Genomic DNA, 57,671 nt, shown 5'->3' with positions numbered 1-57,671 from the left:
CTTCCAGCATTCGACAGCTGGCGCTCGCGAGGACTGACCGACCTTGGTCCGCCTTCGCTTGTCCCAGGGACGTTTGATTGGCTGGTGAGCATCTTCAAGTCGCATCAGAAATGGAAAGAGATCGATCACAAGACCCAACGACTTTATGATCAAGGCTTGTCGCTCTTCGCCAACCATATGCTCAAGGATGGGACTCGAGCGGGCTCAAAGCAAATCGGTCAATTCACGAAGGGCTTCGTCGACGCTATCTAGGCAAAGCTGCTGGTTGTTGAAGAAAGAGACAAGGACGGCAATATCATTTCATCGCGAACGTCGGCATTTTGCGAACGCCGCCATGGTCGCTTGTCGGCGAGCCTGGTTCGTTGGCCACCGCGCCAGGGAGAAGGGCGTCCCGCCATCAACCCGTTCTCTCGCATGGGCCTGAAAGCTCGTGCGCCAAACCAAGCAGCACGAGAGACGCCAACCGCCACATGGGAAGAACTCGTCGCCTTTCGTCGAAAGGCGAACGAGATGGGTTATCGGTCGGTTGCGACCGCCGCTCTTCTCAGCTGGGAATGGCTGCAACGCGAGGAGCACGTCTTCGGCGCGTTCGAGATTTCCCACGACCGGCCGAAGGAGCGTCCGAACAGTGTCAAGGTCGTCCACCCCAAGAATGGGGAGGAGGCTTGGTGGCCTCTGTTCGACGACGCAGGCGAGACGCTGTTCCCCGAATTGATGGCCGAGCTCGATGAGATCAAATCGCGAATGGCGGCGGGCCTGATGTTTCGGCGCGATCGCCAAAGTCGCTGAGGGAACGCGCTCGTGCCCTGGATCACCCAGCGGCGAGATCTGCGGTATCTGCGGGCCGTGGTCAAAAAGATCATCAGAGCCGCGTCTCTGCGAAGCGAATTGTCCTTCACTTCATTCCGCCACGGCGGCTTCACGGAAGGGGCAGACAGTGACCTGACATACGCTGAGTTGCGTGCCGCAGGCCGACGCAGGTCGAGTCGACAACTGCCAACCTATGCGAAGCGGACCCGCAAACAGGTGATCTCGGGGTCAAAAAAGCGCCGGGAGGAGCGAACAAAAGCAGCCGGTTTGTCGGAATAGCCGCTGACCGTTTGTCGGAATGACTTGGCCGGCTATATCATACGTCCTTGAAAGGCTTGGTGGGCGCACTAGGGCTCGAACCTAGGACCCGCTGATTAAGAGACACGCTATCGCGATTGATTTCTCAAGAGAATTTTTCCAACTGCGCCAGTTTCCGGCCATTGCAGATCAATGGCTTACGGGGAGAACTCCAACTGCGAGTGCGCCTAGAGGTCCAACACGAGCGTGCGCGTCCTGGAGCCTGAGCAGCAGATGATGATAGTCTTGTTGGAGGCATGCTCTTCCTCGCTCAGATATTGGTCGCGATGGTCCGGTGTTCCTTCCAGCACACGCGTCTCGCAGGTGCCGCAGACACCCTCGCTGCAGGCGTAGTTGGGTGTGATTCCGGCCTCGAGGAGCGAACCCAAAATGGTTCTGCCCGCTTCCACTGCGACGGTGCGGTTGCTTCTGGCCAGCCGTACCTCGAAGCCACCCTCGAGCGCCGGGGCCTCCCTGGCCTGGAAATACTCGACGTGGACGCAACCCTCGGGACGGTCGGCCGCGGCGGCCTCGAACGCCTCCAGCATCGGCGCGGGGCCGCAGCAGTACAGATGAGCTTGCGCGGGCGCTTGTTTGACGATCGACGCCACGTCGAACATCCGCCCCGAGCGCTCGTCGTCGACGTCGACATGCAGATTGAGATGGACGTTGGGACGCAAGCTGCCAATCTCATCGAGAAACGCCGCGGCAGCACGCGTCCTCGCGGCATAGAACAAGTCCCAGCGGCGTCCCAGACATTCAAGCCGGCGGATCATCGATAGCAAGGGCGTGATGCCGATGCCCCCGGCGATCAGGACGGATGTCTCCGCATCTTCGCGGAGCAGAAAATTGTTCTTGGGAGCCGAAACCGTCAAGATGTCGCCCACCCTGACATGGTCGTGGAGGAAGCTCGACCCTCCCCGGCTCGCGGCGTCCTTGTTGACCGCGATGACGTAGCGATGCCGCTCGCGCTGGTCGTTCAACAGCGAATAGCTCCGGATCATCTTGTCCGGCAGGTGCAGATCGATGTGACTGCCGGCCGTGAATGGATCGAGTTCGCCTCCGCCCGGCGGCACCAACTCGTAGGAATTGATGCGTTCGGCCTCGTAGGTCATCCGCTTGACGCGAACCGGGATGACACGCTCAGCCGTGGCGCCATCCTCTGTCAGTTGAGAGGACGTCCGACTCACATCTCGTATCCGAAATCGGCGCCGAGCTTGGCCTGCATGAACGGCGCGCCGACGTCGACCCAGGAATCCTCCGGAGGAAGTCGCAAGGACACGGCTCGCACCATGAACACGTCGGGATCAGCCACGCCCTTTGGCTTGGTGCCATGATCGCGATAGGCGCCCAGCGCTTCGAGGATGAAGCGGCGCGTCATCGCGATGCCGGTATCGCTCGAGCAGAGATTCTCTTTTGTCCGGTCGAAGATCGGTGAAACCCCGCTCTGGCAGGCACCGTCCTGCACCCACAGCCCGGGCAAGCCCGAGAACCAGGTCGTACGCTGGGCCTCGTAGTCGAATTGGAAGCCGTTCTGCGGATTGTACCTGGTCCAGTAGCCGGCATAGGGGACCGTCACGGCATGCTGAACGAGCGCGTTGCGACTGGCGTGCCCGCTTTCGCGGCCATTGTGCCCTTCCGCGAAGATCTGCCGTGTCTTGGGGCGGAGCGGCTCGGAAGGATGGTATGAGAACATGATGCAGAGCGTGGTCTCGTCGTCGATCGGCACCCAGGCGTGCCCGCTGAGATCCGGGAACGGAGACAGGGGCGGGACCAGCGTGTAGAACGGCAGCATGAACTGGTTCACGCGCCAGTAGAGCGTGTTGGCGTCGTAGTTGCGTCGCGCAGCGATGCTCATCCCGAAATCCTGCTTGATGCATTCGAATGTCGGGCGAAGGTCCCGCTTCTGGATCCACGCACTCGTCGTGCCTCGGGCGTCCAGGCGGCCATGGAGCAACGGCGCGTGCGCCGAATCGATCTCGCCTTCCACGGCCTGCAGCCAGTTGCACTCCTGGACGCGCAGGCTGACATGCACCTGCTCCTGCGGCACGAGGTTCCATTCCACGTTCGGAAGCGGCGGCGGATCGGCCTGGTCGGGGCCCATATAGGTCCAGATCATGCCGTTGCGCTCGCGGCATTGGTACGCCTTGATGCGCACCCGCTCCTTGAGACGGCTACGCACCGGCTCTGCCGGCATGTCCGTGACGGCCCCCGTCACGTCGAACTTCCAGCCGTGATAGACGCATCGCAGCCCGCAATCCTCGTTGCGGCCGAAGATCAGGGGAGCGCCCCGATGCGGGCAGGCCTGGTCGACAAGGCCCACGCGCCCCTCGGAATCCCTGAAAGCGACCAGATCCTCGCCGAGCAACCGGATCCGCCGCGGCTGGCCGTCCTGCGTCAGATCGGCCGAAGGCAGAAACGGAATCCAGTAGAGACGGAAGAGTTCGCCAAGCGGCGTGCCCTTTCCGACTCTCACCAGCCGCTCATTGTCTTCTTGTGAGAGCATGACAGTTCTCCATTCGAATCGATGGCATCAGGTCGCCGTTATGGGTTTGCCGCGGTGAGCAACGGAGTCACGCGCTCCAACAGGCCGAGATCGTGTACGGTCCAGAGTGGATCGGATGTCGCGAGCGGTTGGCGCGGTATCGGAGGTTGCTGGCCCTGCTCGACCAGGCTGACGATGATTTCGATCCGTCGCCGTTCGAGATCCCGGAGCGCATGTTCGACCACCGCGCCTTCCGCCGCGCAGCCCGGAAGTTCCGGGTAAGCGAGGCGGATCAGCCATTGTCCGGGCTCCCTCTCCACGGCTTCCGCTTCGAGGAGATAAGGGATCGCCAGCAATTCGCGCAGATGCAAAGTGACCTCCCTGGTTTGCGGCCACGCGCTTTTTAATTGATACGTATACGTACTAAATATCCAATCTCTCTGCAATGGTGTGAATTTCAAAACTTGCGCTGCATTGCGGCAGGGTTGAGCTCATTGGAACAAGCTGTTAACCGCTGGATCACGGCCGGGTGCCATAGCGAGATCGAAACCGGATGAGCGTAGGCAAACGCATGGAAAAGGATTCGGCGGGGGAGCTTGCGCGCACCTGGCAATTGGAAGGCGGCATCGGCTTTCTGTTGCGGCTGCTTGAGGCCCGGTATGACGGTCTTTATCAGAGCCTGACCCGGCAGAGCGACATCACGCCGCGGCAGTTCGGCGTGCTCATGGCGCTCTATCAACAGGGGCCGATGACGGCGTCGGTTCTCGCCGACCGCATCAGTTGCGACCGGAATACCCTCAGCGAGATGCTCAAGCGCATGGCCGGGCGGCGGCTGGTCTCGAAGAAGACCAATCCGGAAGATCGCCGTTCTATTCAGATCCAGATTACCGCCAAGGGTGAGGAAGCTTTGCTTGCGGTCGTCCCGGCGGCGGCCGAGCTGCAGGACATCGTGCTTGCGCCTCTGAGCAAGAAAGACCGCGCACACTTCCTGAAATGCATGCTGGCCATTGCCAAAGTTCAGGCGCCTGCCTGTTCGTCGACGTCGGATGATTGAGTTTTGCACGCATACACCGCGTGCGTCAGGCTACAGCGACGCGTTCGCGAGGAGGCCCGCCTGCGATGATCGGCAAACCGGTCTGCTCACGTAACAAGGATGACTCACCACCCGCTGCTCCGGCTTTGAGCATGACGTTTATGCGTGGTTGGGTGCATGCCGGATCCGGGCCGACATCGAGCATCGCCGGACGTCCGCTCGACAGGGCGCGCCGTACGGCCTGCCCGTCGTCCGCAGCGCGTGTGATGGTCTCGCGCTCCAGCAGGTGTCAACGGTGGCCGTGCCGCTGCGAGTGATCAGGAGAAGCACCGCAGGTGAGCCTTTTCCGGGCAATGCGTGCGCATTCGGAAAACTTTGGAGAGCGCAGAGCCGCCGACGTTCCGGCTTTGGCTCCCGGTCTGCAGGCTGCAAGTTGGCAATATAATGCACGTTATGTGAGCTTGGCGCCCAACCAGCGACCCACCCCCTCCTAGACAATGCATTATTGTGCAGCTATTATGGTCCAACCATTGATTCAATGCGTAGGGAGCATCTATGGCGGCCATCACCCGAAAGCTTGCGAACGGAAAGGATTTCATCGATTTCCAGACGGAGCCGTCCCGGTACCGCCATTGGAAGCTTTCGGTGGACGGCGAAGTCGCGACGCTTGCGATGGATGTCGATGAGAATGCGGGCCTCTATGAGGGCTATCAACTCAAGCTGAACTCCTATGATCTCGGGGTCGATATCGAGTTGGCCGACGCTCTGACACGGCTGCGGTTCGAGCATCCCAATGTCAGGGTCGTGCTGCTTCGCTCGGCCAAGGACCGGGTTTTCTGCGCCGGCGCAAACATCCGGATGCTGGCCGGCTCGGAGCACGCGCACAAGGTCAATTTCTGCAAGTTCACGAACGAGACCCGCAACGCAATGGAGGATGCGAGCGAGCACTCGGGCCAGCGCTTCATCACCGTCATCCATGGCACGGCGGCAGGGGGCGGCTACGAGCTCGCACTGGCGACCGACCGCATCATTATGGTCGACGACGGCTCGACCGCGGTGTCGCTGCCGGAGGTGCCGCTGCTGGCGGTATTGCCGGGCACCGGCGGGCTCACCCGTGTCATCGACAAGCGCATGGTTCGCCGCGACCACGCAGATGTCTTTTGCACCATCGAAGAAGGCATCAAGGGCCGCCGCGCGGTACAATGGCGACTCATCGATGAGCTTGTCTCGCCGTCGAAGCTCGAAGAACGCGTGAAAGCGGCGGCCATGGAGCTCGCCGCGCAATCGCCCCGGCCAAACCCCACTCAGGGCGGCGTGAAGCTGGTCGCGCTGGAGCGTAAGTTTCGCGCCGACGGCATCGACTACGGTCACATCAAGCTCGACATCGACGCTGCCCAGCGAATCGCGACCATCACGATCCGCGCGCCCGACGGGACGCCGCCGTCCGCGGCCGAGGAGACGGTCGAGCTCGGCGCGCGCTTCTGGCCAATGCAGATCGCGCGCGAGCTGGATGATGCGATCCTGCACTTGCGCAACAACGCCTATGAGGTCGGCACGATCATCTTTAAGACGGAAGGTGATCCCGCCGCGGTCCGCGCGTATGACGCCCTTCTCGACGCATACCACGAGCATTGGTACGCTCACGAGATACGCCACTACTGGAAGCGCGTGCTCAAGCGGATCGATCTGACCTCGCGCACGTTGGTCACGCTGATCGAGCCTGGATCCTGCTTCGTCGGCACGCTGGCCGAACTGGTCTTCGCGGCTGATCGCTCATACATGCTGGCGGGCCGGGTTCAAGGCAACAACCGGACGTCCGCCAAGGTAGAGCTCACCGCCGCGAATTTCGGCTGCTATCCGATGTCGCACGGTCTGACACGCCTGCAATCGCGCTTCCTCTCCGAGCCGGGCAAGATCTGCGAACTCAAGCAGAAGTCCGGCTGCCCAATCGAGGCAGACGAGGCCGAAGCACTCGGGCTCGTAACTTTTGCGCTCGACGACATCGACTGGAGCGACGAACTGCGCGTGTTCCGGGAAGAACGCGCGAGCTTTTCGCCGGACGCGCTCACCGGGCTGGAAGCGAACCTGCGCTTTGCCGGTCCAGAGACGATGGAATCGAAGATCTTCGCTCGCTTGACCGCTTGGCAGAACTGGATCTTCCAACGCCCCAACGCGGTCGGCGAAGACGGTGCACTTGCGCGTTACGGCACCGGGATCCGGCCGGCCTTCAGCATGCAGCGCGTCTGACCCGCCCGCTTTCATCAACCAAAAAGGAGACGTTCGTGCTCGAAAACCTCAACGTGGACTATTCCACCCGTATTCCCAACAACGTCGGACTTGTCGAGGACAGGACTGTGCTGCGCGCCCTCGAAGGCTGGCATCCCGGCTATATCGATTGGTGGAAAGATATGGGTCCGACCGGCTTCCAGGAGTCGCTGGTCTATCTCCGGACCGCGATCTCGGTCGACCCGAAAGGCTGGGCCAAGTTCGACTATGTAAAAATGCCGGAATATCGTTGGGGCATCCTGCTCGCGCCGAAGGAGGAGGGGCGGCAGGTCAACTTCGGCCAGCATAAGGGGGAATCGGCCTGGCAGGAGGTGCCTGGGGAATACCGAGCGATGCTGCGGCGCCTCATCGTGATTCAGGGTGACACCGAGCCGGCCTCCGTCGAGCAGCAGCGTCACCTGGGCGCAACCGCTCCCTCGCTCTACGACATGCGCAATCTGTTTCAAGTCAACGTCGAAGAGGGCCGACACCTCTGGGCGATGGTCTACCTTCTGCACAAATATTTCGGCCGCGACGGGCGCGAGGAGGCCGATGAGTTGCTGCGCCGCCGCTCCGGCGACGACAACAGTCCGCGCATGCTGGGTGCATTCAATGAGACAACACCCGACTGGCTGTCGTTCTTCATGTTCACCTTCTTCACTGATCGTGACGGCAAGATGCAGCTCGAAAGCCTCGCGCAATCCGGCTTCGATCCGCTGTCCCGCACCTGCCGCTTCATGCTCACGGAAGAGGCCCATCACATGTTCGTCGGCGAGACAGGTGTCGGCCGCACGATCCAGCGCACCTGCGAAGCCATGAAGAGTGCCGGCATCCAAGATCCCCATGACATCACCAAGATTCGGGGGCTCGGCGTCATCGACCTGCCCACGATCCAGAAGAAGCTCAACCTGCACTACTCGCTTACGCTGGATCTGTTCGGCGCCGAGATATCGACTAATTCGGCCAATTTCTACAATGCCGGGCTGAAGGGCCGCTTCCAGGAGACGAGGATTGACGACGATCACCAGCTCACGAACGCAACCTACCCGGTGCTGAAGCTGGTCGACGGGCGGATCTCCAACGTGGACGAGGCCGCGCTCACCGCGCTCAACATGCGGCTGCGTGACGACTACAGCCGGGATTGCGCCGGCGGCGTCGGGCGCTGGAACAAGATCATGGAGAAGGAAGGCATCAAGTTCCGTCTCGAACTGCCGCACGTGGCATTCCATCGCAAGATCGGCGAGTTCCGCGACGTCCATGTCTCGCCCCGAGGGGTGATCATGTCGGACGCGGATTGGGCGAAGGCACACAAGGAGTATCTGCCCTCGGACTCAGACGGCGCGTTCATCGCGTCGCTGATGGAGCCTGCCTTTGAGCCAGGCCAGTTCGCAAGCTGGATCGCGCCGCCGAAGGTTGGCATAGACAACAAGCCGGGCGACTTCGAATACGTCCAGATCGCCGCTTGATCCGTTCAACCCGGCCGTCCCGCGCCATGCGGACGGCCCTATTTCCTGCTCGGGCCACCATGAATGCGCCGCTCAAACAGCATTTGATCGATCCGGAAATCTGCATTCGCTGCAACACCTGCGAAGAGACCTGTCCGGAAGACGCGATCACTCATGACAACAACAACTACGTGGTTGATGCGACGAAGTGCAATTTGTGCATGGATTGCATCCAGCCGTGTCCGACCGGCTCGATCGACAATTGGCGCATCGTCACGTCGCCCTACTCGCTCGATGAGCAATATTCATGGGGCGAGCTGCCGAAGCAAGGGGAGCTGACCGGCGGCGACGACGGCGAGGCAATCGACTCCGAGGTGTTGGCCCTGCTCGACCAGGCCCATACTGGCGTTGGCGGCAAGTCCGTCCCTCCCGCAAGCGCAGCCAAGCCCGCGGTCAATCTTTACCAGAGGAACCACGCTGCTGTTGCGACCGTCACGGGCAATTTTCGCCTTACGCACCAGGATTCCGATGTCGACGTCCATCACGTGATCCTCGACTTCGGCGAGGTGGCGTTTCCGGTTCTGGAAGGTCAATCGATCGGTATCGTGCCTCCAGGCGTGGATGAAGAAGGCAAGCCACACCGCGTGCGGCTCTATTCCATCGCGAGCCCGCGGCACGGCGAGCGGCCGAACACCAACAATCTCGCGCTGACCGTCAAGCGCGAGCCGAATGGGCTCTGCTCGAATTACATCAGCGATCTCAAGAAGGGCGATCAGGTCAACGTGACTGGACCGTTCGGCGCAACCTTCCTCATGCCGAACGATCCCTCCGCCAACATCATCATGATCTGCACCGGCACCGGCTCGGCCCCGTTTCGCGGCTTCACGGAGTGGCGGCGCCGATCCATGCCCAGCGCTCCTGGCCGCATGCTGCTGTTCTTCGGAGCGCGGCGGCCGCAGGACCTCCCGTATTTCGGCCCATTGCAGAACGTGCCGGAGAGCCTGCTAGGCAAGCGCTTCGCATATTCGCGCATTCCGAGTGAAGAGAAGGTCTATGTGCAGGATCTCATCCGGCAGGAAGGAGCGTCTCTGGTAGCCCTGCTCTGCTCAACCGTGACCCATATCTATGTCTGCGGTCTCAAGGGCATGGAACAGGGCGTCGATGCCGCGCTCGACGACATCTGCCGCACCGCCAATCTGCGCTGGCGCGAGTTGCGCGACGCGATGCGTACCGAGGGGCGTTATCACGTCGAGACCTATTAGTTGGCCTGCTCTGCTCGAGCAGCAAGGAGCAATGATGACTGAAATTCTCCAGAGTTACCTCGGCGGACGTTGGCGGAGCGGCAGCCAAGGCGGAGCGTCACTGTACGATCCGATCCGGGGTACCGAGCTTGCGCGGGTCAGCAATACTGGACTTGACGTCGCTGACGGCTTTCAATTTGCCCGCGACACCGGTGCCGCCGCACTGCGCAGCCTCACCTATCGCGAACGCGGCGGATTGCTCGAAGGCATCGTCAATACGCTTCAGCGCAATCGAGACGCATATTACGAGATCGCACAAGCCAACAGCGGCACGGTAAGAAGCGATTCGGCAATTGACATCGATGGAGCGATCTACACGGTCTCGACCTATGCGAAGCTGGCAGCATCCCTCGGTGATGAAAGATTTCTGCTTGATGGGGACGCTGCCTCGCTCGCCAAAGATGCGACCTTCCAGAGCCGTCACATCCTCGTGCCAACACGGGGACTCGCTCTCCTCATCAATGCGTTCAACTTTCCGGCCTGGGGTATGTGGGAGAAGGCTGCTCCCGCCCTTCTCTCAGGCGTCCCCGTCGTCGTGAAGCCGGCCACCGCGACGGCATGGCTCGCACAGGTGATGGTGAAGGACGTCGTTGAAGCCAATATCCTCCCGCCGGGAGCGCTCTCGATCATTTGCGGTGGATCTACAGGGCTCCTGGACGCAGTCGATCCGTTCGATATCGTCTCTTTCACGGGATCGGCGGAGACTGCGTCTGTCATTCGCTTGCATCCGGCAATCTCAGAGCGGTCGGTCCGGATCAACGTCGAGGCGGACAGCGTCAATTCCGCCGTCCTCGCCGAAGGAGGCGCATGCGGAGATGCCGCATTCGATCTTCTGGTCAAGGAGGTCGTTCGGGAGATGACCCAGAAGTCGGGACAGAAATGCACGGCGATTCGTCGCATTTTTGTGCCAGAGCGGCAATATAAGCCCGCGGCTGACGCCATTTCGCAACGATTGAGCAAGATTACTGTTGGCAATCCCCGCAACGCTTCGGTACGGATGGGCGCGCTTGTCAGCCGAACCCAACTTGCTGCTGTGCGCCACGGGCTTGATCGTTTGCGCCAGGAAGCCAAGGTGCTGTACGACGGAGAGACTCACGAGCTGATCGATGTCGATCCGGCCGTGGCATGCTGCGTCGGCCCGACCTTGCTAGGCTCAGGCGATGCGGACGCGGCCAATCTCGTGCATGAGCTCGAGGTGTTCGGACCGGTGGCGACCTTGATACCTTACCGAGACGAGGCTCACGCCTTGAGCCTTGTGCGGAGAGGGCAAGGCTCCCTGGTCGTTTCTTTGTATGGCTCCAACGTGACCAGACTGTCGTGTCTTGCGACCGAGCTCGCAGACAGCCACGGCCGTGTTCACGTCGTCAGTCCGGACGTCGCCGAGGCTCACACAGGCCACGGAAACGTCATGCCTCAATCCCTGCATGGCGGCCCAGGGCGCGCTGGAGGCGGCGAAGAGCTCGGCGGCGCGCGTGCGCTCAACCTCTACCACAGGCGCTCCGCAATACAGGGCTCCAAAGCAGTGATTGCCACCCTGAGCCGCTGAGCCGCAGATCACTTTCGGAGCGACCATTGCCGTGCCGGTTGCTCAGATTGCGGTGGCTGCGCCTCTCCGCGCTGATGTGTACGCTCGGCTTAGGATATTGACGTGCCCCCGCGACAATCGCCGGCATGGGTCTGGCGCCGTTTGCGGTGACTCGGGTCTACTGAGCTTCTTGCGGGCGGGGACGCGTCGCTACGGCACAACCTGCCGAGCCCCAAGCGTCCGCTCCACGGTCCGACTTGTCATAATGACGTCTGGTGGATATATTGGTCCAACCATTGAGTTTAACCTGAGGGAGAACCGCTATCGTGACCTTCACCGAGGAGCAGGTCGCCTTTCGCGACAGCGTGCAGAAAGTCGTTGCCAGGCATGTGGCCCCGATCGCGTCCGAGATCGACGAGACCGATCGCTTCCCCGAGGAGATCGTCAAGATTTTTGGTGAAATGGGGCTGATGCAGCTCTGGGTGCCCGAGCAGTACGGCGGTCCCAACGGCAATCTCACCATGATGTGCATCGCACGTGAGGAGATCTCGAAGGTCTCGCCGGCCTGCGCGTCGATTGCCGGCCTCAACACCATGTTCATCATGCCGCTGCTGCACTTCGGCTCGGAAGAGCAGCGCAAGCGATTTCTGCCGATCATTGCCGAGGGCGGAATCGTCACGGCTATCGCCATCTCCGAGCCTCAGGCGGGATCCGATGTCTCGGCCCTCAATACGCGGGCGCGCAAGGACGGCGACAGCTACGTCATCAACGGCAGGAAACAGTGGTGCAGCTACGGCGTCGCCGCCGACTACATCGTCCTGATGGCACGCACCAGCGATAGCCCCGGCTCGGACGGCATCAGCGCATTCATTCTCGAGCCGAAGAAGATGCCCGGCATCAGCTTCGGTCGCCATGAGCGCAAGATGGGTTTCCGCGGGGCGCCAAATACGCCGATCTTCCTGGACAACGTCCGCGTACCTGCCGAAAACCTCGTCGGCGAGGAAGGCAAGGGCTTCAAAGCCTCGATGCGCGCGCTCGACCTCAATCGGCCGACGATCGGCGCCCAATGCGTCGGCCTCGCGCAAGGCGCGTTCGAAGCGAGCCTCGCCTACGCCAAGGAGCGAAAGCAGTTCAAGAAGAGCATCTCCGAATTCCAGGGCGTCCAGTTCATCCTGGCCGACATGGCCATGCAGATCGAGGCGGCACGTGCGCTCGTCTACGAATGCGCCCGCGCCGGAGACGCCGGCGACTGGAAACGCCTCAACCTGCTCGCGAGCATGGCCAAGTGCTTCAGCAGCGACATGGCAATGAAGGTGACGACCGACGCGGTGCAGGTCTTCGGCGGCTATGGCTACACCATGGATTATCCGGTCGAGCGGATGATGCGTGATGCCAAGCTGACCCAGATCTTCGAGGGAACGAACCAGATCCAGCGCCTCGTGATCGCGCGCGAACTGCTTCGATAGTCGCCAAATCAAGAAACGCAGACCTGGAGGAACACCCTTGAGCCGCGCATCGGTCCTGACATCGTGCTCTCTAATCGCAGCCACTCTCCTGTCGCTCTCTGCCGCGCATGCCCAGAAGACTTATGATCCGGGAGCCAGCGACACCGAGATCAAGCTCGGTCAATCGACGCCGCTCAGCGGCCCGGCCTCCGCGTTTGGCGCAGGGGCTGGACGGGCGGTGCTCGGCTATTTCGAGATGCTCAATGAGCGTGGCGGGATCAATGGACGCAAGATCAGCTTCACCCAACTCGACAACGCCTACAGTGCGCCGAAAGCCGTCGAGCAATCCCGAAAGTTGATCGAGGATATCGGCGTCCTTGCCGAGGTCGGTACGATAGGGACCGCGCCGAATGTCGCCATCCAGAAATATCTCAACTCCAAGAAGGTGCCGCAACTCTTCATCACGGCGGGAGGACGCCGCTTCAACGATCCGAATCAATTTCCCTGGACCGTTCCGCTCTATCCAGACTTCGAGACCGAAGGCCGCGTCATGGCCAAATACATCCTCACAGCGAGGCCGGAGGCAAAGATCGGCGTTCTCTACCAGAACGACGATTTCGGGAGGGACTATCTCAAGGGTCTGCGCGCGGGACTCGGCGCAAAGGCGTCTCTGATCGTTACCCAGGTGTCCTACGAAGTTTCCGACCCAACCATCGATTCCCAGGTCGTTCAGTTGAAATCCGCTGGCGTCGACACGCTGATCGAACAGTCGTCGGCCAAGGCCGCGGCGCAGTCGATCCGCAAGGTGCATGAACTGGACTGGCATCCGCTGCACATCATCGGTGGCTCGACAGCCTCAGTCGAGACCGTGCTGAAGCCGGCCGGCCTCGACGCCTCCCGCGGTCTGGTCACCACGCAATTTCTCAAGCAGCCGGGCGATCCGGCTTGGACAGACGACGATGAGGTCAAGGCCTATAAGATTTTCCTGAAGAAGTATGCGCCGTCCGTCAATCCCGACGATTACTCGGTGCTCGTCGCCTACATGAACGTCAACGCGCTAGAGGCCGTCCTGAAGGCATGCGGCGACCAGTTGACCCGGGAAAATCTGATCAGGCAGGCAACATCCCTGCACGGCGAACGGTTGCCGATGATGCTGCCGGGCATCACCATCGGCACCAAGCCCGGCGACTACACGCCGTTCAGGACTCTGCGCATCGCCGTCTTCGATGGGACCAGTTGGACCTTGTCCGGCGAGCCGATGACGGCGGATTAGAAAAAAAAGCCGGTGGGTCGCGTCTCGTGCGCGCCCCACCGCAAGTTTCGCCTTCGTCTTTCGGCACCCCTGAATGCAGAGACGCCAAGGGAGCGACGAAGGCGTAAGGTCAAAGACTGATGTGGAAGCCGCCGTTGACTCCGATGTGCTGGCCTGTCGTGTACGAGGACGCATCGGAGAGCAGGAAGCATACGGTCCGCACCACTTCGTCCGGTGTTGCCCAGCGTGCAAGCGGGATCTGCCCCAAGATACCATCGCGGAATTTCTCGCCGCGCACGACCTCGGTCATCGGCGTTTCGACCACGCCAAAGCAGATCGAATTGGCCCGGATGTTGTATTTGCCCCACTCCCGGGCTGCGGTCATGGTCATGGCGAGCAGTCCGGCCTTGGCGGCGGCATAGTTGATCTGGCCCACCGATCCCTTTCGCCCCGCGTCAGACGAGACGTTGACGATGGCTCCTCCCGAGGCGTCGCCGTCCTTCGCGCGCTGCACCAGATGGCGTCCCACCGCCTGCAACCAGAGGAACGCGCCGGTGAGATGAACGTCGATGACCTCCTGCCATTGATGCATGCTCATCTTTTCGATCAGCGCGGGGCGAATGATGCCGGCATTGTTGACCAGTCCGTTCACCGAACCGAACCTGTCGACGGCATCTGCGACGGTGCTTGCCGCCAGCTCAGCGTCGGTGACGCTGCCGACGACCTTCATCACCCGCTCCGCAGGAAAGCCCGCCAAAGCCGGCCCTAGCGCCTCGCCGTTGAGATCGACGGCCACGACATTTGCCCCAAGTTCGATGGCCAAGTCTGTCGTTGCCTTGCCGATCCCCTGCGCGGCGCCGGTGACGACGATCGTCCGGCCTTGTAGCGACACCATGTTCTTCGTCATTCGCAGTTCCTTAGTCTCTAGTGAAGTCCATCATCTTGCACGTGCCGTCCGGCCGTATCAGGTCGTGGCCCAGCCATGGCTGAGGACCAGCGCGTCGCGCTCGACGACCCGCGCCTGAAATGCGATGCGGTCGTCGAGGCGCCAGCATTCGAGCCGGATCGTGTCCCCAGGAAAGACCGGCGCAGACATGCGCGCCCGGATCGTCTTCAGCCGTGCGGGATCTCCGTCGCAGAAGCTCTCCACCAGGCCGCGACAGGCAAATCCATAGCTCGCAAGCCCGTGCAGGATGGGCTTCTGGAAACCGGCCTTGCTGGCAACCGCGGGGTCTATATGCAGAGGGTTGAGGTCTCCCGACAGACGATAAAGTACCGCCTGGTCCGGGCGCGTAGGCAAGGTGACGACGCGGTCCGGCGTACGATCCGGGACGGGCGGCGGAGCGGCGGCGGGTTCATCGCCGCCGGAAACTTGTGAGAAGCCGCCATCGCCGCGCAGGAAGAGCACCTGCTCACTGACGGCCACCAATCGTTTGTCCGTTTCGTCCCACAGTTCCTTCTCGACGTACATGATGGCGCCCTTGCCCTCGCCCTTGTCGACGAGCCGCGCGACACGACTCTTGCCGACCAGAATTCCGCTCGAAGGAAGCGCAGCATGCATCTGCACGGATTGCTCGCCATGCACCATTTTCGCGAAATTGATTCCGAGCTCCGCATTGTCCCTCATCCAGGCACCCGGCGAGGCTAGAACGGTCGCCATGGTCGGAAGTGGCACGAGATCCTTCTCGTAGACGAGGCGCAGTTGCCGCTCGTCCAATGGGCCGCTCGCGGCACCGACACCGAGCGCGTAGAGAATGGTGTCTCTCGCCGTGTAGACGTGGCGGACCTCGCTGGAACGCCAAGCCCGCGTCTTTGCATAATCAACCATCGCTCCCCCGGGTCTGGTCCCCCGCCAAGAAACAGATACAGTCTTGGTCTTTGGTTGAACCAATGATATACAGCCCGCCGGTCGTGGTCAACGATGTCCTATGCACGGCCACGGGCTGACGCGAGCGCGAGAGACCTGATGAGTATTCGAAGAAAGGCCTGCATCGCAGGCGCCTATGAGCACCCGACCCGAAAAGCACCGGATAAGACGGTCGCCCAGTTGCACGCTGAATGTGCGCGCGGAGCCCTGGAAGATGCTGGCCTGCGCCTCGAGGATGTCGATGGCTATTTCTGCGCAGGCGACGCGCCAGGACTCGGCGCGAACAGCATGGCGGATTATCTGGGACTGCGGCCCCGCCATGTGGACAGCACCGACACCGGCGGGTCCGCCTATTTGATTCACGTCTCCCATGCCGCCCAGGCGATTGCCATGGGCAAGTGTAACGTGGCCCTGATCACGCTCGCGGGGCGGCCGCGAAGCGAGGGATCAAGCGGCGTAGCGCCACGACTCGTCGGCGCGGGAACACCCGACGTGCCCTGGGAGGCGCCTTATGCTCCCGTGACGGTCAACATGTATGCGCTGGCGGCGGCCCGGCACATGTACGAGTACGGCACGACCAGCGAACAGCTGGCATGGATCAAGGTCGCGGCCGCAACCCACGCACAGTATAATCCGAATGCGATGTTGCGCGATCAGGTCTCGGTCGACGATGTCCTCGCCTCGCCGATGATTTCCGATCCCTTGCATCGCCTCGACTGCTGCGTCGTCAGTGACGGCGGTGGTGCCCTGGTCGTCGTCCGCCCGGAGATCGCGCGCTCGCTCAAGCGACCCGTCGTCAATATTCTCGGCGCTGGCGAAGCGATCAAGGGTCAGTTGAACGGGCAGGTCGACTTGACGTTTTCGGGAGCAGCATGGTCCGGTCCTCGCGCGTTCGAGGAAGCCGGCGTCAAGCCTTCCGACATCGACTATGCCTCGATCTACGACAGCTTCACCATCACCGTGCTGATGCAGATCGAAGATCTCGGGTTCTGTGAGAAAGGCAAGGGCGGAGCTTTCGTTGCGGATGGCAATCTGATTTCCGGAGTAGGCAAGCTGCCGTTCAACACCGACGGCGGCGGACTTTGCAACAACCATCCCGCCAATCGCGGGGGCATCACCAAGGTCATCGAGGCCGTCCGCCAACTGCGCGGCGAAACCCACGCCAAAGTGCAGGTCCCGGATTGCAACCTTGCCCTCGCCCAAGGCACAGGCGGCTTGCTCGGCTCGCGCCATGGCAGTGCCACCCTGATCATGGAGCGCGCGTGAGATGACGACGATGTATCAGGACCGCCCGCTAGGCCTAGCGGTGCACGACCCCGCAACCGCGCCATTCTTTGCCGCAACGGCAGTCGGGGCGTTCCGCGTGAAGGTCTGCGTTTCCTGCCGCAAGCCGCATTGGTATCCGCGGCCGCTTTGTCCCTATTGTCTCGGAGACACCGAATGGAGCGATGTCACCGGCAAGGGTGAGATCTATAGCGTCAGCGTCACCCGCCGTGCCGGCCCCACCCCCTACGCGATCGCCTATGTGCGGCTCGACGAGGGCATCACGATGTTGAGCAATATCGTCGATTGCAATCTCGATTCGCTGCGCATCGGGCAACGTGTCCGCGTCGTATTCAAGCCCGCGGAGGACGGGACGATGATCCCGATGTTCGTCCCGGATCAGGGCTGACGAACGGCGCAGGAGCAGCTTCATGTCGCTCGATCCAAAGCTTCGGCGATCGCTTTCGTTGCCCGCCGTCTGCGCACCGATGTTCCTTGTCAGCGGCCCTGATCTCGTCCGCGAGGCCTGCATGGCGGGCGTGATTGGTGCCCTACCACGCCAGAACGCCCGCTCGTTCGACGAATTCGCCGACTGGCTGCGGACGATCTCCGCGGATTTGCGCGAACACGCCGCGCAGGCGCCGGGACCGGTCGGTCCGCTTGCCGTGAACCTGTCTGCGAAGACGCCGGAAGACCAGATCGGGAGCCACCTCGATCTCTGCGTCGAACAAAACGTTGACATCGTCATCACCGTCGGCGGCAACCCCAAGATCATCGTGCAACAGGCGCATGATCGTGGGATAAGGGTCTTCCACGACATCACCAGCATCCCGTTCGCGGAACGCGCTATCGCAGCCGGCGTCGACGGCCTGATCTGCATCGGCGCTGGAGGTGGCGGCCACTCCGGTACGATCAGCCATCTCGCATTGATCCGCAAGGTCCGCTCGATCTTCAACGGAACGATCGTCATGGCCGGCGCCATTGCCGACGGCGCCACCATACGTGCGGCAGAAGTGCTCGGCGCCGACCTAGCTTATCTCGGCACCAGGTTCATCGCCACCAGGGAGTCGCTGGCACCCGACGAATACAAGCGCATGATCGTATCGCAGACGTCGGCAGATCTGATTTACACGGAGAAGGTTGCCGGCGTGGCCGCGAACTGGCTGGCCGCGTCGTTGCGCGCTGCTGGCCTCAATCCGGACGCCTTGCCCGAACCGAAGGGAAAGGGCATGCGGTACGACCATCTGCCTGAGAGCGCAAAGCCCTGGAAGACCCTGTGGAGCGCGGGTCAAGGAATCGATCTGATCGACGACATTCCGACGGTAGCGGACCTGGTTGCGAAGCTGAAGCGGGAATATGCGGAAGCCTGCCAGATCCCCGCTATGGTCTGAGGTCGTTTTCCGACTCCGGCTTCGGCTCGCGTGAAGAATTGGCCGCGATCGCTCCCGGCCTTTGTCGTCGGCGATCAGCACCTCGCCGGACGATCTCCGGCGCGGCCGCCTCACCTTGTACGGTGATTTCCTCAAAGCCCGAGCACCTGCTTGGCAATGATGTCGCGCTGGATTTCCGAGCTCCCGCCGAAGATCGTGTTGGCGCGGCCGTTGAGATGACGGGGCACCACGCTTAGCACTCCTTCCGGGATGATCGGCGTGTCATTGAGAGCATGGAGAGGACGGCGCCTTTCCTCCACCAGCGCATTTTGCCCGACCATTTCAACTCCCACGCGCGAGATGGCCTGGTGGATCTCGCTCGCACGCAGCTTGAGAACGGACGACACCGGCCCCGGGTTTTCGCCTCTTTGCAAGGCTGACAAGACCTGCAATTCGAGGAACTCCAGTGTCTGGACGTCGAGTTCGATTTCCGACAGTTTGGTTGCGATCTCCGGGTGCGATATCGCCTTGTAGGACAAGTCGGAGTTGGCAAGTCCCCGCACCTTCTCAAGCGCATATCTCAATTTCGGCGAGTTGACTCCGCCGCCCCGCTCGAATTCCAGCAGATACTTGCCGCAGGTCCAGCCCCGCCCTTCCTCGCCGACGAGATTGGTGACGGGGACTTTGACCTCATCGAAGAACACCTGATTGACGTCATGATCGCCGCTGATCATCATGATCGGGCGAATTGTGATGCCTGGCGACGCCATGTCGATGAGGAGAAAGCTGATGCCGTCCTGTTGCCGCGGCTCGTCGCTGGTTCGGACCAGCGCGAACATGCGGTTTGCGAAGTGCGCATGCGTTGTCCAGATCTTGGTGCCGTTGACGATGTAATGGTCGCCCCGGCGAACGGCGCGTGTCTTCAGCGAGGCGAGGTCCGATCCCGAGCCTGGCTCCGAATAGCCCTGGCACCACCGATCTTCGCCGCTGAGGATGCGGGGCAGGTAGAATTTCTTTTGCGCCGAGGTCCCGAAGCGCATCAAGACAGGCCCGACCATCTTGATACCCATGGGAGATAGCTGCGGCGCGCCTGCCGCGGCACACTCCGATTCGAAGATCCATCGCTGCGGCGCCGTCCAGCCCGGGCCACCATGCTCCTGTGGCCAGCCGGGTGCGACCCAGCCTCGCTCGTGCAAGGCCCTTTGCCATGGGGCGACAATATCGGGATCGGAGAAGAAGGAGACGTTGAGAGAGCTGGCCCGCCGCAGTTCGGGCGAAAGACGCGCCGCGATGAATGCTCGCACCTCATCTCTGAACCGCAATTCCTCGGGCGTGCACGATAGCGCCATGACTGATCTCATTCCGATCGGGAGTTACCAAACAGCTTCACGTGACGCTGCAGATGGTAGTCCACGCTTCCGAAAAGCGCTTCGAAAACCAGCACCCGTTTGAAATAAAGGCCGAGATTGAGTTCGTCCGTCACGCCCATCGCGCCGTGGAGTTGCACCGCTTGCTCCGCGACGTTGCGCGCGCAGCGGCCGATTTTGACCTTGGCGCCGGACGCGGCGAGCGACCGCTGCGTCGAATCGGTATCGGCGCCCACGAGAAGAGCCGCACGCGCCGCCATCGCTCGGGCCTCCTCGCATTGAACATACATGTCGGCCAGCCTGTGACGGATCACCTGGTTAGCCCCGAGCGGTCGACCGAATTGCTTGCGCACCTTCGTGTAGTCGAGCGTGGCGTCGAACATGCTTCGCATCATGCCGGCGGCCTCGGCGCAGAGCGCGGCAACCGCCCGATCGACGACGCCCTCGATCGCCGGCAGCATATCCCCGCCGGTTCCGAGCCGCGCGTCGGGCGGAAGCCGAGCCTGTTCGAATGTCAACTCCGCGACGCGGCCCCCGCCGAGCCGTGGTGCATCGCGAAGCCTCACTCCCGCGGCATCCTTCGGCACCAGGAACAGAGCAATTCCGACACCCTGCGCATCGGGCAAACGCGCCGACACCATGTGGACGTCCGCAGACACTGCGTCGAGCACGGCCATCTTGCGGCCGTGGAGCATCCAACCCTGATTGTCAGTATGCGCCACAGTATGGACCTCGGAAAGACCTGCCCTTGCATCCGACTCGTAGTGAGCGAACGACAACAGACGCTCGCCGTTGATGATGGCCGGCAGCAGGCCCATCCGCTGCTCTTCGGTGCCGCATTCTGCAATCAGGGTCCCAGCCAGCAGCACCGTCGAGAGATAAGGCTCGGTCGCAAGCCCGCGGCCGAACTCCTCCATCAGGATCGCGACCTCGACGGGTCCTCCGCCGAAGCCGCCAACCTCCTCCGGAAACGGAAGCCCGAGCCAGCCCAGATCAGCAAGCTTGCGCCAGTTCTCGCGCTTGAATCCCATAGGATCCTGCATCGCATGGCGACGTGCCGCCGGGCCGTAGTGTTCAGCGATAAACCGTTCGGCGCTATGGCGCAGCATCCGCTGCGCTTCGCTCGGCGACAGATCCATCCTCAAGCTCCACTTATGTCGCCTGCCAATCCCGCCTTCTGTCGGCGCAGATCGGCCATCGCCTAATGAACTCGCGAGAAACGAATCGGAAGCCGCTTCAAACCGCCGACGAAGGATGTCTCGGTCCACGCCGGCTCGCCGGCAAGTTCGATCCCCTCGACGCGCGAGAGCAGCTCGCGCATGAAGGCGATCATTTCGACCTTGGCGAAATACATTCCAAGGCAGGCATGAATGCCGAAACCAAAGCCGACGTGGCGGTTCGGGGTCCGGTCGGCGACAAATGCGAAGGGACACTCGAAGGCATCCTCATCCCGATTTGCAGAGGGATAGGCCAGCAGCAGATTATCGCCCTGTTTGATGGTCTTGCCGCGCAACGTATAGGTCTCGGTCGCCGTCCGGAAGAAATGCTTCACCGGAGATACCCAGCGCACCATTTCCTCGACGGCGGCAGGAATGAGATCGGGATTTTGCTTCAGCTTCCGCATTTCTCCGGGATTCTCGATCAAGGCGAGCAGACCGCCGGAGAGCGTTGCGCTGGTCGTGTCGTGACCGGCACTGGCGAGCGCCACATAGTAGGACGAGGTCTCGAACTCGCCTATCGGCTTGCCGTCGACCTCGGCGGTCGCAATGATGCTTGCGAGGTCGTCCGTTGGGTTCTGCCGTCGTTCCCGCGCCACTTCCTTGAAGAAGTTCACATAGGCGAAGGTGGCATCGATCAGGTCATTGCCGCGCTGCATCTCCGCATCGCCTCCGCCGAAATAAGCTCGGGTGATGTCGAGCAATCGCTGACCATGCTCATCCGGAATTCCGAGAATCAGCATGATGACCTTGAGCGGATACCACCCTGCGACATCCTTGTAGAAGTCGCACTCGGTCCCCTTTTCCAGCATCTGGTCGACACTGGACCGTGCGATCAAAGCGATCCTGTCTTCCAGATGGCGCACTTCACGCGGCTGAAACCAGGCATGCGTGATCTTCTTGTACTTGGCATGGTCCGGATTATCCATCTGGTTGATCGCGCGGACCAGCATTGGTCGGCCTGCCATCGCTTCCCGGACCTTTGTCTCGAAATCGATGGACAAGAGCTTGGTGCGCGGCGCGTTGATGAACCTCTCGTTCTGCCGTTCGATCTCGATGACGTCCTGATGCTTGCTGATGGTCCAGAACGGACGGAAGCCCGGAGGTTCAGTCCAATGCACGGGATCCTCCTTGCGAAGGGTCGAGAACAGGACATGCTGCCTGTCGAGAGCACCGTAAGTTTCGTGGTCGACGATCGCCTGATCTAAACTCGTATCTTGCATGGCGTCCTCCCCTGTTTTGCCTGTTCAGTTCATCCGAAGCACCGGCTTGACGGTTGCGCCGGTTTCCATGTCCTCGACGGCCTGGTTTATCTTTTCGAACGGATAGAAGCTGACAATCCTGTCGAGCGGCAGCCGCCCTTGGCGGAAGAAGTCGACGAGCCGCGGCAGGAAGATCGCGGGCACGGCATCACCCTCGACGACGCCCCGCACTGTCAGACCTCCGCCGACCAGAACGCTTGCCTCCACGGGAAACCGCGTCCCGCGCGGCGGCGCGGCCACCTGAGCGGAGGAGCCCCGCTGCCGCAGGCACGCGATCGAAGCGGCGACCACCTCGGGCACGCCCGTAGTGTCGAGCGAGTGATCCACGCCGCGGCCGCTGCCCAGCGCGGCAACCGCCTTGGCCAGATCGGGTGTCCGGCCGTCGACTGTGTGGGTTGCTCCGATGTCTCGCGCACCGGCAAGCCGTTCGGCCCGGATGTCGACGGCAACGATCGTGCTGCAGCCCGCCAGCTTGGCAGCCATGATCGCCGCCATCCCGACTGCGCCGACGCCGAACACCGCGATCGACGCACCGGGCCGAGGGGACAGCACGTTCAACACCGCGCCCGCGCCGGTCTGGATCCCGCAGCCCATGGGCGCGAGCAGCGCGAGCGGCAGATCGTTGCCGACCTTCACCACGTTTCGGGCCGTGGCAATGGCATGGGTTGCGAACGCCGATTGCGCAAAGAAGTAGCCGCTAAGCTCGGCGCCGCGGTAGCGGAGGCCTGAGCCACCGCGCCGCTGACCGAACAGGTTGATCATCCCGAACTCATCACAATAGCCGGGCGCGCCGAGTTGGCACTGTCCGCATGCGCCGCACGAGCCAAAGCTCATCAGCACGTGATCGCCCTCGGCCAGCCCGACCACGCCCGGACCGACGCGTTCGATCACGCCCGCGCCCTCATGACCGAGAATTTTGGGGAGCGGCACGGGGATGTGCTGCAGTTTCACCGCGAGATCGGTATGGCAGATGCCGCAAGCCTCGACCCGTACGAGCAGCTCTCCGGGCGCAAGATCATCCGACAGATCGCAGCTGATCAGTTCGAACGGTCGCTCCGGCGCAACTGCAACTGCGGCTGTGATCTTCATGCTCGTCTTCTCCGTTACAAATTGCGCAGTGCCGTCAAATCATGCGGAAGCGAGATGTAGGGCATGGATCAACGGAGTTGGAAGCAGATCGGGAGGCGCTTGGGCCCGTTGACGAACCAGGACACGGTCGTTGCTCCTTCGCCGTCAAGCTCAACGCAGGAAATCCGCTGCAACAATTCTTCGAAGAGGATCCGCATCTCGAGCTTGGCAAGATATTGCCCCAGACACAGATGGGCTCCGTAGCCGAAGGCGAGATGGCGGTTCGGCGAGCGATCGATCCGAAACGTGTCGGGATCCTGGAAGACGGCCTCGTCGCGATTCGCAGAGGCGTAGCACAGCATGAGCCAATCGCCGCGCCTGATGGAGCGGCCGTCCAGTTCGGTGTCCTCGGCGGCCGTGCGCATGAAATGCTTGACCGGCGTGGTCCAGCGGATCGCCTCGTCGACGAAGCCGGGGATCAGGCCAGGGTTGGCTTTCAGCCTTCCGAACTGCTGCGGATGTTCGCAAAGCGCCCACATCCCGCCTGCACTCGAGGACGATGTGGTGTCGTGGCCGGCGGTCGCGATGGTCACGAAATAGCTGAGCGCATCCAGGTCCGAGATCGATTCGCCGTCGATCTGCGCGTTGGCGATGACGCTTGCAAGATCATCGGACGGGTTGGCGCGCCGGTCCGCAACCACAGACGAGAAGAACTCGCCGAACTCCAATACGACATCCGATAGAGCCGTGGCACCGTCGTTTCGACCCTTGCGCGCGTTATCCGGGTCCTTGGTGCCGAAGAACTCCTGCGTCAAGCGCAACATCTTGGGCTCATGATCCGGATCGACGCCCAGAATCGTCATGACCACCCGCAGCGGAAACCCGAGCGCGATTTCGGACACGAAGTCGCAATGCTGGCCGGACGCAGTGAGGCGATCCGCATAGCTTCTTGCGATGTCGCGAATCCTGCCTTCGATCGAACGCAGATTACCCGGCGTGAACCATTTCTGCGTCAATGCCCGGAACTTGGGATGATCGGGAGCATCCATCTGCACCAGGGTGCGGAGGAGGCCGTTGCCCCCCGTCGCCGCCTCGATCTTGGCTTCGGCTTTGCTGCTCAGCAACGCCACCGGGCGATCACTGCTGCGAAACAGCTGGCTCTGCTGGCTAATGGTCTGAATGTCCGCGTGGCGCGTCACGACCCAGAAAGGGTTGAACCCGCGCGGACTGGCCTTCCCGAGCGGCTGATTGACGCGCAGCCAGCGATAGGCATCGAAGATGCGTTGAGTGCCGTAGGCTGCAGGGTCCGTCAGCACGGCGACGATGTTGTCGGGGATTGGAAAATTCGCAGCGCTCAACCCCGGTCCCTCCTTCATGTCGCCGTGCTCGCGGGTTCAGGAAGAAAGCCCAGCGGCAGGCGATCGACGACTTCGACATTCCTGATGCGCCGTCGCGGCTACTCGGCTGCCGCGACGATCCTCTCTTCCGCGCCTCGAAGAACTTTGCCCTCGCGCAGCGCCGCGATCCCCTGCGGGCTCAGTCCCAAGAGGCTCTGCAACAACCTTGGCCCATCCTCGCCGAGCGCAGGCACCTTGTTCCGGACATTGGCCGCGCTCTGCGCGAACCGGAATGCGGGGTTTGGAATGAGCAGCGGCCCGGCGCCGTCATCGATCTCCTCAAAGACGCCGCGCTCCTGGATAGGCGGCAGCGCCATCGTCTCACGGATGGTCCGGTATTGAGAACACGGCACGCCGGCTTCGGTGAGGGTCGCCTCGCATTCCGCTGAAGTTCGCGATGCCGCCCAGCCGTCGAGCAGGTTCATCAATTCGGACCAGTGATGCTCGCGGGCGCTGCTGGTTGCGAAGCGCGCATCGCTGATCCATTCCGGATGGCCGACGCCGCGCGCCAAAGCCTCGAAGTTGTTCTGGCTCACGGGGGCGACGAGCAGGAAGCCATCGCTCGCCTGCGTGGGTCGATAGACCGGCCGGCGGCGCTCGGCCGGGAATTGCGCTTCCTGGCACTCGTACACCAGCATGCCGACCATGGCGTCGAGCAGCGATACGTCGATATAGTCGCCCTGCCCGGTCTTGAGCGTCCGAAACAGTGCGGCTTGAATGGCTCCGAATGCCGTCGAGCCACCGAGAACATCAGCGATGAAGATTCCGTTCTTCAGCGGACGCTCGACATTCCCCTCCTGATAGTCGAGGTTCGCCATGTCGTAGCCCGAGGTTGCGTGCAGCACCGGCGCATACGCGCTCCGTCCGGACCACGAGCCCTCCTGGCCGAACCCCGAGATCGAGCAGTACACGAGCTTGGGATTGATCTTCGCAAGGGTTTCGTAGTCCAGCGCGAGCCGCTGCATGACGCCGGGGCGGTAGTTCTCCACGAGCACATCGCACCGAGGCACCAGATCGTAGATCAGCTTGCGGGCCGCGGGCTGCTTGAGATCCAGGGCGATGCTGCTCTTGCCGGCATTGAGCTGGGCGAAATAGGCGCTTCGCCCATCCCGCAGCGGCGGACGCAACCGGATGTGATCGCCCTCCGGAGGCTCCACCTTGATCACTTCTGCGCCCATGTCCGCCATCAAGCGGGTGCAATAAGGGCCGGACATCATCGCGGTGAAGTCGAGGACGCGGATTCCGTCGAGGATTCCTGGCCGGGCCGGTCCGCTTGCCATAACGACGCTCATTTCAGATTGGTTTCTGATACGGCAAGCGCCGCCAGCCGGCTGCCACCGATCGTATCGAGATAAGCGCAGGACGTGGCGCCCCGCACGTAGCGATCGAGATAGGCGCCGAATGTCTCGGCACTGGCGCTGCTCCTCACATAGTCCTTCAGATGCGCTTCGTCGGAGCGATAGAGCGAAGGGGAAGCGGTCGGATGCGCGCCGAACGGCGCCTCGACGACCGCGTCGACCATGGCACTCGGCAGCTTGGTCAGATGATTGCTGCGCCTGATCGTGTCGGTCGACACGATGCGATCGACCGAGACGATGACCCGCCGGGACGCCTGGGCGATCATCGCGTCGAAGAACGGCGGCCCAAGGTGCTGAACGTTGCCGTGCTCGTCGGCCTGCTGCGCGTGCAGCAGGCAGACATCCGGCTTGACGGCCGCGACGGCGAGCATCCTGCGATCGCCAGGCTTGGACGGGAGCGGCCAATAATGTTCGGGCGCAAATTTCGGCAGATCGGTGCCGAGGTCCGGCACGGGCATGTAGGGCAGATCGCAGATTCCCGCCCGCAATCCCCCCGCAATGGCAGGCCCGTCCAAATCGTAAACCTTGAGCGTCCCGTTCTCGGACTGGCGACGGAAATGCGGCGCCAGGCCGAACTGCTCGAAGCTGATGAAGACGCAGACGGTGGAGGCAACACATCCCGCACCGATCAGCATGTCCGGCGCGATCGAGCCTGGCGCAGGGATCAGGTGCAGGTCGCGAGCTCCTTTGCGGATCAACGCGCGTACGAGCGCCATCGGCTGCGAATTGAATATCCAACCGCCAAGGGCAACTTTGGCTCCGTCCGGAATCTCGGCTACGGCCTCATCGACGGAAACGATCTTGCTCTTTGTCATGGGACTTCGGCTTGCCTGTCAGTCTGATGGGAGGAGATCCGCTGCACGGTCAGGGAAACTTGCGCCGGAGATCGCCGCGCCGATCGACATGTTCGCGCAGCAGCGCGAGCTCATGATCGGTAGGCATGGTCGTCACGGGGGGCATGCCCTCGACGACGATGTCGAAGGCCGTGGAGTCGCGGATCTGCTCGAGCGTCACGCCGGGGCTGATCGACCTCACGCGCATGACCTTGCTGTCCGGCACGAAATCGAAAACTCCAAGCGGGGACAGCACCAGTCTGGGGCCGCCAGGCGGCAGTCCCATGCGCTCGCGGGAATCACCGCCTTCCATGTGACCGGCTCCGCACAGGAAATCGACCCGCGGCACGAACGCGCTGCGGTCGTGGCGCGTCAGGCACACATAGAACCGCTTGGCCAGACCGCAAAGCGCGCTGATGCCGACGGTTCCCGGCCCGCGCACGCGCGGCTTACGCTGATCACCGACCACCACCGTATTGATGTTGCCGAAGCGGTCGACCTGCAGCGCCGACAGGATGGCGAAATCGAAGAAGTGGATCTTCCAGTCGATGAAGTCGATCATGACCGGCAGATCCATCCAGGACTCCGCCGACTCGAGGTTCTCGTAGTCGGCCGTCGACAGCAGGTGATCGCGCGTCGGATTGACCATTCCGCCCGGACCGGAGATCCACCACAAGCGCGGCGCCTGCAGGCGGCGCGCGAGATTGCAGGCCGCGAGCTGGATGTCGGAGTTGGTTCCGATGATGACCTTCTCGCCATCGGCGATATCCCGCGCCAGCAACACCGCCAGCGTCTCTCCGAGGGAGGGATTTGCAGCCATTTTTCCGCGACCTATTGGTTGAACCATTGCCAACCTAGCGAGGCTCGAACGCAGTGTCAACGGACCGACGGCCGCCGGTGATGAGCCGCGCGGATCGGATTGGGCATTCGGACGTGAGTCGTGGTCGGCCGGCCGCGGGTGTCCGCTCTCCATCGGGAGCGGCCGCCTGCAGGCTGCTTAAAAGACGATGGGGCGAGTTGGCGCGGTGAGTGGATTAGCGCTGGGCGGCCGGGGGAGACCGGCGGGAGCGTGGAGCGGCTTTGGTCGCCGACACACCTTCGGACGCCTGAATGCGCGACATATAGCTTCGCTGCAGCCGCTTCAGGCAGGATTCCATCTCGGCCACGGCAGCTTCAGCGTCGCCTGCAGCGAAATATTCCATGAAGCGGCGGCGCGATGGCAGCACGAAGCTGTTGTCATACTCACCGATCCGCTGCACGAAATGAGTGAGCACATCGAGCACCCCGTTCATGACGATGACCATGATCGGATTGTCGGTGAGACGCGCGAGCATCCTGTGGAATTCGATGTGCCTCTCTGCGCGGCCTGCAAAGTCGCCCCGGCGGCGCGCTTCCTGCGCTTCATCGATATTACGGTTCAGCATCTCGATGTCTGCGGCCGTTGCGCGCCGGCACGCTTCCCGGACAACGACCGATTCGAGCCAGATGCGAGCCTCGGTCAACTGTGCGGGCTGGATGGTACCGACGTGGTACATGTCCATCAACCCGGTCGCGATAGCTTCGCCGCTGTGCTGGCTGATGAAAGCGCCCCCGCGCGCGCCCTTCTGCAGGCGGATGAGACCGGCATGCTCGAGCGAGCGCAAGGCCTCACGAAGGGTATTGCGAGAGACGCCAAATTGCTCCGACAGCGCCCGCTCGGAAGGCAGACGGTTGCCGACCGTAAGCCTGCCGGAGGAAAGCTCCGTTCGGATCTGAGCGGCAATCTCATCGAACGCGCGGGACGATTTAATTCGTTGGAACTGCGCAATCGGCGCAGCCTCTGCGTTGGATTTGGCCGGCAATTGTGAAGCGCTCATATCCACCCGATGGTTCGAAGCTGCAAGGAAATATAGGCGAAGCTGACGATTCTCGCCATAGCGCGTTGCCGTTGACCCAGACTTCTCACAAATGTAGAATGGTAGGACCAAATGGGGAGTGGCCACCAGAATGCTGCGGGAGTTGCCGTCGGACGAGGATCGCCGGATCCTGCAAGAAGCCGTCCGGGGATTCTTCGAGGACCTGTGGGACAAGGCTGCTCAGGTGCCCCCAAGGCTCTGGAAGCAACTGGCCGCTCAGGGCTTGACCCAGATTGCGGCCTCTCCCGCCGAAGGCGGCTTGCGCGAGATCGTGCTGGTCCAGGAAGAGGCCGGCCGTGCCAGCTGCCGTGCACCGCTCGCGGATGCAGCCTTGATCAACCTCATGCAGCTTCGAGCCCGCGGCGATGCCCACGCTCTCAGGTCGCTTGTAGATGACCTCCGTAGCGGTGACGCGGTAGTCGCCGTGTCTTTCGCAGGCTTCGATCATGAGGGAGCCGCAGGTTGGGCGAAAATGGAAGCAGGCCGCCTGATTGCGGACTTGGGCTTCGTCGAATCCGCCGACATCGTTACGCATCTGGCCATATTCGTGCCCGGCCCAGCGCTGGCCATCATCAACACCAGCGAAGGTGTCGCCGCTGAGCCGAGCCCGATGATGGGAAAGGCCGGTTGGTGGCGGGTACGGATCGATGCGGTTCCAGTCGTCCTGGTGCCTTCCACGGCTGCCGAGGTCCGAGACCTGCTCACAGTCGCGGCCGTGGCGGAGACCGCGCGGGCGTTCGGTGCAGCCCGGCGCGCATTCGAGCAGGCCGTTGCCTATGCCGGCGAACGTCGGCAGTTCGGGCAACCCATCGGGCGCTTCCAGGCCATTCAGCACAAGCTCGCGAACTGCCACATCGCCTTGCGCGCGGTTCAGCTCACGATCGCGAATGCCGCCGCTCAATATGACTTGGAAGCCGCGCAATGGCGCTGGTTCGCAGCCGCAGCCCTGGCGACGGCTAGCGCTTCTCTTCGCCAGGTGTCGCTCGAGACCCAGCACGCCTTCGGCGCGATTGGCTATAGCGAGGAGCATGAGGCTCCGCAGCACTTCCGACAGGTCCATGTCAGCCTGCTTCGCCATGGCGGCCAACGTCCGCCGGTCGAGCAACTCGCAAGCCATTTTCTCGACCGCGACGGGCAAGTCCGGTTTCCGGACTACGATCTGGGACCGGCCGGCAATGCCTTCCGCCGTGAGGTGCGAGCCTGGCTCGACGCCTATTGGTCGGGCGAGCGCCGTGCGCGGCACGAGCAGCTCTCCTTTCGCGAACGGGAATACGACCGCGAGTTCGCCAGGGCGCTCGGTACGACCGGCTGGATCGGACTGAATTGGCCGAAGCGGTTCGGCGGACAGGAGCGTGGCGCCTTCGAGCAGCTGGCCTTCATGGAGGAGATGGAGCACGCCGAAGCCCCGCGTGCCGGCGCGCCCGTGCAGGCGGCCATGCTTCAGGTCTACGGCACGCCGGAGCAGCAGCAGCGCTACCTGCCGGAAATCCTGCGGGGGGACGCCATCTACGGCATGGGCTACAGCGAACCACAGGCCGGCTCCGACCTGGCGTCGCTGAAGACGCGTGCGGTCCGTGACGGCGAGCATTATGTGATCAACGGACAGAAGATCTGGACCACGACGTATTGGGGCGAGTACATGCTGCTCGCGACCCGGACCGATCCGAACGCGACCCCGCCTCATGCGGGGATCACGATGTTCATCGTTCCCATGACGACGCCCGGCATCACGATCCGCCCGTCAGAGACGATGTATGGCGGCACCTTCGCCAATATCTTCTATGACGACGTGCGGGTACCTGCCGAAAATCGGATCGGTGCCGAGGGCGAAGGATGGAAGGTCTTGACCGGGGCACTGGCGACCGAACGCGGCTTCATCGGCGGCGGCATCGTCTTGAAGGTCGCCCACATGTTCGAACTGCTGTGCGAGCATCTCCGGACCGCCAAGCGCCACGGCATCCCGATGCGGCACGATCCGCTCGTGCGCGCCAGGATCGGCGCGCTCGCGGCCGAGATCGAAGCCGGGCGGCGCATGATGGTCTATTGTGCCGAGCAGGTGGACAAGGGCGAGACGCCCCCGGACGAGGCTGCCGTCAGCAAGGTCTATTCCGGCGAACTGATGGAGCGTTTCGGCGAGACCGCGCTGGACCTGCTGGGGCCGGAGGCGCTGCTCAGCGAACACAGCCCGGGCGCGGTCTTGCGCGGGCGCATTGAACAGATGCTCCGGCACTCGCTGATGTGGGTCATCAGCATCGGCACCAATGAAATCCAGCGCAGCCTGATTGCCCAACGCGGGCTCGGACTGCCGCGATAGCTGTTCGCCCCGGAGGTGACATGTGACCACGACAGGCCGTCCCCAGCTTCCGCCGCCGCGCCTGAGAGTGCCGGGCGCGCCCTCGCCGCTTCAGGGGTTGCGTGTCATCGACTTCTCGCACTTCATCGCGGGACCCATGTGCACGCTCTTCCTTGCGGACATGGGCGCCGACGTAATCAAGATCGAGAACGCGGCGAATGGGGACGATTTTCGCCGTTTCCAACCTCACCTCGGCGGTGAAGGCGTGCCGTTCCTCTGGGTCAATCGTAACAAGAAAGGCGTCGCGCTCGATCTTACGAACGAAGCTGCGCAAAAAATCGCAACTGAACTCGCCGCGTCGGCCGACATCCTGGTGGAGAATTTCTCGCGCGGGGTGATGGAGCGGTTCGGCCTCGGCTACGATGCGATGCATAAACTCAACCCTCGCCTGATCTATTGCAGCGTCTCGGCCTATGGCCGCGACGGCGCAATGGCTGATCGTCTGGGCTTCGATCCGGTGATCCAGGCCGAGACCGGCTTCATGTCGATGAACGGCTTTTCGGACCAGCCAGGTGTCCGCACCGGCCCCGCGATCATGGACATCTCCACTGGCATGACGGCCGCGATTGCCGTGCTCGGCGCCTTGACCGCACGCCAGAACACTGGGCTGGGGCAGCGTGTCGAGACAGCGTTGTTCGATACCGCTGCGCTGATGCTGGGCTTTCACGCGATGAACTATCTTGCGACGGGTCGCAATCCGACTCGCGCCGGCAACCGCAGCGCCGATAGCACGCCGACGGGCACCTTCCAGACGGCAGACGGCCCGCTCTATGTCACCTGCGCGAATGATCGAACCTTTCGTCGCCTTGTCACGAACGTGCTGGAGCGGCCGGACCTGGCCGAGGATCCTCGCTTCGTAAGCAACCGCGACCGAATGGCGCATCGCGACGAGTTGACCGCCATCATCGAAGGGATTCTTGCCGGCCACTCCAGCGAACGGTGGGCCGCCAAGATGCAGGCCGCGGGCGTGCCGGCCGGCGTCGTCAGAACGATCGAAGACGCTTTCAGCTCTTTCGAAATGGCCGAGCGTGCGCTCGCGTCGTCCATTCCGCATCCGACAGCAGGCGACATACCGAACATGGGATCCCCATTGCGTTTCAGCGAAACGCCTGTTCTCGACCCGATCGCCGCCCCGACTCTCGGGCAGCATACGACCGAGGTGCTGGAGCACGTTCTCGGTTATGGGCCCGAACGCATTGCTGAACTGAGAACGGCGGGCGCATTCGGATCGTCAGGCTGACCCGCTCTCGCCGACGCGCGATGACGTCCGCTCACAGCCGGCCGAAACGTCAGTATCCGAGAAAGGGATTGCGGTCGCAGCGTGCTGCGCCCCCCCGCGCGACGGAAAAATAGCGGTCAGATGCGCCGGCCCATGTCCTTCCAGAAGGGTTCCTTGAGCCGACGCTTGAAGATCTTCCCGCTTTCCTCGCGCGGAAGTGCTCCATGGAAATCGATCCGGCGCGGCACCTTGTATTTGGCGATACGTTCGGCCAAATAGGCGCAAACCTGCTCGGTCGTGAGTTCGCTTCCCGGTTCAGGCTCGATTGCGGCAGCCAGCGACTCGCCGAACTCATCGTCGGGAATGCCGAACACAGCACAATCGCGCACTCCAGGACATTGAATCAGAGCCGATTCGATCTCCGCCGGATAGATATTGACGCCCGCCGAAATCACCATGTCCGACCGCCGATCGCACAGATACAGCCGATCGTTCTTGAGATAGCCGACGTCGCCGACACTGATCAGCCCGTCGCGCTCGACCGATTTTCGCTTGGCCTCGTCGTTGAGGTAGACGAAATCCGCCAGCGAGTCCTGACGAACGTAGACCTCGCCCACCTCGCCCGGCGCGACCGGTTTACCATCTTCTCCGTAGAGCGTGATCCGGGCCCCCGGCGTGAGCCGCCCGACACTGCCGGGGTGAGCCAGCCAATCGTCCGGCGTGCTCAGCATCACCGCTCCAACCTCCGTTCCGCCATAGGTCTCGTAGATGACCGGCCCCCACCAATCCATCAGCGCCTGCTTGATCTCCGGCGCACAGGGCGCGCCGGTGTGGATCACCCATCGCAGAGAGCTCACATCGTATCGGCGGCGGGTCTGTTCCGGCAGACGCATCAGGCGGACGAACATGGTGGGAACCATCACCGCATGCGTGATCCTTTCCCGCTCGATCAGCGCCAGCGTTTCTTTCGGCTCGAATTTGGATTGGAACGCGATGATCTCGGCCTGTGCGATGGCCTGACGCAAACAGGCGTTCGGTGACGCATGGTAGAGTGGACCCCCGATCAACACGCGCACGCCGGGCGCGATGCCGTAGACGGCGCGCATCAGCTCTCCATACGCCTTGGCCTGCTCAACCGTCGCAGGCTCGCGCTTCACGCCTTTCGGGTTCCCCGTCGTACCGGACGTGTAGATCAGCGTCGCGCGGCTGCGCGGCGGGGCACCGCTCCAGGGCTGGAAATCCGCCAGCCAAGCCGGCCAGCAGCGGTCCGATCCCACCGGCTCCTCGGCACCTGGTGGAACGCCGAATTGCCGAACGAGCTCGGGCGGCGTCGGTACGCTCAGCACCAGAATGCCGCGCAAGGCCTCCCCGAGTTCGCTGCGCACCGCCGCGAGCAGATCGGCATGAGCCACCAGGACCTTGGGCTTCGCATCCCCAAGGATATAACCGACCTCCTGCGCCCGGCCGTGCCAATTGATCGGCACGCAATAGGCGCCGATCAACGCAGCGGCGTGGGTCGCCTCGACAAAAGCGAAGTCGTTGCGCAGCAGGACCGCAACAGTGTCGCCCTCGTAGACTCCGCAAGCATGCAGCCCGCTGGCCGCACGTGCGGCATTGCTCAGCACCTCTTCGCGCGCGCGAGCCGTTCCATCGAGAAAAATCAGTGGCGATGTCATCATCCCTCTAACAATGTTCTGTGCGGGGCGTGGGAGCACGTTTGGTGAAGCGCTCGACTTCTCGCGGCCGCCTGCCCGTCGTTCTGGAAACCGATCGGCTACTGCGTTGCCAGTTTGCAGTCCGGATTGGGCGCCTCCGGCATCAACTCTTCGGCTTTCATGCGCCGGACGATCTTGAAATAGTCCCACGGGGCCTTTGATTCCTCCGGCGATTTGACCTGGACCAGCAGCATGTCGCGCATCACGCGGCCATCTGCCCGGATCCTGGCCGAAGGGGTCGTGAGGTCCGAGATCGGCAGCTCGTGCATCTTCTTTGCGACCTCCGGTCCGGATGTCGAGCCCGCAGCCTTGACGGCCTTTAGGTAGTGCGTGACCGAGCTATAGACTCCGGCCTGAAGGGCGGACGGCGGTCGTCCCATTTTCTCACTGAACCGCTTCGCAAAGCTGCGGCTGTTGTCGTCCGTATCCCAGTAAAATGCTGTCGTCGTATAGATGCCTTTCATGCGGTCCAAGCCGAGGCTGTGCACGTCGGAGTCGAACAACATCAGGCTCGCTATGCGCATTCCCTTCTGCAGCAGGCCGAATTCAACAGCGTTCTCGATGAGAAGGACGCCGTCGTGGCCGGCAAAGGACGAGGCAATCGCGTCCGGTCGCGCTTCCTGCGCCGCCAGAAGGAGCGAGGCATAATCCGACGTACCTATCGCCGCGCGCCGCGTGCCGACCAGTTGTCCCCCGGTCTCCTTCACGACGTCGGCAACCGCCCGCTCCATCTGGTGTCCGAAGGAATAGTCGGGCCCGACTACGAACCACTTCTTCACGCCGGACTCGGCTGCGCTCAGAACGGTGGCGCGCGGCAAAACGCTGGTATCGAATGTCCACACGAAGCCTGTCGGCGAGCACGATTTGCCATAGAGATCGATTGTCCCGGCGCCCGAGATGAGGGCGATCTTTCCCTTCGCATGGGCGAGATTCTGGATTCCGAGTGCGATGGTGGACACGGGAACGTCGGCAATCGCGTCAACATGCTCCTCGTCGAACCACCGTCGGGCGATGGTCAGGCCAACGTCCGGCTTCAATTGGTGGTCGGCCGAAACGATCTCGATCGGTCGGCCAAGGACGGTGCCGCCGGCGTCGCTGACCGCCAGCTCCGCGGCAAGGACCGAGCCGCGACCGACCGTATCGGCGATGACGCCCGACATGTCGGTCAAGACACCGATCTTCAGCGGCTCGCCAACCGCCAAACCGCTGCACAGGAACAAGCCCAGTACCGCGGCGACAACTCGTCCTGCCATGACCACTGCCCTCCCCTTTATTGGTTGGACCATTGATACATTGTGACTGTGATGGCCGCAAGCCCTGTTCGGTCCAACGAGTCCTTTGCCAGCCTCCGCCGGACGAGAAGGGAAGAGAGACTCGCTCGCAATCGGCCTATTCCCGGCCTTTGGGCAGGCCGCACCCACAATCGATACGACGCGAGGTTCTCCGCTCCCGGCCCGCCCTCGTCAGGCGCAGAATCGGCGGTCACCGTCGGCCATCTGCACCAGCATGCGCGGTGGAAGAAAGCGGTCGCCGTATTTCGTAGCGAGTTCGGAGGCACGTAGAGCGAACGCCTTCGGGCCAATCATGTCGATGTATTGAAGAGGTCCGCCGGTCCACCGTGGATAGCCGATGCCTAGCACCGCACCGATGTTTGCGTCCCGGGAAGATTCGATGATTTTTTCCTCGAGGCAGCGCACGGCTTCGACGGCTTGGATAAAGAGAAAACGGTCGGACAACTCTTCGAGAGGAATTTGTGCCGAACGCGGCGGAAAGTGGTCACGCAAGCCGGGCCAGATGCGTTTCTTGCCACCGGCGGGATATTCATAGAAGCCGCCGCCACCGGCTCGACCGGGCCGCTTCAACCCATTGACCATTCTGTCGACAACGGCCCAATGAGGATGGGCAGGCGCAGACTTACCCGCGGCCTGGAGGTCAGCGATGGTCTGGAGGCGAACACTCCAAGCCAGCGCAAGAGAGGTTTCATCCATGACGGCGAGAGGGCCGACGGGCATTCCGGCCCAGATCGCCGCGTTTTCGATTGCTGCAGGATCCACGCCCTCGGCCAGCATCGCGCCTGCTTCGCGCGTGAAGGTTCCGAACACGCGGCTCGTGAAGAAGCCGCGGCTGTCGTTCACCACGATCGGCGTCTTGTTGATCTGCCGTACGAAGTCGTAGGCCCGGGCCAAAGTCTCCGCCGAGGTCGTTGCTCCCTTGATGATCTCGACGAGCGGCATCCGATCTACGGGAGAGAAGAAATGCAATCCGACGTAGTTCGCCGGACTGGCCGAGGCTTGCGCGAGCCCTGTGATCGGAAGCGTCGACGTGTTGGACGCAAAAATACCCCCGTGCGCCAAATATGGCTCGGCCTCCTGAGTGACGCTTCGCTTGAGGTCACGATCTTCGAACACCGCTTCGATGATCAATTCTGATCCTGCAAGATCGCTCGGGCTCCCGGTCGGCTTGATCAAGGCAAGGGCAGCACTAATGCGATCCGCCGACAATCGGCCTTTCTCGACCTGTCTCTCAAGTCCGCTCTGGATCTGCGATTTTGCCTTTTCCGCCTGCTCCCGGCTAACGTCCTTCAACACGACGGAGATGCCCCGTTGAGCGGCGACCTGGGCGATGCCACGGCCCATCAGTCCGGCACCCAACACTCCGATTCGCGCGAAACTGGCGTCGGGAATGCCCTCCGGCCGGCTCTTCCTGGCCTTGATTTCGTTCATCTGGAAGAAGAACGTCCGGATCATGTTCTTGGCAACGCCACCAACCGCGACGTTCGCGAGGTAACGGCTCTCGATCCGAGATGCCGTGTCAAAATCGACGGCAGCCCCTTCGACCGCCGCAGACATCGCGGCTTCCAGGGCCGGGTAACGCAGGCGGTGCTTCTTCATCAGCAGCGTGGGCGCGCTTCGCAGCCAAGCCAGCGGCGCCGCGGCATTGGGCGTCGATCCTGGAATGCGAAAGCCCTTGCGATCCCACGGCTTACTGGCCTCGGGATTGTCCAAGATCCAACTGCGCGCCTGCGCGAGCAACTCGTCCTTATCCCGCGCGAGCCCATTCAGCAATTTCAGTTCAAGGGCGCGTTCCGCACCGAAGACGACGCCGTCGAGGACAAGCGGCATCGCAGCTTCGAGCCCCAGCATGCAGACCAGGCGCACGATACCTCCGGCACCCGGAATGAGCCCGAGAGTGGTCTCCGGAAGACCGAGTTGAAGGCCTCCGTCGTTGATGGCGAACCGCGCATGACAGGCGAGGCCGAGCTCGAAACCGCCGCCGAGCGCAGCACCATTGATGGCCGCGACCACGGGCTTTCCCAGCTTCTCCAGCCGACGCATCGTCGCCTTGGTGGCTTCGGCACGGGCAAAGAGCGCCGTGGCGTCATCGGCGGCGAGCAGCCCCTTCAGATCTCCGCCGGCAAAGAACGTCGGCTTGTTCGAGGTGAGGATGACCCCGATGATCATCTCGCGTTCCTGCTCGATCCGCTCCACCGCCCCGCGGTAAGCATCACGGAACGCCTGGGTCATGGTGTTCACGGCCTGACCTGGCATGTCCATGGTCAGCGTGACGATGCCCTGATCATCCCTGGCATAGTCGATGGCGGTCATTCCGAATCCCCGATCAAACACGTTCAATGACAGTTGCGACGCCCATGCCGTCAGCTGCGCACAATGTGACAAGGCCTCGCTTCAGCTCGCGCCGCTCCAACTCGTCGAGCAACGTCCCAACCAGCACGCATCCGCTTGCGCCCAACGGATGCCCAAGCGCGATCGCGCCGCCGTTGACGTTGACTTTCGCCAGCGGCACCTTCGTTTCATCCAGGAAGCGCAACACTACGCTCGCAAACGCCTCGTTGACCTCGTAGAGATCAATGTCTTCGCAGCTCAACCCCGCCTTGCGGAGCGCCGCTTCCGCGACCGGTGCAGGCCCAGTGAGCATGATCGTCGGTTCGACGCCGAGCGCGGCCGTCGCGATGATCCGCGCGCGTTGCCTCAGGCCGAGTTCGCTCCCCTTTTCGGCGCTGCCGATCAGCATGAGCGCAGCGCCGTCGACGATGCCCGAGGAATTCCCGGCCGTATGAACGTGCCTGATCTCCTCGACCTGAGGATATTTCGACATTGCGATGGCGTCGAAACCGCCGAACTCGCCCATCTCGGCAAAGGACGGCTTGAGCTTCGCCAGCCCCTCCATCGTCGCATCTGCCCTGATTGCGTCGTCCGCCGCGAGCAGGACGACGCCATTGATATCGCGCACCGGCACAAGAGATCCATCGAAGCGGCCTTCGGCGCGCGCTTGCGCCGCCAGTTGTTGCGAGCGCAGCGCGTAGGCATCGACATCCTCGCGCGCCCGACCATCGAGCGTGGCCAGCAAGTCCGCGCTCACACCCTGCGGAATCATCTTGAGCTCGAACGACAACCGCGGCTGATGATCACGCACACTCGGTGCTGCGCCGATGCCCATGCGCGACATCGATTCGACGCCACCGGCGACGATCAAGTCGTCCCACCCGGAACGGATCTTCTGCGCTGCCAGATTCACAGCATCGAGGCCCGAGCCGCAATAACGGTTGAGCTGAAGGCCCGGCCCCGTCCAGGACCATCCAGCGGCGAGCGCGGCGGTCTTGGCAATCACGCCACCCTGCTCGCCATACGGCTGCACGCAGCCGATCAGAACATCGTTGATCAGCGCGGTGTCGATTTCAGTCCGCCGCTCCAGCTCTTGCATCAGCCCGGCCAGGAGTTGAACCGGCCCCACTTCGTACAGCGCGCCGTCCCTCCTTCCCTTGCCTCGCGGCGTGCGGATCGCATCGAAGATAATCGCTTCACTCATTTCTGATTCCTGAAGTCGGTCTGAAAGATGATGTCGGAGCGCCCCCGCGGCAACGCACGGCACCTCGACCATCCGGCACGCGATGGCGTGATCACTGCACCGGGCAGCTCTTCATACGGTACGTGATCGGCAACCGCTTCGGGCCACTGACCAGATTGGCCTCAATCCACGCGGGCTCCCTCGCCAGTTCGATCGAGTCCACCCGAGCAACAATTTCCGTGAACAGCGCTTTCATCTCCATCCGCGCAAGGTTGAGGCCAAGGCACTGGTGCACGCCGTGCCCGAAAGCGATATGGCGGTTGGGCGTCCGATCGACCCGGAACGCGAAAGGATCGACGAAAACCTCCTCGTCGCGATTGCCGGATGGAAAGCACATCATGAGCGAATCGCCGGCACGGATCTGCTTGCCCCGAAGCTGATAGTCCTGAGTCGCCGTGCGGAAGAAGTGCTTCACCGGCGAGGTCCAGCGCAACATCTCTTCGACTGCGGCATTCAGCAGCTCCGGCGACTCGCGCAACCGACGGAACTCCGCCGGATGCTCGATCAACGCATGCAATCCACCGGCCATCGCCGAACTTGTCGTATCATGGCCCGCGGTCGCAATGACCAGGTAGTACGAGAGGCTCTCGAAGACTCCGGCCGGATTGCCACCGACCGACGCATTGGCGATTACCGAGGCGAGATCGTCCTTCGGGTTCCTGCGACGGTCCTCCGCGATAGCGCCGAAGTAAGCAAAAAACTCCTGTGCCGCGACTTGGCGGCTTTGGAAGTTGTTGCTTCCTCCCGACAAATCCTTGTCAGACGAAGCGAGCAGAGCTTGCGTGAACTTGAGCATCTTGGCGTCGTCTTCGCGCGGAACGCCGAGGATCGTCATGATGATCCGCAGCGGGTACCAAAGCGCGACGTCGTTGACGAAATCGCACCGGCCACCGCGCTCGTCCATCAAAGTGACAAACTCTCCGGCAAGATTCTTGATCTCCCCCTCGATCTTGCGCAGGTTCACCGGCATGAACCACGCCTGTGTGATGCCGCGGTAAGCACGATGGTCGGGCTCGTCCATGGTGATGAGCGTCCTGACTAACTTCGCGTTCCCCGCGCGGACTCGTCTTTCTTCCTCCTCGATCGGCACGAGGCTATTACGCGGATCGTTGATGAATTTGTCGTTCTGCCGCTCGATTTCGAGGATGTCGCTGTGCTTCGCGATGGTCCAGAATGGCCGATAGCCGGCCGGTTCTGTCCATCGCACGGGGTCGCTTCGCCGCAGTTCGGCGAAGATTTCGTCGTACTTGCGGGGCGTTCCGTACGTGACAGGGTCTACGACCTGGTCATCGATCCGTTCGACCATCGGTCTCCTCCAGATGTTTGATTATTTTCTGACACCCTAACATCGGCACGAAGATCAAACCTGCCTCACAGCGCCAGGCACTTGACGCACGGTGCCAAGTTTATCTCGCAGCGGCCTGCCCGTCGGTGCGGGACGACGACCATTGCCTGGGCGACTGACCGTACCGTGCCCGGAACACCCGGCTAAAATGCGCGGGGTCGACGAAGCCGACGAGGTACGACACGTCGGTGATGCTCTGAGGTTCCTCCGCGCGATCTCGCAACAATCGCGCAGCTCGCGCGAGACGTAGCTCTTGGACCAACCCCATAGGCGTCTGATTGATCCGGCGGACGAGCCGGTACAGCGAGCGGCGGGACAGGCCGACAGATCGGCCGATGCCGTCGGGGCCGAGATCGGGATTACTCAACTGAACCTCAATGGCCTGTCTCACCTGGTCGATTTTCGCAGCGTTCGGGATGAAGGCGCTCCGTTTGGCAGCGCTCGCAGGCAGACTTGCTTCCACAGCATCCATAAACAGAACTTCCATCGAAGCCTGAACGCGCAAATTCGGCCATTCGGCAGACCCCAGGGCCTCGGAAATCATTGAGAGTGCAACCCGGCTCTCAGCCGACCTCGCGAGGCGGGTCCCGCCAAGCTGAGAGCGCGGCCAATGTTCGCAGTATCGATGACTAACGGTCACCCCGATCGTTCGACTGCCGTCCGGAATCAGAAATGAAGTCGGCACGGAAGCGTCAAAGATGGCCCATTCGCCGGCCCGGAGTTCCGTCGCACGATCAGACTGCTTCACGAATGCGCTTCCGAATCGCTGCAGCAAAATAAAGCAGCTTCCCGTCTCGGTTGGATCGATCGAAAATCCGTACGTGTCGTTGGCGCGGCCCAGTCCAGATGCGGCGACATAGTTGTCAACCAGCAGTGCATCGCCCAGTCGCTCAAGTCGTCCCCACACAGAGAACGAATGCGCCCGCCTCGTGTAGCGGCTTCCCGCGAAGTGCGGCTCGATAGCGGAGTGCCATTTGTCCGGCGACGTGAAGCGCCGGTGCATCGCGGAAATCGAATGGACGGGGCCGTAGGGCATTCTGCTCTCCAGGTTCCGATTATGAATGGTTGAACCTTTGCGTCAAGAGTGCTAGGTAGATGCCAATCAAAAGATCTGGCTGTCATCTGGATGGCCGGCAACAAGTCTGCTTGGCGGCAGGGAGGATCTGGTGGCTGGCGTGTTCCAGGGTCTGAAAGTCATTGACAGCGCCACCTTTGTCGCCGGCCCGGCGGCGGCCGTGATCCTCGCGGACTTCGGTGCGGACGTCGTCAAGATCGAGCCGGTCGGCGCCGGCGATCCGCAGCGGGTCCTCGGTCGTCTTCCTAACCTGCCAAAAGCCGACCATAACTACGCGTGGACAGTTGCCGCGCGCAGCAAGCGTACGCTGGGGTTGGACCTCAAGACCGAGACTGGTCGAACCATCCTGGGGCAGCTCGTGCGTTCCGCCGATGTTTTCATTACCAACCAGTCCCCGGCTTCACGCACTCGGCTCGGGATCAGCTATGAGCAGCTTTCGGAAATCAATCCGCGTCTCGTCTATGCGGCGCTCACCGGCTACGGGGAGACAGGCCCCGAAGCTGAAAGACCGGGCTTCGATGCCCATGCCTATTGGGCTCGATCGGGATTGGCCGATAGCGTACGCCCCGACCTCGAGAGCTCTCCTGCTGCACCCACTATGGGGATGGGCGATCAGCCGACAGCGGTCACCCTCTACGCCGGGATTGTCACGGCGCTCCTTTACCGGGAGCGCACGGGCCGGGGGAGCTGCGTCACGTCATCGCTGCTCGCCAACGGAGTCTGGTCGAATGCGGCATCGATCCAGGCGGTGCTCTGCGGTGGCGAGATCCAGTACCGCCTACCCCGAAAGGCCACCCGGAACGCTTTGACGTGCTTTTATCGGTGCGCTGACGACCGCTGGTTCATGATCAGCCTGGTGCAGGAGGAACGCGATTGGCCGCGCTTCTGCCACGCAATCGGCTGCTCCGCCTTAATCGAGGACTCACGCTTTTCGGCGCTTGCAACACGGCGCGCCAATGCGGCCGAGCTTGTGGCACTTCTCGACGACCTGTTTGCGAGCCGCATCTCGTCCGATTGGCAACGCATCTTTCAGGCGGCTGACCTGACCGCGGCGATCGTGGCCAAGGCTGGAGATCTGGTGGGCGACGACCAGATGTATCATGCCGGTGCGCTTGTCAGAGCCGAGTGGATGCCGGGGCATGGCGCAATCGTGGACAGCCCGTTCCGAATAAGCGGTGTCACGAAGAGGCCCCCAAACCCCGCACCGGAATTGGGCCAGCACAGTGGGGAAATCCTGGAGGAGCTTGGATATTCCGACGAGGACATTGCTCGCCTGAAAGTATCTGGCGTTGTCGGCTGATTGACGGCCGAAGTCCCGGCCTACCCCTTTTCCAACACGGTCGTAACCGAGCTGAGTTATGTCGATGGGAGGATCAACCATGCCACGAAGATACCTGCCCTATTTCGCCGCCGTTGGGTTGGCGGCGAGCCTCGCGGCTTTACCGGCCAATGCAACCGAAAAGAAGTACGATCCGGGCGCGACAGACCAAGAGATCAAAATCGGAAATCTCGCTCCCTATAGCGGGCCCGCATCAGCCTACGGCATCATCGGTCGCGTCGCTGCAGCGTTTTTCCGCAAGGTCAACGATGAAGGCGGCATCAACGGGCGGAAGATCACTTTCGTCAGCTACGATGACGCGTTCAGTCCGCCGAAGGCCGTGGAGCAGGCGAGAAAGCTGGTCGAGAGCGACGAGGTGCTCATGATCTACCAGTCGGTTGGAACGCCCTCGAACGCGGCGATCCAGAAATTCTTGAATGCCCGGAAGGTACCGCAGCTCTTTGTCGCAAGCAATGCCACCCGCTGGGGCGATCCGGACCATTTTCCATGGACCATGGGCTGGCAGCCAAATTTCCAGAACGAAGGGCGCGCCTACGCAAAATACATCCTGCAGAACTATCCGAACGCGAAGATTGCCATGCTCTGGCAGAATGACGACGGAGGGCGCGACGAGGCGAAGGGTTTGCGCGATGGGCTGGGAGAAAGGGCCTCGATGATCGTCGCCGATTCGTCATTTGAATTGTCGGAACCGACGATCGACGCTCACATCGCGCGGCTGGGAAGCTCCGGCGCGGACATTTTCGTGTCCTGGACCACGCCGAAAGCAAGCGCTCAGGCCATCCGCAAGCTTGCAGAACTCGAGCCGGTCGTCTTCCTCGCAGGCGTCTCCACCTCCGTGGCGAGTGTGCTCCTTCCTGCCGGTCTGGAGAACGCCAAAGGGATTATCTCAAATGCCTATTTGAAGGACCCCAGCCATCCCGCCTGGAGCAACGACGCGGCCACGAGAGATTGGAATGCGTTCATGGACAGGTATCTTCCAGATGGGGACAAGGCAGACCGCGTCACCGTCTATGGCTACGCCGTTGCGCACACGCTGCTCGAGGTCCTCAAGCGATGCGGCGACGACCTCACGCGCAACAACATCATGCGGCAGGCTGCGAACTTAAGGGACTTGGACGTTCCGATGCTCTTGCCCGGCATCAAGATCAATACATCTGCCAAAGATTGTTTTCCGATCGAACAGATGCAACTCATTCGTTTCGACGGTCAGAGGTGGCAGGCTCTCGGAGAGCTGATCGACGGCGAAGTCGGAAGCGCCGGGACCAACTGAGGTGAGCTCGGTCCTGTGCTTTCCCAACGCAAATGCGAGAAGCAGATCCCATGCCTCGGCTCACGCCATCGTCGCGCGTGCGTCTGCGAGCCCTGGGAATCGGTTTCGTCGATGGCCTCAAGGTGCAGGACCTCTATCTCATGAAGCGTCGGAGAAGGGGGTGACCGAGTATGCCCCGGGGGCATGCAGGTCATGGGAATTTATCGCTCGGGCGCACTCGCCGAGTACGTTGCCGTTCCAGCGGAAGCAGCACTAATCCTGCTGGATGGCACTTCCGCCGAGGCAGGGCCTCATTTTGCGCAGATATCTCACGGCCCATTCTGCGCTGACAGAGGGCGCAAGCTACAAGCTGGCAACCAGATGCTCGTCCCGCGCCCAGCCGGAGGCGTCGGAACCGCCGCGATACATTTGCGGAAGATATTCGCTGGCCCGTCATTGCGGCGCCTCGACCAAAAAGAAACGAAACTCTTGCGTTCGATCAATTATACGCACTCCAATTTCGTAAGAGGCTATCATGAAAGCAGTCGTCGTCGAGAACTACGAAGTCATCGACAATGTCGCTCTAAAGGATGTGGCTCAACCGGACATAACGCCTGGGATGGTTCGTGTCCGGATACAGGCTGCAAGCGTTGGCTTTGTGGACGGCTTGAAGGTCCGGGGCCTATATCAGACCAGGGATCCCCTGCCCTTCACACCGGGCACAGAGTTTGCCGGCACAGTCGATGCAGTCGCCCCGGACGTGGAAGGCTTTGCACCAGGGACGCCTGTTATCGGTATGGCCAGATCGGGTGGGCTTGCTGAGTATATTTGCCTCCCAGCTTCAGCGCTTTTCGTCAGGCCGGAAGACGTGGCACCGGAAGTTGGCGCTTCGTTTTTTGCGAATTATCTTACAGCGCTCTATTCGCTGAAGGTGCGGGGAACGCTTCGTCAGGGCGAAACGCTGCTGGTGCTTGGCGCAGCCGGCGGGGTTGGCATCGCCGCGGTACAAGTAGCAAAGCTACTGGGCGCTTCGGTCATAGCAGCCGCATCGACTGAGGCGAAACGGCAGTTTGCGACGGCGTACGGCGCCGACGCAGTGGTGGACTACACCGTCGACGGCTGGCGTGACGAGATAAAGACTCTCACCAGTGGCCAAGGCGTCGACGTGATCTTTGACCCGGTGGGGGGTGACCTGAGTCTGCAGGCTTTCCGTTCGATCGCCTGGAATGGGCGTCATCTTGTCGTCGGGTTTGCGGCCGGCAGCATTCCCGCGCTGCCCTTCAATTTACCACTTCTGAAAGGAGGCGCATTGCTGGGCGTCGACCTCGCTCAGATCGGCCGCCGCGAACCGGACGTGCGCGACCAACTTATTGCCCAGCTATTCGCCTGGTTGAGCGAAAAGACACTCCTTCCGGTCGTAGGGAAGATCTTCGCCTTTCACGATTTCCGCGATGCCTTCAAGGCAATGACCGCGCGTTCCGCACTGGGAAAGATGGTTGTTCGGATCGATTGACGATCGCCTTCGACGCTTTGCATGAGGACAACCTATGAAAGTTTCCGACGCCCTAAACTCACGAATGTCGGTCCGCGCGTTTCTGGATAAGCCGGTCCAGGGAGAGATCGTGAAGGATATCCTGCTGGCGGCCGGTCGTTCGCCTTCGGGCGGCAACCTTCAGCCCTGGCATGTCTGGGCGCTGGCTGGTCAAGAGCTCGAACGGTTCAAGTCGCTCGTCGCCGAGCGGATGAAGATCAACCCAATGGGCGAAAAAGCAGAATACAACATCTATCCACCCGAGCTGAAGGAGCCGTACAGGACCCGACGCTTCAAGAACGGCGAAGATCTTTATCGCACAATTGAAATTCCACGCGAGGACAAGGCCGCGCGCCTGAAGCAGCTCGCGAAGAATTTTGGATTTTCGGCGCTCCGGCCGGCTTGTTCTTTGCCATCGATCGCGAGATGGAGCCGGGACAGTGGGCTGATCTTGGCATGTACTTGCAATCCGTCATGTTCCTGGCCTTCGAAAAGGGATTGGCCACTTGCCCGCAGGAAGCGTGGGCAATCTGGCACAGGACGATAGCCGAATTCATCGCTTTGCCGCCTCATCTCATGATCTTTTGCGGCATGGCTCTCGGCTACGCGGATGCTGAGCATCCCATCAACAGCCTTCGCACGGAGCGCGCCGACTTATCGGAATTTGCGACGCTTCGAGGCTTGTCGCAGGGAATGCAAACGCTCCGCGCCTGACTAAACTTAAGCTTGATATTTTAATGGCTTACTCAAATTACTTGCAATGTGCCCCTTTCTGCCCCGGGCACAATCTGGGCACACCAGAATATTCTGGCGAACGACGCCGTTTCCTCGGCCACCTGCCACGAGAGTCCAACAACTGCACAAGGAGCTCCACAAGGCGAGCAATCAAATCTGCTAGCTGTTCGAGGACGAAGATCATCACCTTCGTCTTCTCGTTTAGTCCATTCAGGACTGACAACTTGGTGCTCACGCCGTTCACCCGCCTCTCGATGCCTCAGAGAAATCCGATCGACAGCCACGGCACGAAGGCGACGAGCAGCAGGCCGAGCACGAGGGCGCCGAGATAGGGCCAGATCCGCGTCAGGCCTGCATTCGGATGGATCTGCCCGATCGAGCAGGCCGCGTAGTATCCGAGGCCGAATGGCGGCGCGAACAGGCCGATGCCCATCGCGAGGATGATGACCATCGCATAGTGCACCTCGTGCACGCCGAGCAGCTTGGCCGCCGGGAAAAGCAGCGGCCCGAACAGCACCATCGCGGGCAGGCCTTCCAGGATGCTGCCGAGCAGGATGAACACGGCGATCGAGATCAGCAGAAAGCCGTATTTGCCGCCGGGCACCGCCACCATCATCGCCGCAAGCGCGTGCGAGAAGTTCGACTGCGTCAGCGCCCAGGCCATCGCGGTGGCCGCGCCGATGATGAACAGGATCGAGCCGGACAGCGCTGCGGTGTGCACCAAGGCCGGATAGAGCTTACGCCAGTCGAAGCGGCGATAGACCAAAAGCCCAACCACGACCGTGTAGGCGATGCCAATGGTTGAGACCTCGGTCGCAGTGGCGACGCCTTCGGTCACCGCCGTGCGGATCAGCACAGGCAGCAGCAGCGCCGGCAGCGCGGTGATCAGGGCCACGCGGATCGTGGCCCAGGACGGACGGGGCCGAACCACGCCTTCCGGCTCGACCATGCGGCGCTTGGCGACGACGGCCAGCGCCGCCGCGAGCACGAGGCCCGGCAAGATGCCGCCGGTGAACAGCGCCGAGATCGACACGCCGGCAACCGAGCCGATGATGATCAGCACGATCGAGGGCGGAATGGTCTCGGCCATCGCGCCGGAGGCAGCGAGCAGCGAGACCAGCTCGCCATCATGGATGCCGCGGCGCTTCATGTCCGGGAACAGCACCGGCGCGACAGCCGCCATGTCCGCCGTCTTGGCGCCGGAAATGCCGGACACCAGCAGGATCGCGCCGAGCAGCACGTAGGACAGGCCGCCGCGGACATGGCCCACCAGGGAGACCAGGAAGCCAACCATTGCAGCCGCCATGCCGGTCATCACGATGAGATGGCCGAGAAGGATAAACAAGGGAATGGCGAGCAGCACCAGCGACGAGACGCCTTCATCGATGCGGCTGGTCACGACCTCGAGCGGCGCCGACGTCACCGTGAGCAGATAGGCCACCGTAGCGAGACCGAAGCAGAAGGCGATCGGCACGCCGGCGAGCACGGCGACGCCGAGCAGGATCGCGAAAAAGACGATCAGATTCCAGTTACCGAGCGCCTTGAGCGCCGGCGCCGCGCCCCACAGCACCAGCGCCGTGGCTGCCAGGATCGCCAGCGTGATCGCGATATCGCGCGAACCGAGGCGCGCCATTCGCAGTAACGCGGTCGCCAGCATCAGCGCAATGCCGACCGGCACGGCTCCAGCGCGCACGCTGTCGGGGAGGCCGAGCGCCGGCGTTTCCGCGAACGCCTGCCCGCTGGCATAGTCGATCGCGGGATGCAGCAGGATCGCCAGGAACAGCGCCGGCGCCATCAGCGCGGCGCTCTCCAGCACCGCGCGGGTGCGCGGGCCCACGCGGTCGATCAGCGCGGTCATCCGCATGTGCTCGCCGCGGCTGAGCGCGAGCACCGAGCCCAGCATGGCCAACCAGAGAAAGGTGATCGACGCGAGCTCGTCGGCCCAGGTCAGCGGCCGGTTGAAGGCGAAGCGTGCCGTCACGCCGGTGAACAGGATTCCGACTTCCGCGACCAGCGCGATGATCGCGGGAATCTCGATCAGCTTCGTCAGCGCCCGCTCAAGGCTCTCGACGATGCCGTGCTTCGCGGGTGCTGCCAGAGACGCGTCGACGCTGTTCATCCGAGCTCTCCGACATTCGACTGCAGGATCGTCCAGGCCTCCTCGCCGAACTTGCCGCGCCAATCCTTGTAGAAGCTGCTCTTGGCGAGCACGGCGCGGAACGCGCCCTTATCGACGTCGACGAAGGTGAAGCCCTTGGCGGCGAGATCGGCACGCAGGCTCTGGCTCAGCGCGGCAATGTCGGCGCGCTCGTCATCGGCCGACTTGGAAAACTCGCGCTGCACGAGCGCCTGCAGGTCGCCCGGTAGCTTGCCGAAGGCGGCGCGATTGCCCAGGATCCAGTAGGCGTCCCAGACATGGCTGGTGAGCGAGCAGTATTTCTGAACCTCGTAGAGCTTGGCGGTGGCGATGATCGGCAGCGGGTTCTCCTGCCCCTCGACCACCTTGGTCTGTAGCGACGTATAGACTTCGTTGAAGTTGATCGGCGTCGGGCCGGCGCCGAGCGCCTGGAACAGGCTGGTCAGAATCGGTGCGGCCGGAACGCGGATCTTGAAGCTCTTGAGATCGTCGGGTGTCTTGATCTCGCGGGTCGACGACGTGACCTGGCGGAAGCCGTTGTCCCACGGCTTCGACAGCGCAATCGCCCCGGTCTTTTCGATGTCCTTGCGGATGTGATCACCGAGGCTGCCGTCCATCGCCTTCCACACCTGGTCGTAGGACGTGAAGGCAAAACCGGTGTTGACGATGCCGGCGAGCGGCACCCGCGTCGCCAGCACGGAGCTTGCGATGTTGATCGCATCGACCGCGCCGACGCGAACCTGCGAGATCAGGTCGGTGTCGGAGCCGAGCTGGTTGGCGGGGTAGAGATTGATCTCCAGCCGGCCGCCGCTGGCTTCCTTGATCCGGTCCGCGGCCTCTCGCGCCCGTTTGTTGACCGGGTGCGACGGGTCCTGGCCGGTCGCGAGCTTCATCGTGAACTCGGCTGCCTTCGCATAACGCGAGATGGCAACGGTGAAAGGCAAGGCTGCGGCCCCAGCCAAGACATGTCGACGCGTAGTCCCCTTGCGCATTGCCGTCCCTCCAATATGAGCTTGTTGTTATGTCCGGCGCGTCAGCGCGCCGGCTTATCGATGATGCTAGAAATGACCGACTGGCTATTCGAGCCAGCCCTTCATCTGCCTGACGACCTCCGAGAGCGAGATGCCGTAGCGGTCGTGCAGCGTCGGCAACGCACCCGCATCGAGAAAGGCGTCGGGCAATCCGATCTGCCGGAACCGCGCATGCACGCCGGAGCGCATCAGCAGCCCCGCGACGGCTTCGCCAAGCCCGCCGATCACCGTGTGGTTCTCGGCGACAACGATCAGTCGGCCGGACCGGCCGGCCTCGCGCACGATCGACTCGGCATCGAGCGGCTTGATCGTCGGAACGTGCAGCACGGCGACGTCCACGCGATCATCGGCGAGCGCCTTGGCCGCCTCGAGGGCGCGCATCGTCATCAGGCCGGACGAGATGATCAGAACGTCCCGGCCGCCGCGTAGCAGCCTGGCCTTGCCGAGCTCGAATTTGTAGTCGTACTCGTCGAGCACCAGCGGCACTTGGCCGCGCAAGAGACGCATGTAGACAGGTCCCTGATGGGCGGCCATCGCCGGCACGACCTGCTCGATCTCATGGGCATCGCAGGGATCGATCACCGTCATGTTCGGCATCGCGCGCATCAAGGCGAGGTCCTCGGCGGCCTGGTGGCTCGGGCCATAGCCGGAGGTCAGACCGGGGAGCGCGCAGGCGATTTTCACATTGCGGTCTTCTTCCGCGATGGTCTGATGGATGAAGTCGTAGGCGCGGCGCGAGGCGAACACGGCATAGGTCGTGGCGAAGGGCATGAAGCCTTCCGCCGCAAGGCCTGAGGCGGCGCCGAACAGCAGCTGCTCGGCCATCCCCATCTGGTAGTAGCGGTCCGGGAACTCCTTGGCGAAGATATGCAGGTCGGTGTACTTGCCGAGATCGGCGGTCATGCCGACGATCTCGGGCCGGCTGCGCGCCAGCTCGACCAGCGCGTGGCCGAATGGCGCCGGCTTGGTGCGCTGACCTTCGGAGGCGATCGAGGCGATCATCGCCGACGTCGTCAGCCGCGGCTTGCTCAGATCGGGTGCGGGTCTCGTCGTCTTCATCACGGCCTCCCGGCGTCGAGTGCGGCAATCGCGAGCTGCCACTCGTGCGGCTCGACGCGAATGAAGTGGTTCTTTTCGCGCTGTTCGAGGAACGGCACGCCCTTGCCCATCAGGGTGTCCGCCACGATCATGCGCGGCTTCGGCGCCTCATGGCTCTTGGCGGCGTCGAAGGCCGCGACAACCGCGTCGAGATCGTTGCCGTCGATGCGCTGCACGTACCAGCCGAACGCTTCCAATCTCGCCACCAATGGCTCGAAACCCATCACCTGGGTCGAAGGACCATCCGCCTGCTGATTGTTGACGTCGACGATGCCGATGAGATTGTCGAGCTTGTAGTGGCTGGCCGACGAAATCGCCTCCCACACCGAGCCCTCGTCGAGCTCGCCGTCCGAGAACAGCGTGTAGACGCGCGAGCTCGACGCCTTGCGCTTCAGGCCGAGGCCGATACCGACGGCGATGCTGAGCCCCAGTCCCAGCGATCCGCCCGACATTTCCATGCCCGGCGTGTAGGACGCCATGCCCGACATCGGCAGCCGGCTGTCGTCGCTGCCATAGGTCTCGAGCTCGGCCTCGGGAACGATGCCGGCCTCGATCAGCGCGGCGTACAGCGCGATCGCATAATGGCCGTTCGAGAGCAGGAATCGATCACGCTCCTCCCAATTCGGGTCCTCGGGACGGTAGCGCATCGCATGAAAATAGGCGGTCGCGAGCACGTCGGAGATATCGAGGGCCTGGGCAATGTAGCCCTGCCCCTGCACCTCGCCCATGCGGAGCGCATTGCGGCGGATGTTGTGGGCGCGCTGCGCCAATGTCGGCGCGTTGGCGAGCCGAGTTGCTGCGATGTCCATCTCTTGAGACCTTGTTAGTGGATCAGCATGCCGCCGTTGACGTCGATCACCGCGCCTGTGACATAGGCGGAGAGGTCGGACGCCAGGAACGTGTAGATGCCGGCGACATCCTCGGCCCTGCCGAGGCGGTTGAGCGGGATGCCTTCGAGGATCTTGGCCTTCATCTCGTCGGTCAGCTTGCCGGCGGTGATGTCGGTGCCGATCAGGCCTGGCGTCACGCAATTGACGCGGATGCCATCGACGCCGAACTCGCGCGCCATGGCCTTGGCGAGGCCGAGCACGCCAGCCTTTGCAGCCGAGTAATGCGGGCCGCCGAAGATGCCGCCGCCGCGCTGCGCCGAGACCGAGGACATGCAGGCGATCGAGCCCTGCTTGCGCGCGCGCATGTGCGGGATCACCGCCTGCGACAGGAACAGCACGCCCTTGAGGTTGACGTCCTGGATGCGGTCCCAATCGTCCGGCGTGATGTCGAGCAGCTTCACCGGCTGGGTGATGCCGGCATTGTTGATGAGGATGTCGATGACGCCGAACTTCGACATCACCTGCGCGACGGCATCGTTGCAGGAGGTCTTGTCGGCGACGTTGCAGGCGAGCCCGATATGCTGGTCCCCGAGCGTCGTGGCCGCATCGGCTGCCGCGGCGGCATCGATATCGAGGATCGCGACGCGGGCGCCTTCCGCCGCGAACCGCCGTGCGGTCGCGAGACCGATGCCCCGCCGCGAGGCTGCGCCCGAAATGATGGCCGTCTTGCCGCTGAGCAGCATCCCGTTGTCCTCCCGATGTCTCATTATCGTGGGCGTGACCATGACCCGCCGCCGCGGCGGCGACAAACGCACAGTTGTCATGAATGGATGAATCTGGTTCACTTATCGCATGCTGTCGAACATCCCGATCTCGTCGATCAAGGCCTTCGAAGCCGCTGCGCGCACCGGTTCTTTTCGCGACGCAGCAAACGAGCTTCACCTGACGCCGTCGGCCGTCAGCCACGCGATCCGCAAGCTGGAGGCCACGCTGCGCACCGCCCTGTTCGAGCGGAAGGCGCGCGCCGTCCACCTCACGCCCGCCGGCGAGAACCTGATGCGCCATGCCGGTGCCGCGTTCGATCAGTTGCGCAGGGGATTGGAAGAGGTCGCCGCACGCGGCCCGCAGCTCGTGCGCGTCCATTCCGCCCCGAGCTTTGCCGCGCAATGGCTGACGCCGCGCCTCGCGCAATTTCTCGCCGCGCATCCGAAGCTCGAGGTTCGCCTCGCGGCCAACACCGACTATGCGCGTTTCAAGAACGATGATTTCGACATCGACATCGTCTATGGCGCACCGCATGCCGAGGGCGTCGAGATCGTGCCGCTGGCCGAGGAGACGGTGACACCGCTCTGCTCGCCTGCGCTCGCGGCAACGATCAGGCGACCGGCGGATCTTCTGGAGCGGACGCTGATCCGCTCCGACGTGAAGCAGGTCCAATGGCATCAGTGGTTCGCCGCCAACGGCCTCGAATCCCCTGCCATCCACGGCATGCGCTTCGACCGCAGCTTCCTGGCGATCGCGACCGCAGCCGAAGGCCTTGGCGTTGCGCTCGAATCCACGCTGTTAGCCGAGCGCGAGCTGGCCGCCGGGCGCCTGGTCGCGCCGCTTGCCGGGCGCACCACGAACGTCCGCTATGTCGGCCATCGGCTGGTGTTTCCCCGCGCGCCGCGCCAGCACGCAGCCGTCCGTGCCTTTGCCGACTGGATCAAGTCGGAGCTCCGCGTGAGCGCTTGAGGCGGACGGCCTGCGCGGAATGGCATGCGACACGCCGCAGGTCTACTCACCAGGCGCCGATGCGACGAGACGAATGGCGTGCTCCGGACAGGCAGGGACACACAATCCGCAGGCGAGACAGGCATCGGCGTTCGGCGTGAAGGCGGTCTTGCGGCATGCAGCCACATCTTGATCTTCACCAGCGGCGGCAAGGCCGAAAATGTCTCGTCCGACATGCGTCCGACGACGAAGACGTCATAGGGACAGACGGCGACGCAATCGCCCTTGCCTTCGCATCGTTGCGGGTCGACGACAGGACGGATCTGCCCCGGCTCCGATCGACATTTTCGATCGGCTGCAGGACCAGAGGCTTTATGGCGCTTACGACGGAAGCTCATGAACTCGCTCGTGTGGTTGCCTGCGATCGGTGAAGAACACCAGCTTGGTTAGCGAGCCGGATCAGTCCCACCTCTGGGCCCTGATCCGCTGTTGCCGAAGGTCAGCCCTGAAGCGCTGCCGCGACTGCATCGGTGAGAGATTGCGTCGGCCGCCCGATCAGGCGCGAGAGCGTATGGCTGTCGTCGTGGAGAACGCCGGCGGCGACGCCTCTGGCCTCGACCTCGGCCAGCATCGCAGCGACCGGCGGCGGCACGCCGGCGCTTTCATAGAAGCTGGCATGCTCCGCCTCGGTGAGATTCCGATAGTCCAGCGGATGACCGCTCTGACGGGCTGCCTCGGCGGCAAGCTCGGCCAAGGTATGAGGCGTGTCGCCGGCGAGCTCATAGGTCTTGCCGATATGGTCCTTTCCAACCAGCACTTCTGCAGCAGCATCCGCAAAATCCTGGCGCGATGCCCAGGAGATCAAAGCCGTCCCGGCGCTGCCGATCAGCTGACCATAGCCGAGGGCCACGCTGAGATTCGCCGTGTGGTTCTCCCAATACCATCCGTTGCGGAGGATCGTATGAGCAAGACCTGACTCGGCGATCCACCGCTCCGTTTCGGTATGGTCCTTGGCGAATCCCGGCAGCCACTTGTCGGCATGCAGCAGGCTCGTGTAGACGAGGTGCGCGACGCCTGTCGTCTTCGCCGCCGCGATGACGTTCGCGTGCTCGGCCTGGCGCGTTCCGAAGGAGCTCGAGGAGATCAGCAACAGCTTGGTCACGCCGGAGAGCGCCGCTTGCACAGCGGCCGGATCAGCGTAATCGGCTTGACGGACCGTCACACCGAGATCGGCTGCCTTGCGCGGATCGCGAACGATGGCGGCGATCTCAGAGGCAGGAACCAGCGCGCGCAGGCGCGCGACAACCTTGCGGCCCAATTGGCCGGTCGCTCCCGTGATTGCAAACATCTTCCATGACTCCTGTTGAGAACGCGGCAACTCCGCGCTGGTGAGACCGACTGATACGAACGAGATGTTCCGCTGCGACCGGCGCGACGCCGGTCGTCACAGAAGCGGCAGCTGCCCCATCCCCCCGCTCTTGTAGCGAGCCTGGGCTGCGGCAATTTGCTCGGCACTGCTCATGATGAACGGGCCGTCGATGACCACCGGCTCGCGGATTGCGGGGCCGGACATGATGACGAGATGAGACGGCGTGGTCGCCGCGAATGTGAGGCAACCTGCAGCACCATGACAGGCAATCGCCTGACCGCCGACCATCGGGTGCCGGTCACTCTCGGCGCGGACGACGACAGCGCCGCTCGCCAGATACACGAGCGTCACGTGGTCTGCCGGAAGCTCGAACGAGATCTCGCGCTGGAGCGCGACGTCGATCAGCGCAAACGGCTCGACCGGCACGAGCGGCGACGTCATGTCTCCGAACGATCCGACGACGACATGGGCGCGATCGCCGGAGCGGTTCGTCCACTGCGGCACCTCGCGGCCCGACAGCGTCATTGTTCTGGGCTCGCTCTGCTTGTTCTGCGAGGCGAGATTGACGAACAGCTGCAGGCCGTGCAGCTCGCCCTCGTCCGCCGGAATCTCATGATGGATCACGCCGCGTCCGGCATGGGTCCAGACGATGCCGCCCGCGCCGACCACGACATCGTTGCCGAGCGAGTCACGGCTGCGCAGGCTGCCGGCCGAGTCGGCAAAGACATAGGTTACCGCCGCGAATCCTGCGTGAGGATGCGGCGGAAACGGCCGCCCGCCGACCCTGAAATCGTCGCACACCAGCACGGGCGAGCCCAGACCTTGCAAGGGGGCCAGGTCCAGCGCCTTGACCGAGAACGAAGATCGCGCAGAGCCGCGCGCCTGCGCGGTGACGATGGGAGAAAAGCGGACGGCCATGTCGGGACTCTCGATCGGGGGGCGCGAGCGTCAGGCCGCGAGCTTCGCGGCGTGCTCCTTGGCGGCGGCGATGGCCTTGGCGCGCGCCTCCGGCCCCAGCGCGACGCCCTCGGCGCGAACGAACGAGACGTCGGTGATGCCGAGAAAGCCGAAGAAGCTCTGCAGATAGGTCTCCTGATGATCGAGCACCGCGAACGGCGACCCGGCGCTGAAGATCCCGCCGCGCGCCGAGGCCACGATGATCTTCTTGCCCTGGCAGAGGCCGACCGGACCGCGCTCACCGTAGTTGAACGTCTTGCCGGGAACGGCGAGACGATCGATCCAGGCCTTCAGCTGAGAGGGGATGCCGAAATTGTACATCGGCGCACCGATGACGACGACATCGGCGGCAAGAAACTCCTCCATTGCTGCGAGACCGGCGCTGAGCTCGCTGCGCATAGCGTCATCAACCGGCGCGCCCTGGAGGCCCGCCATGTAGGCGCCGGACAGATGCGAGACCGGATCGGCCGCAACATCGCGATAGGTCACCTCGGCCGCGCCAGCCCCCGACAGGACCGCAACGATCTCGGCCGACAGATCCCTCGTCACCGAGCCAGCGCCGGCGATGCTCGAATCGATGTGAAGAAGCTTCATGGTCCCTCCAGGCTCGGGCGGTCGCGCCGTCGTGCTGCTGGACCATGCGAGCTTGCTGTCAATCCGAAAAGACAATATAAAACGATATTATCCATCGTTTTGGACGATATTAATGCTCGATGGCATCTCGCTGGACCAGCTCACAACGTTCGTCACCGCGGCGGAGGCCGGCAGCTTTTCTGCGGCCGGCCGCAAGCTGGGGCGTGCACAATCGGTCGTCAGCCAGAATCTCGCCAATCTCGAAGCTCAGCTCGGCGTTCAGCTGTTCGATCGCAGCGGGCGGTATCCCGCCCTTACACCGGCGGGCCGCGCCCTGCTCGCGGACGCGCGGGCCGTTGCCGAGGACCTGGCAAAGCTGAAAGCGCGGGCCCGTGGGCTTGCGGCAGGGCTCGAGCCGGAGTTGAGCGTCGCGGTCAACGTCCTGTTCCCGACTGCGGTCCTGACGGAGGCGGTCGGCGCCTTCCAGCAGGAATTCCCGACCACGCTCTTGAGGATTTCCGTCGAGGGCATGGGGGCCGTGATCGAACCGGTGCTCGAACGGCGCTGCGCGTTTGGCATTCGCGGGCCCCTGCTGACTGATCATCCCGATCTGCGCAGTGAGCCGCTGCGCGGCGTCCGCTATCTGATGGTCGCCGCTCCGCGCCATCCGCTGGCCAGACATCGCGGCGCCATTCCTCCGGATGTGCTCAGCGAGCATGTCCAACTCGTCCTGACCGATCGCTCGCGCCTGACCGACGGCAAGGATCTGCGGGTCTACTCGTCCAGGACATGGCGGCTCTCCGACCTCGGTGCGAAGCACGCATTCCTGCGTGCGGCGCTCGGCTGGGGCGGGATGCCCCATCACGTGGTCGAGCCCGATCTCACGAGCGGAGCTCTCGTGCCGCTCGTGCTCGAACAGGCCGAGTGGGATACACAGATCAAGATGTCCGCCGTCTATCGGACCGATACACCGCCCGGCCCCGCCGGCCGATGGCTCATCGAGCGTTTGAAGCAGGCGACAGACGCTCGTGAGAGCTTCGACCAGCGGTCTGGAATTGTCACATTACGGTGACAGTGTTGGACCCCGCCCCTCAAGTGAGACACGATAATTTCAGTGACAAGCATTCCGAGGAAGACCTGTGGCAATACAAGGAAAGACCCGTAAACCTTCTTCACCCGTCTTCGCGCTGACGCATCCCGACCTCGACCATTGCCGGGGGGCTCAGGAATCTGCTCAAAAGGGTCACGATCAAGGAGAATCTGGCACACACCTCGAATCTTCGGGGAACACGTCGCCCGCCCGAGGGAAGACGGGCTAGAATTGGCGACGAACGGATAGGCATGGCGCGGTTCCGCCGCCCGCCGTCCACTGGAAGGAATACGGCACACCTTCAGTCGCGGCGACGGTCGGAGAGTCGGCGCCTTAGGAAATGGGAGGTGCAGGCTTCGATTGCTCCGTTCCTGATTCTGAAATCCGAATTTTCCGATCGCACTGGAATGCGCACCCAGTCTTCATCTTACCTAAGAGGTCACGCGGCGGCTTATCCAGCGACTTATTGAGGGTCCTCATAGGAGGCGACGCTTTGCAGTACCTTCAAACACCCTTCCCTATCGCCGAATGATCCGGTTGCTCAAACGCCTGCGCGCGCCTCCCGATTTTTTCCTCTAGTTGTATAATAGGTACAGACAACCTGAGATTCTTGCAGAATGATCTCCCTGCTTCATTGACGCGGGGGCGGGAAATTGAGCATTTGGAAAGCTGGCAAAAGCCTGGCCGTGAT

50 protein-coding genes and 2 pseudogenes (2 of these 52 cut by a window edge) are annotated in these 57,671 nt (G+C 62.7%); 22 read left to right on the top strand and 30 right to left on the bottom strand.

Features of this window, described 5'->3' with window-relative positions; translation table 11 throughout:
- Positions 1–252: the 3' portion of a hypothetical protein gene (locus tag QQL87_RS10435; RefSeq protein ID WP_284417431.1), read on the top strand. Its footprint begins 129 nt before the window's first position; only the last 252 of its 381 coding nucleotides appear in the window; the start codon falls outside the window, past its left edge; it ends in the stop codon at positions 250–252.
- 162 nt (positions 253–414) lie between these two features.
- Positions 415–789 (top strand): hypothetical protein, encoded by a 375-nt coding sequence (locus QQL87_RS10430; protein ID WP_284417430.1) that lies wholly within the window; start codon positions 415–417, stop codon positions 787–789.
- Between the two features lie 506 nt (positions 790–1,295).
- Here the strand turns inward: QQL87_RS10430 and QQL87_RS10425 are convergent.
- The 3 genes from QQL87_RS10425 to QQL87_RS10415 form a co-directional block, all read right to left on the bottom strand.
- On the bottom strand, positions 1,296–2,222 hold the full coding sequence (locus QQL87_RS10425) for a PDR/VanB family oxidoreductase (RefSeq protein WP_284417429.1): 927 nt from the start codon (positions 2,220–2,222) through the stop codon (positions 1,296–1,298).
- 71 nt (positions 2,223–2,293) lie between these two features.
- Positions 2,294–3,613 carry a Rieske 2Fe-2S domain-containing protein gene (locus QQL87_RS10420; RefSeq protein WP_284417428.1) on the bottom strand — a complete coding sequence of 440 codons (1,320 nt, stop codon included), beginning with the start codon at positions 3,611–3,613 and terminating at the stop codon, positions 2,294–2,296.
- A gap of 38 nt (positions 3,614–3,651) precedes the next feature.
- Complete coding sequence (locus QQL87_RS10415; protein ID WP_284417427.1) at positions 3,652–3,963, bottom strand: hypothetical protein; 312 nt, start codon at positions 3,961–3,963, stop codon at positions 3,652–3,654.
- A 182-nt stretch (positions 3,964–4,145) separates the two neighbouring features.
- Between QQL87_RS10415 and QQL87_RS10410 the strand changes: the two genes are divergently transcribed.
- The 7 genes from QQL87_RS10410 to QQL87_RS10380 all read left to right on the top strand — a co-directional run bounded on the left by QQL87_RS10410 (position 4,146) and on the right by QQL87_RS10380 (position 13,879).
- Positions 4,146–4,646 carry a MarR family winged helix-turn-helix transcriptional regulator gene (locus tag QQL87_RS10410; protein ID WP_284417426.1) on the top strand — a complete coding sequence of 167 codons (501 nt, stop codon included), beginning with the start codon at positions 4,146–4,148 and terminating at the stop codon, positions 4,644–4,646.
- A gap of 534 nt (positions 4,647–5,180) precedes the next feature.
- The gene (boxC, locus tag QQL87_RS10405; protein WP_284417424.1) at positions 5,181–6,872 is read left to right on the top strand and encodes a 2,3-epoxybenzoyl-CoA dihydrolase; all 1,692 of its coding nucleotides are present in this window, start codon (positions 5,181–5,183) and stop codon (positions 6,870–6,872) included.
- 35 nt (positions 6,873–6,907) lie between these two features.
- Positions 6,908–8,356, top strand: a complete 1,449-nt coding sequence (boxB, locus tag QQL87_RS10400) for a benzoyl-CoA 2,3-epoxidase subunit BoxB (protein ID WP_284417422.1) — start codon at positions 6,908–6,910, stop codon at positions 8,354–8,356.
- Positions 8,357–8,415: 59 nt separating this feature from the next.
- Positions 8,416–9,597, top strand: coding sequence for a benzoyl-CoA 2,3-epoxidase subunit BoxA (gene boxA / locus QQL87_RS10395; protein WP_284417420.1), 1,182 nt, complete (start codon positions 8,416–8,418; stop codon positions 9,595–9,597).
- Between the two features lie 34 nt (positions 9,598–9,631).
- Positions 9,632–11,182, top strand: coding sequence for a 3,4-dehydroadipyl-CoA semialdehyde dehydrogenase (locus QQL87_RS10390; RefSeq protein ID WP_284417418.1), 1,551 nt, complete (start codon positions 9,632–9,634; stop codon positions 11,180–11,182).
- 305 nt (positions 11,183–11,487) lie between these two features.
- Positions 11,488–12,627, top strand: coding sequence for an acyl-CoA dehydrogenase family protein (locus QQL87_RS10385; RefSeq protein ID WP_284417417.1), 1,140 nt, complete (start codon positions 11,488–11,490; stop codon positions 12,625–12,627).
- A gap of 37 nt (positions 12,628–12,664) precedes the next feature.
- Positions 12,665–13,879 carry an ABC transporter substrate-binding protein gene (locus QQL87_RS10380; RefSeq protein ID WP_284417416.1) on the top strand — a complete coding sequence of 405 codons (1,215 nt, stop codon included), beginning with the start codon at positions 12,665–12,667 and terminating at the stop codon, positions 13,877–13,879.
- Between the two features lie 109 nt (positions 13,880–13,988).
- Here the strand turns inward: QQL87_RS10380 and QQL87_RS10375 are convergent, their stop codons facing one another.
- On the bottom strand, positions 13,989–14,765 hold the full coding sequence (locus tag QQL87_RS10375) for an SDR family NAD(P)-dependent oxidoreductase (RefSeq protein WP_015665278.1): 777 nt from the start codon (positions 14,763–14,765) through the stop codon (positions 13,989–13,991).
- A gap of 57 nt (positions 14,766–14,822) precedes the next feature.
- Complete coding sequence (locus tag QQL87_RS10370; RefSeq protein WP_015665277.1) at positions 14,823–15,686, bottom strand: MaoC/PaaZ C-terminal domain-containing protein; 864 nt, start codon at positions 15,684–15,686, stop codon at positions 14,823–14,825.
- Positions 15,687–15,824: 138 nt separating this feature from the next.
- Here QQL87_RS10370 and QQL87_RS10365 point away from each other — a divergent pair, with 138 nt between their 5' ends.
- Genes QQL87_RS10365 through QQL87_RS10355 form a run of 3 tightly spaced genes read left to right on the top strand, consistent with a single transcriptional unit; the run spans position 15,825 to position 18,379 of the window.
- Entirely contained in the window at positions 15,825–16,991 is a 1,167-nt protein-coding gene (locus QQL87_RS10365) for a thiolase family protein (protein ID WP_042339184.1), read from the top strand.
- Between the two features lies 1 nt (position 16,992).
- Positions 16,993–17,397: a Zn-ribbon domain-containing OB-fold protein gene (locus QQL87_RS10360; protein WP_284417415.1), complete on the top strand. Its 405-nt coding sequence runs from the start codon at positions 16,993–16,995 to the stop codon at positions 17,395–17,397.
- A 22-nt stretch (positions 17,398–17,419) separates the two neighbouring features.
- Positions 17,420–18,379 (top strand): NAD(P)H-dependent flavin oxidoreductase, encoded by a 960-nt coding sequence (locus QQL87_RS10355; RefSeq protein WP_284417414.1) that lies wholly within the window; start codon positions 17,420–17,422, stop codon positions 18,377–18,379.
- 131 nt (positions 18,380–18,510) lie between these two features.
- Here QQL87_RS10355 and QQL87_RS10350 read toward each other — a convergent pair whose 3' ends face one another.
- From QQL87_RS10350 to QQL87_RS10310, 9 genes are all read right to left on the bottom strand, one after another.
- Complete coding sequence (locus tag QQL87_RS10350; RefSeq protein WP_284417413.1) at positions 18,511–19,707, bottom strand: acyl-CoA dehydrogenase family protein; 1,197 nt, start codon at positions 19,705–19,707, stop codon at positions 18,511–18,513.
- An 8-nt stretch (positions 19,708–19,715) separates the two neighbouring features.
- On the bottom strand, positions 19,716–20,864 hold the full coding sequence (locus QQL87_RS10345) for an acyl-CoA dehydrogenase family protein (protein ID WP_284417412.1): 1,149 nt from the start codon (positions 20,862–20,864) through the stop codon (positions 19,716–19,718).
- 62 nt (positions 20,865–20,926) lie between these two features.
- Positions 20,927–22,165, bottom strand: coding sequence for a cytochrome P450 (locus QQL87_RS10340; protein ID WP_284417411.1), 1,239 nt, complete (start codon positions 22,163–22,165; stop codon positions 20,927–20,929).
- 24 nt (positions 22,166–22,189) lie between these two features.
- Positions 22,190–23,293: an NAD(P)-dependent alcohol dehydrogenase gene (locus QQL87_RS10335; protein WP_284417410.1), complete on the bottom strand. Its 1,104-nt coding sequence runs from the start codon at positions 23,291–23,293 to the stop codon at positions 22,190–22,192.
- 68 nt (positions 23,294–23,361) lie between these two features.
- Complete coding sequence (locus tag QQL87_RS10330; RefSeq protein ID WP_284417409.1) at positions 23,362–24,648, bottom strand: cytochrome P450; 1,287 nt, start codon at positions 24,646–24,648, stop codon at positions 23,362–23,364.
- A gap of 80 nt (positions 24,649–24,728) precedes the next feature.
- Positions 24,729–25,949, bottom strand: coding sequence for a CaiB/BaiF CoA transferase family protein (locus tag QQL87_RS10325; RefSeq protein WP_284417407.1), 1,221 nt, complete (start codon positions 25,947–25,949; stop codon positions 24,729–24,731).
- Positions 25,950–25,957: 8 nt separating this feature from the next.
- The gene (locus QQL87_RS10320) at positions 25,958–26,842 is read right to left on the bottom strand and encodes a CoA transferase subunit A (protein WP_284417406.1); all 885 of its coding nucleotides are present in this window, start codon (positions 26,840–26,842) and stop codon (positions 25,958–25,960) included.
- Positions 26,843–26,891: 49 nt separating this feature from the next.
- A complete protein-coding gene (locus QQL87_RS10315; RefSeq protein ID WP_284417405.1) occupies positions 26,892–27,680 on the bottom strand; it encodes a CoA-transferase subunit beta in 789 nt (262 codons plus the stop codon).
- A gap of 214 nt (positions 27,681–27,894) precedes the next feature.
- The gene (locus QQL87_RS10310) at positions 27,895–28,701 is read right to left on the bottom strand and encodes a FadR/GntR family transcriptional regulator (protein WP_284417404.1); all 807 of its coding nucleotides are present in this window, start codon (positions 28,699–28,701) and stop codon (positions 27,895–27,897) included.
- A gap of 145 nt (positions 28,702–28,846) precedes the next feature.
- Here QQL87_RS10310 and QQL87_RS10305 point away from each other — a divergent pair, with 145 nt between their 5' ends.
- Positions 28,847–31,069 (top strand): acyl-CoA dehydrogenase family protein, encoded by a 2,223-nt coding sequence (locus QQL87_RS10305; RefSeq protein ID WP_284417403.1) that lies wholly within the window; start codon positions 28,847–28,849, stop codon positions 31,067–31,069.
- Positions 31,070–31,091: 22 nt separating this feature from the next.
- Positions 31,092–32,348, top strand: a complete 1,257-nt coding sequence (locus QQL87_RS10300) for a CaiB/BaiF CoA transferase family protein (protein ID WP_284417402.1) — start codon at positions 31,092–31,094, stop codon at positions 32,346–32,348.
- A 116-nt stretch (positions 32,349–32,464) separates the two neighbouring features.
- Here the strand turns inward: QQL87_RS10300 and QQL87_RS10295 are convergent, their stop codons facing one another.
- The 6 genes from QQL87_RS10295 to QQL87_RS10270 form a co-directional block, all read right to left on the bottom strand.
- The gene (locus tag QQL87_RS10295; RefSeq protein WP_284417400.1) at positions 32,465–34,003 is read right to left on the bottom strand and encodes an acyl-CoA synthetase; all 1,539 of its coding nucleotides are present in this window, start codon (positions 34,001–34,003) and stop codon (positions 32,465–32,467) included.
- Between the two features lie 98 nt (positions 34,004–34,101).
- A complete protein-coding gene (locus tag QQL87_RS10290) occupies positions 34,102–35,295 on the bottom strand; it encodes an ABC transporter substrate-binding protein (RefSeq protein ID WP_284417399.1) in 1,194 nt (397 codons plus the stop codon).
- A 210-nt stretch (positions 35,296–35,505) separates the two neighbouring features.
- Entirely contained in the window at positions 35,506–37,647 is a 2,142-nt protein-coding gene (locus tag QQL87_RS10285) for a 3-hydroxyacyl-CoA dehydrogenase NAD-binding domain-containing protein (protein ID WP_284417398.1), read from the bottom strand.
- Positions 37,648–37,660: 13 nt separating this feature from the next.
- Positions 37,661–38,869 carry an acetyl-CoA C-acetyltransferase gene (locus tag QQL87_RS10280; protein WP_284417397.1) on the bottom strand — a complete coding sequence of 403 codons (1,209 nt, stop codon included), beginning with the start codon at positions 38,867–38,869 and terminating at the stop codon, positions 37,661–37,663.
- 91 nt (positions 38,870–38,960) lie between these two features.
- The gene (locus tag QQL87_RS10275; protein ID WP_284417396.1) at positions 38,961–40,214 is read right to left on the bottom strand and encodes a cytochrome P450; all 1,254 of its coding nucleotides are present in this window, start codon (positions 40,212–40,214) and stop codon (positions 38,961–38,963) included.
- A gap of 100 nt (positions 40,215–40,314) precedes the next feature.
- Positions 40,315–41,289, bottom strand: coding sequence for a helix-turn-helix domain-containing protein (locus tag QQL87_RS10270; RefSeq protein WP_284417395.1), 975 nt, complete (start codon positions 41,287–41,289; stop codon positions 40,315–40,317).
- A gap of 130 nt (positions 41,290–41,419) precedes the next feature.
- On the opposite strand from QQL87_RS10270, the gene QQL87_RS10265 reads away from it, so the two are divergent.
- The 5 genes and pseudogenes from QQL87_RS10265 (at position 41,420) to QQL87_RS10245 (ending at position 46,161) form a co-directional block, all read left to right on the top strand.
- Entirely contained in the window at positions 41,420–42,628 is a 1,209-nt protein-coding gene (locus QQL87_RS10265; protein WP_284417393.1) for a CaiB/BaiF CoA transferase family protein, read from the top strand.
- 79 nt (positions 42,629–42,707) lie between these two features.
- A complete protein-coding gene (locus QQL87_RS10260) occupies positions 42,708–43,937 on the top strand; it encodes an ABC transporter substrate-binding protein (protein WP_284417392.1) in 1,230 nt (409 codons plus the stop codon).
- Between the two features lie 514 nt (positions 43,938–44,451).
- The gene (locus tag QQL87_RS10255) at positions 44,452–45,429 is read left to right on the top strand and encodes an NADPH:quinone oxidoreductase family protein (protein WP_284417391.1); all 978 of its coding nucleotides are present in this window, start codon (positions 44,452–44,454) and stop codon (positions 45,427–45,429) included.
- A 34-nt stretch (positions 45,430–45,463) separates the two neighbouring features.
- Positions 45,464–45,625 (top strand): annotated as a pseudogene (locus QQL87_RS10250) (nitroreductase family protein); the annotation flags it as partial.
- A 248-nt stretch (positions 45,626–45,873) separates the two neighbouring features.
- Positions 45,874–46,161, top strand: coding sequence for a nitroreductase family protein (locus QQL87_RS10245; protein ID WP_349817261.1), 288 nt, complete (start codon positions 45,874–45,876; stop codon positions 46,159–46,161).
- Positions 46,162–46,441: 280 nt separating this feature from the next.
- Here QQL87_RS10245 and QQL87_RS10240 read toward each other — a convergent pair whose 3' ends face one another.
- The 5 genes from QQL87_RS10240 to QQL87_RS10220 all read right to left on the bottom strand — a co-directional run bounded on the left by QQL87_RS10240 (position 46,442) and on the right by QQL87_RS10220 (position 52,021).
- Positions 46,442–48,301, bottom strand: a complete 1,860-nt coding sequence (locus tag QQL87_RS10240; RefSeq protein WP_284417389.1) for a TRAP transporter large permease — start codon at positions 48,299–48,301, stop codon at positions 46,442–46,444.
- Positions 48,298–49,311, bottom strand: coding sequence for a TRAP transporter substrate-binding protein (locus QQL87_RS10235; RefSeq protein ID WP_284417388.1), 1,014 nt, complete (start codon positions 49,309–49,311; stop codon positions 48,298–48,300). The genes QQL87_RS10240 and QQL87_RS10235 overlap by 4 nt, the downstream gene beginning before the upstream one ends.
- 84 nt (positions 49,312–49,395) lie before the next feature.
- Complete coding sequence (locus tag QQL87_RS10230) at positions 49,396–50,409, bottom strand: transketolase family protein (protein WP_284417387.1); 1,014 nt, start codon at positions 50,407–50,409, stop codon at positions 49,396–49,398.
- The gene (locus QQL87_RS10225; RefSeq protein ID WP_284417386.1) at positions 50,409–51,257 is read right to left on the bottom strand and encodes a transketolase; all 849 of its coding nucleotides are present in this window, start codon (positions 51,255–51,257) and stop codon (positions 50,409–50,411) included. The genes QQL87_RS10230 and QQL87_RS10225 overlap by 1 nt, the downstream gene beginning before the upstream one ends.
- Positions 51,258–51,271: 14 nt before the next feature.
- Positions 51,272–52,021: an SDR family NAD(P)-dependent oxidoreductase gene (locus QQL87_RS10220; RefSeq protein WP_284417385.1), complete on the bottom strand. Its 750-nt coding sequence runs from the start codon at positions 52,019–52,021 to the stop codon at positions 51,272–51,274.
- A 109-nt stretch (positions 52,022–52,130) separates the two neighbouring features.
- On the opposite strand from QQL87_RS10220, the gene QQL87_RS10215 reads away from it, so the two are divergent.
- Positions 52,131–53,012: a LysR substrate-binding domain-containing protein gene (locus QQL87_RS10215; RefSeq protein WP_284417384.1), complete on the top strand. Its 882-nt coding sequence runs from the start codon at positions 52,131–52,133 to the stop codon at positions 53,010–53,012.
- Between the two features lie 42 nt (positions 53,013–53,054).
- Here QQL87_RS10215 and QQL87_RS10210 read toward each other — a convergent pair whose 3' ends face one another.
- The 5 genes and pseudogenes from QQL87_RS10210 to QQL87_RS10190 form a co-directional block, all read right to left on the bottom strand.
- Positions 53,055–53,177: a 4Fe-4S binding protein gene (locus QQL87_RS10210; RefSeq protein WP_284417383.1), complete on the bottom strand. Its 123-nt coding sequence runs from the start codon at positions 53,175–53,177 to the stop codon at positions 53,055–53,057.
- 92 nt (positions 53,178–53,269) lie between these two features.
- A pseudogene (locus QQL87_RS10205) lies at positions 53,270–53,389 on the bottom strand (hypothetical protein); the annotation flags it as partial.
- 101 nt (positions 53,390–53,490) lie between these two features.
- A complete protein-coding gene (locus QQL87_RS10200; protein WP_284417382.1) occupies positions 53,491–54,339 on the bottom strand; it encodes an SDR family oxidoreductase in 849 nt (282 codons plus the stop codon).
- Positions 54,340–54,435: 96 nt separating this feature from the next.
- The gene (locus QQL87_RS10195) at positions 54,436–55,278 is read right to left on the bottom strand and encodes a pirin family protein (RefSeq protein WP_284417381.1); all 843 of its coding nucleotides are present in this window, start codon (positions 55,276–55,278) and stop codon (positions 54,436–54,438) included.
- A 30-nt stretch (positions 55,279–55,308) separates the two neighbouring features.
- On the bottom strand, positions 55,309–55,911 hold the full coding sequence (locus tag QQL87_RS10190; protein ID WP_284417380.1) for an FMN-dependent NADH-azoreductase: 603 nt from the start codon (positions 55,909–55,911) through the stop codon (positions 55,309–55,311).
- Positions 55,912–56,023: 112 nt separating this feature from the next.
- On the opposite strand from QQL87_RS10190, the gene QQL87_RS10185 reads away from it, so the two are divergent.
- Both QQL87_RS10185 and QQL87_RS10180 read left to right on the top strand, forming a co-directional pair.
- Positions 56,024–56,962, top strand: coding sequence for a LysR family transcriptional regulator (locus QQL87_RS10185; RefSeq protein ID WP_284417379.1), 939 nt, complete (start codon positions 56,024–56,026; stop codon positions 56,960–56,962).
- A 671-nt stretch (positions 56,963–57,633) separates the two neighbouring features.
- Positions 57,634–57,671 carry the start of a hypothetical protein gene (locus tag QQL87_RS10180; RefSeq protein WP_284417378.1) on the top strand. 790 nt of this gene lie beyond the right edge of the window, so 38 of the gene's 828 nt are visible here — the first part of the coding sequence; it begins with the start codon at positions 57,634–57,636; the stop codon falls past the right edge of the window.

Source organism: Bradyrhizobium sp. SSBR45G (assembly GCF_030159255.1).
GTDB lineage: Bacteria > Pseudomonadota > Alphaproteobacteria > Rhizobiales > Xanthobacteraceae > Bradyrhizobium.
Note: the sequence above shows the minus strand (reverse complement) of the source record. Positions and strands in the feature narration are given on the sequence as shown.

Coding starts and splice junctions, on each gene's coding strand:
- QQL87_RS10425 (WP_284417429.1), bottom strand. CDS start 2,222: ATGACCTACGAGGCCGAACGCATCAATTCCTACGAGTTGGTGCCGCCG.
- QQL87_RS10235 (WP_284417388.1), bottom strand. CDS start 49,311: ATGCGCAAGGGGACTACGCGTCGACATGTCTTGGCTGGGGCCGCAGCC.
- QQL87_RS10325 (WP_284417407.1), bottom strand. CDS start 25,949: ATGGCAAGCGGACCGGCCCGGCCAGGAATCCTCGACGGAATCCGCGTC.
- QQL87_RS10390 (WP_284417418.1), top strand. CDS start 9,632: ATGACTGAAATTCTCCAGAGTTACCTCGGCGGACGTTGGCGGAGCGGC.
- QQL87_RS10295 (WP_284417400.1), bottom strand. CDS start 34,003: ATGACATCGCCACTGATTTTTCTCGATGGAACGGCTCGCGCGCGCGAA.
- boxA (WP_284417420.1), top strand. CDS start 8,416: ATGAATGCGCCGCTCAAACAGCATTTGATCGATCCGGAAATCTGCATT.
- QQL87_RS10245 (WP_349817261.1), top strand. CDS start 45,874: ATGGAGCCGGGACAGTGGGCTGATCTTGGCATGTACTTGCAATCCGTC.
- QQL87_RS10320 (WP_284417406.1), bottom strand. CDS start 26,842: ATGACAAAGAGCAAGATCGTTTCCGTCGATGAGGCCGTAGCCGAGATT.
- QQL87_RS10365 (WP_042339184.1), top strand. CDS start 15,825: ATGAGTATTCGAAGAAAGGCCTGCATCGCAGGCGCCTATGAGCACCCG.
- QQL87_RS10240 (WP_284417389.1), bottom strand. CDS start 48,301: ATGAACAGCGTCGACGCGTCTCTGGCAGCACCCGCGAAGCACGGCATC.
- QQL87_RS10260 (WP_284417392.1), top strand. CDS start 42,708: ATGCCACGAAGATACCTGCCCTATTTCGCCGCCGTTGGGTTGGCGGCG.
- QQL87_RS10340 (WP_284417411.1), bottom strand. CDS start 22,165: ATGCAAGATACGAGTTTAGATCAGGCGATCGTCGACCACGAAACTTAC.
- QQL87_RS10220 (WP_284417385.1), bottom strand. CDS start 52,021: ATGCTGCTCAGCGGCAAGACGGCCATCATTTCGGGCGCAGCCTCGCGG.
- QQL87_RS10195 (WP_284417381.1), bottom strand. CDS start 55,278: ATGGCCGTCCGCTTTTCTCCCATCGTCACCGCGCAGGCGCGCGGCTCT.
- QQL87_RS10315 (WP_284417405.1), bottom strand. CDS start 27,680: ATGGCTGCAAATCCCTCCCTCGGAGAGACGCTGGCGGTGTTGCTGGCG.
- QQL87_RS10410 (WP_284417426.1), top strand. CDS start 4,146: ATGAGCGTAGGCAAACGCATGGAAAAGGATTCGGCGGGGGAGCTTGCG.
- QQL87_RS10185 (WP_284417379.1), top strand. CDS start 56,024: ATGCTCGATGGCATCTCGCTGGACCAGCTCACAACGTTCGTCACCGCG.
- QQL87_RS10200 (WP_284417382.1), bottom strand. CDS start 54,339: ATGTTTGCAATCACGGGAGCGACCGGCCAATTGGGCCGCAAGGTTGTC.
- QQL87_RS10330 (WP_284417409.1), bottom strand. CDS start 24,648: ATGAAGGAGGGACCGGGGTTGAGCGCTGCGAATTTTCCAATCCCCGAC.
- QQL87_RS10375 (WP_015665278.1), bottom strand. CDS start 14,765: ATGACGAAGAACATGGTGTCGCTACAAGGCCGGACGATCGTCGTCACC.
- QQL87_RS10345 (WP_284417412.1), bottom strand. CDS start 20,864: ATGGATCTGTCGCCGAGCGAAGCGCAGCGGATGCTGCGCCATAGCGCC.
- QQL87_RS10350 (WP_284417413.1), bottom strand. CDS start 19,707: ATGGCGCTATCGTGCACGCCCGAGGAATTGCGGTTCAGAGATGAGGTG.
- QQL87_RS10420 (WP_284417428.1), bottom strand. CDS start 3,613: ATGCTCTCACAAGAAGACAATGAGCGGCTGGTGAGAGTCGGAAAGGGC.
- QQL87_RS10275 (WP_284417396.1), bottom strand. CDS start 40,214: ATGGTCGAACGGATCGATGACCAGGTCGTAGACCCTGTCACGTACGGA.
- QQL87_RS10230 (WP_284417387.1), bottom strand. CDS start 50,409: ATGAAGACGACGAGACCCGCACCCGATCTGAGCAAGCCGCGGCTGACG.
- QQL87_RS10305 (WP_284417403.1), top strand. CDS start 28,847: ATGCTGCGGGAGTTGCCGTCGGACGAGGATCGCCGGATCCTGCAAGAA.
- QQL87_RS10280 (WP_284417397.1), bottom strand. CDS start 38,869: ATGAGTGAAGCGATTATCTTCGATGCGATCCGCACGCCGCGAGGCAAG.
- QQL87_RS10370 (WP_015665277.1), bottom strand. CDS start 15,686: ATGGTTGATTATGCAAAGACGCGGGCTTGGCGTTCCAGCGAGGTCCGC.
- QQL87_RS10335 (WP_284417410.1), bottom strand. CDS start 23,293: ATGAAGATCACAGCCGCAGTTGCAGTTGCGCCGGAGCGACCGTTCGAA.
- QQL87_RS10355 (WP_284417414.1), top strand. CDS start 17,420: ATGTCGCTCGATCCAAAGCTTCGGCGATCGCTTTCGTTGCCCGCCGTC.
- boxC (WP_284417424.1), top strand. CDS start 5,181: ATGGCGGCCATCACCCGAAAGCTTGCGAACGGAAAGGATTTCATCGAT.
- QQL87_RS10225 (WP_284417386.1), bottom strand. CDS start 51,257: ATGGACATCGCAGCAACTCGGCTCGCCAACGCGCCGACATTGGCGCAG.
- QQL87_RS10255 (WP_284417391.1), top strand. CDS start 44,452: ATGAAAGCAGTCGTCGTCGAGAACTACGAAGTCATCGACAATGTCGCT.
- QQL87_RS10215 (WP_284417384.1), top strand. CDS start 52,131: ATGCTGTCGAACATCCCGATCTCGTCGATCAAGGCCTTCGAAGCCGCT.
- QQL87_RS10270 (WP_284417395.1), bottom strand. CDS start 41,289: ATGCCCTACGGCCCCGTCCATTCGATTTCCGCGATGCACCGGCGCTTC.
- QQL87_RS10190 (WP_284417380.1), bottom strand. CDS start 55,911: ATGAAGCTTCTTCACATCGATTCGAGCATCGCCGGCGCTGGCTCGGTG.
- QQL87_RS10360 (WP_284417415.1), top strand. CDS start 16,993: ATGACGACGATGTATCAGGACCGCCCGCTAGGCCTAGCGGTGCACGAC.
- QQL87_RS10290 (WP_284417399.1), bottom strand. CDS start 35,295: ATGGCAGGACGAGTTGTCGCCGCGGTACTGGGCTTGTTCCTGTGCAGC.
- QQL87_RS10285 (WP_284417398.1), bottom strand. CDS start 37,647: ATGACCGCCATCGACTATGCCAGGGATGATCAGGGCATCGTCACGCTG.
- QQL87_RS10430 (WP_284417430.1), top strand. CDS start 415: ATGGGCCTGAAAGCTCGTGCGCCAAACCAAGCAGCACGAGAGACGCCA.